This window comes from Litoribacter ruber, assembly GCF_018500185.1.
In the GTDB taxonomy this organism is placed as follows: Bacteria; Bacteroidota; Bacteroidia; order Cytophagales; family Cyclobacteriaceae; genus Litoribacter; species Litoribacter ruber.
Genome location: NZ_JAHBGI010000003.1, coordinates 1 through 57,671, shown reverse-complemented (window position 1 = coordinate 57,671; position 57,671 = coordinate 1). Strand labels below are relative to the sequence as shown.

The following is a 57,671-nucleotide window of genomic DNA, read 5'->3' as shown; positions in this document are numbered from 1 at the left end:
AGAAATCAGAGAACATGCAGGTATGGGTCTTTCTGCCTTCACAGAGGAAAAGTTGCTTTTAGCTGGAAATATTAACCTGCTTGATAAGCATAACATAGAGTACCCCGCTGCCTTGAAAAACCACCCCTCAACCTTAATTGCAATTGCTATGGATGGAAAGTATCAGGGACACTTTACGTTTGAAGATGAAATAAAGCCTGATGCTAGGCAAATGGTTGGGCAATTGAAGAAGCTAGGAGCTAAAAGGCTGGCAATGCTTTCCGGTGATAGAAGCAGTGTAGCGGAAAAGGTGGCTACCAAACTTGGTCTGAGTGATTTTCACGGCGAGCTCCTTCCCGAGGAAAAATTGAAAAAGCTGGAGGAATTGAAAAGCACTTCTTCGAAAATAGCCTTTGTGGGAGATGGCATCAACGATGCACCTGCCTTGGCACTTGCTGATGTTGGGATTGCTATGGGGGGAATGGGTACTGATGCGGCTATCGAAACCGCCGATGTGGTGCTGCAGGATGATAGATTGCTCAAAATACCCTTGGCGATCCAGATTGGAAGAAAGACCAGGGAGATTGTTTGGAAAAATATAGGTTTGGCATTCGGAGTTAAGGCCTTGGTGTTAATACTTGGAGGTATGGGAATTGCCTCACTCTGGGAGGCTGTCTTTGCCGATGTAGGGGTGGCCCTGCTGGCCATTCTTAATGCGGTCCGGATCCAAAAATTTTATAGACCAAAAAAAACAACCCCTGCCAAGTAAGGCCGGGGTTGTCTACTCCTATTGGATTCGGAATTATTTTCCTGAGTTTTTGATATCAGTGATCTCTTTACGGATTTCCTGAGCAAGCTTCTTAGCTTCGTTCATACCGTTTCTTACTCTGGTCCCGGCAGCTTTGTTGCCTTTGTCATAAAACTTATGGAAGTCATCTTCCAGACCTGAGATCAAATTTTTAACTTCTTCAAATCTACTCATTTTTGTCTTTGGTTATGTTAGTTAAAATATTACCTATGGGAAATGTAGTTTAGTTTTTTTAAATCACCAACAAATAGTTTTAAAAAAATAAATAAAATTTTTTCTACCAATCCACTGTGCTACTTATAATTCCTTGATTTATAGAAAGAAGCGTGTTTTCAACTGATGTTCAAATAATTTAGGGGCATTTTCTTTAATTCGAGGGTTTTGGTGTTATTTACCAGCAAATTATCCTTTAAGACTATTGGGAGGTTGTTTTGGGATTATAGCTTAGAAGCATTCCCAATTCAAATAAATCCTTGTTTTCAGTGATTTTAAACTCCTTGTTTTTATCTTTGAATAACCCTCCATGCCAACCTTATTTTCACATGGAGTGGTGAGATGAAATTTAAATTTTAAACTAAACAATACCTATGAAATTCAAACCAGGAGTTAAGTACGGCCAAGAGCTTCAAGATCTTTTGGCTTATGCCAAAGAAAATGAATTTGCAATGCCTGCGGTGAACGTAATCAATACAAGTACTGTCAACGCGGTACTGGAGACAGCCAAAAAGGTGAATTCTCCAGTTATGATTCAATTCTCAAATGGTGGTGCTCAGTTTTTTGCTGGTAAAGGCCTTCCAAACGATCAGCAACAGGCTTCTGTAGTCGGTGCTGTATCGGGAGCCATGCATGTTCATAAAATGGCCGAAGCCTATGGAGTTCCTGTGGTTTTACATACCGACCATGCGGCCAAAAAGCTTCTACCTTGGATTGACGGAATGCTTAAGGAAGGCCAAGAATACTATAAGGCATTCAAAAAGCCTCTTTTCAGCTCCCATATGCTTGACCTTTCTGAAGAGACTTTGGAGGAAAACATTGAGACTTCGGTAAAGTATTTCAAGGAGTTTGCTAAAATCGAAATGGGCATCGAGATCGAACTTGGTGTGACGGGTGGAGAAGAAGACGGGGTGGACAATACCGACGTGGACAGCTCCAAGCTTTATACCCAGCCTGAGGAAGTGGCCTTTGCCTATGAGCAACTGAAAAAAGTTGGTGACAGCTTCACCGTAGCTGCTGCATTTGGTAATGTACATGGTGTTTACAAGCCGGGCAACGTAAGCCTTGAACCAATAATCTTAAAAAATAGCCAAGATTATATCAACGAGAAATTTGGCACTTCCGGCAAGCCGGTAAGCTTTGTATTCCATGGCGGTTCTGGTTCCTCTGTGGAGGAAATCCGTGAGGCAAATAGTTACGGTTCCATTAAAATGAACATCGATACAGACATGCAATGGGCATTCTGGGAAGGTGTGCTGAAGTATTACCAATCCAATGAAGGTTATCTTCAGACCCAGTTGGGCAATCCTGATGGAGACGACAAGCCAAACAAAAAGTATTATGATCCAAGAGCATGGTTGAGAAAAGGCGAAGAGAACTTCGTGAAGAGACTTGAACAGGCTTTTGATATGCTTAACTGTATTGACAGAAATTAATATCTCAATAATCCAAACCTGATAGTCCACCTTTCAAGTTGCTTCAGCTTGAAAGGTGGACTATGTTTTTAACAATTAAACCTATGCGCAAACTTTATTCAGTATTCCTCTTACCTTTTTTTATTGCCTCAGTTGGATGTGCTCCAACCCCGGATGTAGTTTCTGGAAATGAGGTCAAAGATGACCATTGGCCAAAGGCTGGGATCACCTATGAGATATTTGTCCAGTCTTTTTACGATACAGATGGAGACGGAATCGGGGATATCAATGGCGTAACAAAGAAGCTTGACCACGTTAAAGACCTAAATGCCAATGCTATTTGGTTTATGCCCATCATGCCTTCCCCAAGTTATCACAAATATGATGTGACTGATTATAAAGAGATCCACCCGGATTACGGTACCTTAGAGGATTTCAAAAAACTGATTGAGGAGGCCCACAGAAAGGACATCAGGATTGTGATCGATATGATCATCAATCATACTAGTAGCGAACATCCTTGGTTTTTGGAAGCCAAAAAAGGCCCCGATAATCCTTTTCGAGATTATTACGTGTGGGCTGGAAAAGATACCATCGCTGACCACATCAATAAAAAGCAAACTACGCTGGATAGTGATAATATCCGTCAGTGGCATGATCCAGGACATGGTGATGAGTTTTATTATGGTTTTTTCACCGGAAATATGCCGGATCTGAATTTTGACAATCCGAAGGTAAGGGAAGAAATTTATGAAATCGGCCGCTTTTGGCTGGAGGAAATGGGTGTAGACGGATTTAGACTAGATGCGGCCAAACACATCTATCCTGATGACAGACCAGAAGATAACCATGCCTTTTGGGTGGAGTTCAGAGAAGAAATGGAAAAGATCAAGCCAGATGTGTATTTGGTAGGAGAGGTGTATGACATGAAAGAAGTGGTGGCTCCGTATCTTCCGGGCTTGCCGGCACTATTTAACTTTGATTTCCATTATACCCTTCTGGAGTCTTTTGAGAAAGGGGAAGGGATGCTTTTGGCACAAAGGCAAAAAGAGATCCTAGACTATTATTTTGACATTACGGATGATTTTATCGACGCCACTTTCTCTTCAAATCATGATCAGCCTAGGCTTTTAAGTAGTCTGAAAGGAAACGAGGCTAAAGCCCGTCAGGCGATCGTGATTCTAATGACAATGCCAGGAGCACCCTATTTGTATTATGGGGAGGAAATAGGCATGCTGGGAGAAAAGCCTGATGAGCACATCCGAGAACCTTTTTTATGGGATGTGGAGGAAAATGACACCGGTCGAGCCACGTGGATTGAGCCGAAATTTAGTACCGATGATACGGTAATTCCTTTGGCAAAACAAAAGGATGACCCTGAGAGTAAGTTTAACTTTTATAAAGAGATTACTTCTTTAAGGGCTAATGACCGGGTGTTGACTTTGGGCTCGCTTGAATTGACCGACCTTGAGTTGAATAAAACGGTGATGGGTTATGAAAGGCATCATAATGGGGAAGTCTATAAAGTGTTCCATAATATAGGAGATGCAGAAGTGGAATTTGACCTTGATGACCAAGATTACGAGGTTGTATATAAGCACGGCAATGTGGATGTCAAGAATGGAAAAATATCCTTGGCAGCTTATGAAAGTGTTGTTATTAAGTAATTTGTTGAATACCAGTAGTAAACCTCGCCAGATGGCGGGGTTTTTTTGTATTTGTAAAAATTTCATAGGTATCCTTTAAAATGCTGATTTATAAGGTTTTGGGTATTTATATCTAAATCAATACTTGCATTTTTTGAAGAAAAATTTGGCATAACTCCTTAATTTTTAACCAGAAAGCTTATTTTTATGAAATCTTTTTATTTATATTTGAAATACAAAAAGAAGTATTTTTTAAACAACTGCAATTTTGGCTATGGAATTTTTAAGTCGAGTGAGCATCTTGCCCCGGTGGGCCGTTGCACTTTTTGATAGTTTGATCCTGGTATATGCGATATTCATTGGCTTCACCCTCCGCTACAATTTTGATTTTTCCGGATTGGAAGCCTATTCAATACCAGCGGGATTGATGCTTTTTCTTATTAGTGGGTGGGTAGCCATGCTCATCACTAAAAGCTATTTGGGGATCATCCGCCACACCAGTTTGAGGGATGGGGTTATCTTGGCAAAAATGGTGGTAATTACATCCGTTTTGGCCACCTTGGCCAATTTTACGGCTGTTCATTTTCTCGGCCAGGAATGGATCTTGTCATCGGCAGTTCTTCTTATTTCAGCAGGTGTCGCGCTGATGACTTTGCTTTTTTACCGCATGATCATCAAAGAGCTATTTGGGTACATCAAGCACAGCAACAAGGATATCATTCCTGTGGCCGTATTTGGGGCCGGAGAGGCCGGTGTACTCGCCCAGGAGATTTACGCCAACGACAACCAGGTGAAAAAGAGGGTGGTGGCATTTTTGGACGATGACCCCAATAAGGCAGGTAAAATTCTATCTGGTGCAAAAATCTATTTGGGCTTGGAAATCCTTGCCTCTGTAGTGGCCAAGTACAAAATCAGAGAGCTAGTAATCTCAGTACAGGAACTTTCCCCCACCAGAAGAAGGCAAATAATTGACGAATGTCTCCGCCTAAATGTCCACGCCACTATAATCCCACCTGTAAAAGAATGGATCAATGGTTCTTTGGGGTCTAATGAGATCAGGGAAGTGAAAATTGAAGATCTTCTTTCCCGTGAAGAAATTGGTCTTGACAATGATCAGGTCAAAAATGATATAGCAGGAAGGGTGATTATGGTAACAGGCGCAGCGGGATCCATCGGAAGTCAATTGATAAGACAGCTGCAAAAGTATAATCCAAGACAAATCTTGCTTGTAGATCAAGCGGAATCCCCGCTTTACACTTTGTATACTGAAGTGTGCTCCTCTGCTAAAGAAATCAGCTTTGTGCCTTTGCTAGCAGATATCCGTAAAAGAAAAGGGATGTCGCGCATTATCAGCAAGTATAGGCCCCAGATTATCTATCACGCCGCAGCCTACAAGCATGTGCCGATGATGGAGGAATTCCCGGAAGAAGCTATCAAGGCCAATATACTAGGTACCCGTACCCTGGCCGACTTGGCAGTGATCAACCATGTAGAAAAGTTTGTCATGGTGAGCACCGATAAGGCGGTGAACCCAACCAATGTGATGGGGGCTTCAAAAAGGATTGCTGAAATGTATGTTCAAGCACTCAATGACGCCATTGCTGATACGGGTGATCACAGAAGGACGCGATTTGTTACTACCCGGTTTGGAAATGTTTTGGGTTCCAATGGTTCAGTAATCCCGCTATTCAAGAACCAGATTAAAAACGGAGGCCCAGTGACAGTTACTCATCCTAACATCACTCGGTATTTCATGACTATCCCTGAAGCCTGTCAACTGGTCATTGAAGCCGGGGTGATGGGGAATGGGGGAGAGGTTTTCGTGTTTGATATGGGAGAGCCGATAAAAATCCTCGACTTGGCGAAGAAAATGATACAGCTCAGCGGGAAAAAGCTTTGGAAAGATATAGGAATCGAATTTTCTGGTTTACGGCAAGGGGAAAAGCTGTATGAAGAACTTTTGACAAGTTCTGAAAAAGTGATCGAGACCCATCATCCTAAGATCATGATCGCCAAAGTGAAAAAGGTCAACTTCGAGGCTATTGTCAATAAAGTGGAAGCCTTTAAAGTGTTGCTTGACAAAAACTCGGACATCGCTTTGGTAAGCCATATGAAAAAGATCGTGCCTGAATACATCAGTAATGCTTCCCGTTTCAGCTTTTTGGATAAAATGGAGCTTAAGCAATAACAATTTCTCAATTTAACCACTACGCCCCTTGACTACTGTTGAGGGGTTTTTTTATGGCTTAAGCTATCATTTAAACATGTGAATTGTAAATAGATTTGATTTTTTGATATTGTTTAAGTAAAAATGTGATTTTTTTAATTAAAAAAATAAATATTTAATCTTGAAGAAAGTGCTCATGGTATAATAATTGTATCATGTATTATTGAATTTGTATTTGGTGATTATTTTTTAAATCAATAATTGGATATGTTTCGTTTGGTGGCCTTTTTAGTATTTTACTGTTGTTTTCTTTGTGCCCATGAGGTGGAAGGTCAGAGACACACTCCTGTAATCGAATTTCACGATATCATCAGTGATACACTGGTACTAAACCACAGCAAGTTTCCTGAATCTTACCGAATGAAGATGGTGACCAACCATAAGGGGGCTGATTTTTTATATGTTTTTGATTGTAAAAAGGGAGGTTTCGAAATCTTTGACCTTTGGACTAAAACCCACATCAAAACCATTAATCCCCCTGTAGTGGAGGGGTTGCCTGGGTTCAAGGCAGTTTCCTTCGATATCATGAGTCCAAATGAAATTTATATGCTCAGCCAGAAAGGGAATTTGATTCAGCTTGATAGTGCTGGAAAAATGGTGGAACATTGGCTGGTCACGCAGGAGTTGGATAATGAAGAATATGCGATAAGTGTGTCGGACCATCTTAATAACTTTGCTGTGATGGACCAAAAGGCCTATTTGCCTATTATGCATGCTTACCAAAAGAATGGAAGCTTCACCTTGAAAGGGAAGCCGGCCATGATTGTATATGACCTAGCAGCCGGGGAAGTTGAAAAAGAATTTGCGGGATATCCTAAATCGACTTATAAGTCAAACAATCTACCCAGTCCAAAATATGAATTTACCACCTTGAAAATGAAAGACGAGGAAAGGTTGGTGATTTCTTACTTGAAAGATCCTGAACTCAAAGCTTATAAATTCAAGAATAACAAGGCCAAATCGAGTAAGGCTGAAAGTCCTTTCCTCAACGATAACCGAATTAGACCACAAAAAGACCAATTCGGAAACGTAATCCAATACAGCAACCCGAATGGATTTTACCACAACATTTATTATGATGAAAACAGGCAGTTGTTTTACAGAACTGTAGCCCATCATCATGACAATGGCAACAGTTTGGCCCGACGACCTTTTTCAATTCAGGTTATTGACAAAAATTTCAACTTGCTGTCTGAAATCAAAGTCCCAGGCTCAGAGCCTTTGGACCATATGAAACTGACTGTGATCAAAGAGGGAATCCTGCTCCAGATCTGTCAGCAAAAAAAACCTGAAGAGGTCAGGTTCTTGGTTTTGGATGTCAATAAGTCATTTAGAGACTAATCCGCTTATCAGGTTAAAGCAGTATTTATAGAAAGTTCAGATATAGTTTATCCATAATGTTTTATATTAGGAACCTATTCAGTGATGCTGGATAGGTTTTTTTGCAAATAAAACTTAACCCAAATGAAAAAAACTATACTGATGCTGAGTTTGCTGATCTCAGTTCAATTTGTATCCTTTTCCCAAGAAAGGCAGATCGAAGTGGAGTCGGCTAATACCACCAATCACGAGATTACCATCAATGGCAAGCGTGTCCCATATTCTGCCACTGCGGGTACCCAGCCTGTCTGGAATGAGGATGGCAAGCCAATCGCCTCTTTGTTCTACACCTATTACGAAAGAACTGATGTTAGTGATAAAGCTACCAGACCATTGGTGATTTCCTTCAACGGTGGCCCAGGCTCCGCTTCCATATGGATGCACATTGCCTATACCGGGCCAGTATTACTGAATATGGACGATGAGGGTAATCCAACGCAGCCATACGGGACCCGTTCTAACCCGCACTCCATCTTGGATGTAGCTGATATCGTGTATGTAGATCCGGTCAATACTGGCTATTCCAGAATTGTAGACAAGGAAACTGATAGAAAGAAGTTTTTCGGCGTAAATGCCGATATTGAATACCTGTCTGATTGGGTTAATACATTTGTGACTAGACAGAACAGATGGGCTTCCCCAAAATACCTTATTGGAGAAAGTTACGGTACCACAAGAGTGGCCGGAATGGTCAACAGATTGCAAAATTCCCATTGGATGTTTTTCAACGGTGTGATCTTGGTGTCGCCTACCGGATTAGGAATTGATAGAGGGGGACCTGTGTCAGCTGCCAATTATTTGCCTTATTACGCCGCAACGGCTTGGTTTCATGAAATGTTGGATTCCGATCTTCAAAACCAGGATTTGGACGACCTACTTCCTGAAGTGGAGGAGTTTACCATCAATGAGTTGATCCCAGCGATGGTGAAAGGTGGATATTTGGAGGAAGACCGCAAAAAGGAACTTGCCGAAAAGATGGCCCGCTATTCGGGAATGAGTGAAAAGGTGATCTTGGAGCATAACTTGGCTGTACCCACAAACTTTTTCTGGAAAGAGCTGATGAGGGAAGAAGGACTAACAATTGGAAGATTGGACAGCCGTTATAGGGGGATTGATCGCCAGGGCTCCGGAGAGCGTCCCGATCATGACCCAGCCCTTACTGCTTGGAACCATGCCTTTGCACCGGCCATGAACTATTATGTAAGGAACGTTTTGAAATATGAAACTGACCTAACGTATAATTTATTCGGACCTGTGCACCCTTGGGACAGAAGCGGTGATAGGACAGGGGAGAATCTCCGTTCTGCTATGGCTCAGAATCCTTTCCTTCATTTGTTGGTTCAGTCCGGTTACTATGATGGAGGTACTGATTACTTCAATGCCAAATATAATTTGTGGCAAATGGATCCAAGTGGCAAACTGAAAGACAGAATGGACTGGAAAGGGTACCGCAGTGGTCACATGATGTACCTGCGCGCAGAGGATTTGGAAACCTCCAATGAGGATATACGACAATTTATCTTGAAGTCGACGCCAGAAAAAGGAGCTCCTGCGAGGTATTGATAGAGATTGAAGACGGAGACCGGAGTAGACTCCAAAAGTAACAAAAATGCCAAGTCTTTGACTTGGCATTTTTGTTTTTTCGAACCGCTTAATCGCAAAGATATGAAGGAGCGTGTTTAGGTCTCAAGGCTCAGCCTTGGAACAATTAAATCAATTTTACTAAACTCCTAAACCTCCCGATGTGCGCAGCACCCATCGGGAAATAAACTTCTAAACCACTCTAATCCTTCAACGAAGCCATATCAATAACAAAGCGGTATTTTACGTCGCTTTTGAGCATTCTTTCATAGGCCGTGTTGATTTCCTGCATTTTGATCATTTCTATATCCGAGACGATGTTATGCTCTCCACAGAAATCGAGCATTTCCTGCGTTTCGGCGATGCCTCCGATCACTGATCCGGCCACTGATTTTCTTCCAAGGATCATTGGAACAGAATTTAAGATGGGGTCAAGGTCTCCTAAATAGCCAACCAATACCAATGTGCCATTGATATTTAATGTGCTGACATAGGGATTAAGATCATGGGCGTAAGGGACTGTGTCTATGATTAGATCAAATTTTCCTCTTGATTTCTTCATTTGGTCGGAGTCGGTTGAAATGATGACTTCATCTGCTCCAAGCCTTTTGGCATCTTCTATTTTGCCTTCTGACCTTGAGAATAGCGCTACCGATGCCCCCAGTCCTTTGGCCAGCTTAATAGCCATATGTCCTAGACCACCCAGCCCGACTACAGCAACCTTGCTGCCTTCTTTTACATTCCAATGCCTCAAGGGGGACCAAGTAGTGATCCCGGCACACAGCAAGGGGGCAACCGCCGCTGTGTCTAAATTCGTGGGGACCTTCAATACAAAATGTTCCTCAACCACAATTTTCTGAGAATACCCCCCAAAGGTCTGTTCATCTAGGTACTTTTCTTTTCCATTATAAGTGCCAGTAAAGCCATTTTTACAATACTGTTCCAGGTCCATTTTACAGCTCTCGCAGGTTCTACAGCTGTCCACCATACACCCTACGCCGACAAGGTCACCAACTTTATATTTGGAAACTTCTTCACCAACTTGAGTGACCTTACCAATGATCTCATGGCCGGGTATGGTCGGATATATAGTGCCTCCCCAGTCATTTCTGGCCGTGTGTAAATCCGAATGGCAAACCCCGCAATACAGGATTTCAATTTCGACATCCGTTGAGGTCACCGATCTGCGTTTAATGTCCATTTGGTCCAAATCCGCCTCTTTTGAAGCTGCACCGAAGGCTTTTACTGTTGTGGTTTCCATGTTTTTGCTTGATTTAATTATATCTGAAGTCTGGGTTTACTTAGATAAGAGAATTGAAGAGAAATAGTTTGGATACAGCACCATAATACAATCCTGTCAGCAGTAAAATTAAGGGATGTTAGGAGGATGTCAGTAGGATATCGGTAGGATGTAGGCAGGATGTCGGCCATCTTCCTTACACATTCCCGCCTGTTTTGCTATGGATTAAGAATTCGTTGTACTTTTCTAAGGGAGAATTATTCCGGCTCAACTCTTCAATCCATCTATAGCTGTCGGGAATAAGTTCAACCCATTCTAAATCCCTCAACGAATTCCTCAAATTTATTTACAGGTTCCATTTTTAGAAAATCGCTAACCATTTTGTAGATGTCAGAGGGTGGGATTCCGATGCTGCGCATGAAGTGGATGGAAGTGCTTCCTGCTGACTTGGAAAGCTTGATGGATGATTCGTCTTTGATTAAAGGGTGATGATAAAAGCGGATGTTGGCAAAATTAGCTTCATCTAGTATCTCACTTAAAATGAGTTGGGCGGCGGTGGAGCCCAATAAGTCTTCCCCGCGTACAATCATATCAATTCCATAATGGAGATCGTCCACCAAGGAGGCTATTTGGTAGGCCGGCAGTAGGTCTTTTCTTCTGACGATGAAGTGCTGCAGCTTTTTGGGTAATTGGATTTCTTTTTTGTGTCCTTCAAGTGTTTGATAGCTGGTGACGGTTTTTCCTTTTACCCTACATCTCCAGCAGCAATCTTTTTTCTCAAAAAGAAGGTTTTTAGGAATACATTTGCCTTTGTAGATGCCCTTTTTGCTTCGGGATAAAATCTGTTTGCGGCTGCAAGAACATGAAAAAATTGCTTTTTGTGCTTTCAAACCCTCTAAGGCATTTTGGTATAAAGGAAGCCGATGGACCTGAGACCAATTGTTTTCAAAATCCTTCATATCTTTTGGTCCTTCATCAAAGGGGATTTCGAGGTATTCAAGTGTTTCAAAAATATCTTGGACATATGCTGCCCTTTTACGGGCTTGATCCAAATCATCAATACGCAGCAGGATGGTCGCTCCCTGTTGGCGGGCCAAGGCGGCGGTGATCAGGAAGTTGAGCACATTTCCTAAATGCAGGTAACCACTTGGGGTAGGAGCAAGTCTGGTTTTGATAAATTTCATGAAATCTGGCTCACAGGTCATTGATGTCAACCGGAATAAACCTTGCAAAAAGATCTTCCCTAAACCACCCTTCTTTATTGGCCATCTTAAGGACCTGCTTATGATCCGACTGGTAAGCGAAGTTTTTCATGCTTTCCAGGTCTTTCCATTGGGAAAATGTGGCCTGTTCCACCAAGGGGAATTGTCCAATCCCTTTAGCAAAAATAAGTCCCGGGGAGTCATAAAGCGCCTTTGTAGTCACGGGCACATTCCTCCAAAAAGCCAATAACTTGGTTTTGTCAATACTTGCTCTGGTCAAGGCAAAAACAGGCCCATCGGTATAGGCTGCCATTTCATAATTTTGGAAAGGGTTGCCATCTTCCCAGCAGCCATATGACTGAAGGCAGGACATCCAGTGAGTTTGGTGGCTATGGCTTTTGGAGGCAAAGGTTGAAAACAGATCGGTGTTCTCCCAGGCCTTGGCTTTCTCAGCTGAATCCCAAATGCACATAATGACGTAAGTTCCAAAATCGGGCTTGAGGGAAAAACCTGAGCCTCCTCCGCTTCCCAGTAATTTTGCAAAACTGGCTCCCGGAACCTCCAAGTCTGAATGCTGCATCTGCCTCAGGGCCCACCATTTTTGAGCAAAAGGGAAATTAAAGAAACTGAAGGATACTAGGGATTTACTCATGGTCTTAAGCCTATTATGATCAGGGTTTTTGGCAATTCTACTAGTGGGAACTGGCTGTTGAGGCATTAGTTTTTGATTTTCAAAAGGATTTCTAGCCTGAATCGTTATAGATTTAGTAATTTTGCGGACTTAAATTACCAGATACGTCACAGGTGCATCCTGTAAAGATATATAATGAAAACATACTTTCGGTTACTTTCCTTTGCCAAGCCAATAGAAAAATTCGCCATCCCCTATTTGATTTTCACCTTGCTTGGGGTAATCTTCAATACACTTAACCTAGCCCTGCTGGCTCCGTTGCTCAACACCCTCTTTTCCAGTAAGGACGCAGGACCAACCCGCAAGCCTGAAAGCTGGACCGATCCGGTGGGTTATCTTAATTACTATGCCCATTTGGCCAATGAGCAGTTTGGCCCATACGGCGCTCTAAAAGTTGTTTGTGCTGTTATTGTCATTTCTGTGCTATTCAGTAATATTTTCAGGTACCTATCCCAGCGGGTGATGGAAAACCTGAGGATTCATACGCTTCTTAACCTTCGGAGAAGGGTTTTTGACAACATCATGGATATGCATGTGGGTTATTTCAGCAACCAGCGCAAAGGGGATATCATTTCCAAGATTGCCTCCGATGTGCAGGTCGTGCAGTTCAGTGTGACCGGTACCCTTCAAGTAATCTTTAAGGAACCCTTGCAATTGCTTGCTTATATATTCATGCTATTTGCCATTTCATTTAAGCTGACTATTTTTTCTCTGTTAATTATTCCCATTTCTGGTTTTGTGATAGCCAGAATCGTAAAGCGGTTGAAAAAGCAGGCCTCAGAGGCACAGCACATGTATGGGGTGATGATCAGTTACCTGGATGAGGCACTTTCCGGTATAAAAATTATCAAAGCCTTCAATGCGACGGAAAGCATCAAAGACAAGTTTAACTGGGAAAACGAAAAGTATTCGAACCTGAGCCGTAAGATGGTCAAAAGGCAACAGTTGGCCTCTCCGGTGTCAGAATTTATGGGAGTGACCATGGTGGCTATCATAGTTCTTTATGGAGGATCCCTGATTATCGATAACCGATCCGAGCTTAGCCCATCGGAATTTATCGCCTACATCGCCATATTTTCGCAGGTAATGCGACCTGCCAAAGCAATTACGGATTCCTTCAGCACGGTTCACTCGGGCATTGCGGCAGGGGAGCGGGTGCTGGCCCTTATAGACGAGAAGCCAGAAATAAAGGATGCAAAAAATGCGAAAGTTCTTAAGGAGTTTCAAGATGAGTTGAGCCTTGAAAATGTGGACTTTGCGTATCCGGGCAGAAATGTTCTCAATAATATTAACCTGAAAATCGTAAAAGGCAAGACAGTTGCTCTAGTTGGTCCGTCAGGGGGAGGTAAATCAACTTTGATGGATTTGATTCCAAGGTTTATTGAACCACAGGGGGGGAAGATTTTGATTGATGGCCATGATATCACGCAACTGACGATGGACTCCCTCAGGAGCCAGATCGGGGTGGTCAATCAGGAATCGATTCTTTTCAACGACTCCATCCGAAACAACATCGCATTTGGAAAGCCAGATGCAAGCCAGGAGGAAATCGAAGCAGCAGCTAGGATTGCCAATGCCCATGATTTCATTCTGGAAACAGAAAAGGGCTACGATACCAATATTGGTGATCGGGGGATGAAGCTGTCCGGTGGACAAAAGCAGCGGATTTCCATAGCCCGGGCGGTATTGAAAAATCCACCCATCATGTTGCTGGATGAAGCGACCTCAGCTCTGGATACCGAATCCGAAAAACTGGTACAAGATGCCCTGAACAAACTGATGCGCAACCGTACCTCTTTGGTCATTGCCCATAGGCTCAGTACCATTCAGAATGCGGATTTGATTGTAGTGTTGGAAGATGGCAGGATAATTGAAACAGGTTCCCATCAGGAACTCATGCTCACAGAAGGAGTTTACCGCAAGCTGGTCGAAATGCAAGAATTTTCAACAAAAGAATAATGCCTAAAAGCAACTCAGTTAAGCCAATAGCTATTTACCTGCCTCAATTCCATAGAATCCATGAGAACGATAAATGGTGGGGTGAAGGTTTTACCGAATGGACAAACGTTCGGAAGGCAAAGCCTGTGTTTGACGATCATTATCAGCCCCATGTTCCTCTAAACAAGGATTATTATGACCTTTCTGATATAGAGGTAATGAGAAATCAAGCCGCTTTAGCCGAGTCTTATGGTATTCATGGATTTTGTTTTTATCACTATTGGTTTAATGGCAAACTGCTTTTAGAAAAGCCTATTCATAATTGGCTTAACAGTGATATCGATTTCCCTTTTTGTCTGAGTTGGGCAAATGAAAATTGGACGCGTAGATGGGATGGGAATGATAAGAAGGTTTTGATGCAACAGGATTATTCCGATGAAGATGATCTTGCCCATATAAAATATTTATTAGAAATTTTTAAAGATCCTCGCTATATTAAAATTGATGGCAAGCCGGTTTTACTTATGTATAGAACCGAGTTGCACCCAAATATTAAGATTGCTTCTGAAGTTTGGAGAGATGTGGCCAAAAAGGCTGGGTTTCCGGACTTGTATTTGATCCGAATGGAGAATTTTCAACGTTATGAGGATCCGTGCATTAGTGGATTTGATGCAGGGATGGAGTTTGCCCCTGATGGCACTTTGTTAGGCCAGAAGATTCATAAGAAAAATATGGTTAAATATCTCTTCAAGAAATGTCTTCATTTAACAGGCATAGAAAAGAATGAGGTTTATGAGAACGGTATATATGATTATAGTACCATGATGAATAACATGGTGAACCGAAGCATTCCAGATTACACCTATTTTAGATGTGCTTGTCCATCTTGGGACAATTCACCGAGACGTAGTTGCAATGCCAGAATGTTTGTGGATTCAACTCCAGAGGTTTTTGGTGAATGGATCAAGCACTTAAATAATTACACTATCAAAAATTTTGCCCCTGACCAGCAATACTTTTTTATCAATGCTTGGAATGAGTGGGGAGAAGGATGCCATTTAGAACCTGATGAAAAACATGGCTTTAGGTATTTGGAAGCTGTAAAGGAGAATATTGATATACCTATTCCTATAGCCTATTAAATAAGTCTTTTATTGTACGGTTTTTTTGAATGTTTTTCTAGAAAATAGATTCTAAAGGTAATTATCCAAAGTTTCCAATATGTAGACTTTTTTAAAGTTTTAATTTCACCAGAATTTAAAACTTTAAAAGCTGTTTTAATTGGTGCATAAATTCTTAATAGCCTTATAAAATTTTTGTAGGTGTGTTTTTCACATCTGATTTTTTCACTGTGATCTATAGGATTTATTGATATCGGTAAAATGTTTTTCCATTTATCATGTATAAGAATTGTATCAGCAATCCAATTGACATCAGTTTTTCCTTCAGAAAAATGGTCAATCAATATTTCATACGTTACGGCAACTTTGTATTTCTGACCAATTGCTAATGATAAATCTATGTCATAACAATGAAATCCTTTTAATAACTTTTCATCAAAAGGAAATTCTTCAATTATAGACTTTTTGGAAATTAATAAAACACCATCTAAGCAGGCCACTTGTGCTAATTTTTCATTTTCAGTATTTTGATACTGTTTTATTGGTGGCTGATTCACAAATTTAAAATGCTGAATTAAATTTATTTTTATGAATTTTTCTTGAAGACCTAATGCTCCCCATCCCGAAGCAATTTTAGGTTTATGGGAACTGCCTGCAACACCTACTAAGCCAACTTCTTCGTTAGTGAAAATTTTTAATATGACTTTACCCCAATCTTGAGTCTGAAATTTTACATCCTCATGTACAAAACAAACATTTTCATATTTTGCTTTTTTTGAGCCTTCATTATAAATAGCAGTAAGCCCTTTAGGATTTTGTGTGTTGTCGATAGCGACTATTTCATAGGGTACACCAATAGTATTCTCTATGTTTTTACTGATATTTAATAAGTTTGTAGGGTTTATAGTGCAAATAATAATACTAATCATATTTGAAAGCTCTTAACTTTATTCTATTTTTTATAACAAAATATTGTGATCGCCATATCGAATGTTTCACAAATCAATTTTTGGTCTACGAATGGTCTTCTCCGAACACTTGATTCTTTTATATGATAATAAAATCCTTCATCTACGACTAATGAAAGTAATTCATGCAACGACTGAGGTTTATGGATGTCATTGTGATATTCGAAAAAGACGTGCTGCACTTTGGATAGGGAGCCTTTGCAGGCTTTTAGGACTTCTACCTCTGCGCCCTCTATGTCGAGCTTCAAAAAGTCCACTTGCCCGTTAAGCAAGGTTTTCAGGTCCACCGTTTTCACCTTTTCTACTGGTTTTTTCTTGGATTTATAAAGATTGTTGACCCGGCCGCCCATGCCACCATCGGTGCTGAAGGTTAGTTCTGTTTCCTCCGTCCATACTGCCTTTTGGTGTAGGGTGACGTTGTTGAGTTTGAATTTTTCAACATTCTCCTCCAAGACTTCAAAGATTGCCTTTTCCGGCTCAAAGGCTATTATTTGGTGCTTGGGGTAATTTTTGGAGAAATACATCACGCTCAATCCCATATTTGCCCCACAATCCAAAATCACGCCTCCAGATTTAATCTTGGGATTGAATTTATAGATTTCATCCTGATAAATCTCCATGTAGGTGTTTACAAAACTCGCCGCATGGTGATATCGAAATGGAGTAGTGAAGATGGTACTATATCCTTTATGACTGCTGGAAAGTCCGCGTAACCGGTTGAGTTCTATGTTGATTTTATCCGGTATGGATCTGACTTTCTTCTTAAAAAGGCGGGTAATAAAGCGCATTCGTGGGCTAATGGTTTTTATGAGTTCTAAATATAAAACAAATAAATGGGCACAGCTAGGTAAATAGTGATAAAATTGATAGGTTAAAGTCAGTTTTTTGTGGCACTTTTTTTGGTTATTTTCGCCTAAGCAAACTTTGATAACATGATTAAGAAAATCATCTTTATTTTAGCTGCAGCCTTTATTATTGAAGGTTGTGCTAAAGTGCCTCTCAGTGGAAGACGGCAGCTGAGTATCATCGGCAATTCAGAAATTCTTCCTATGTCATACGAGCAGTATGATCAGGTAAAGGCAGAAAGTAATTTGGTTACCAATACCGCGGAAGGCCAAATGGTAGTAAATGCAGGAAACCGGATCGCCAAAGCGGTAGAAACTTATCTTCAGGAAAGAGGATATGATGATGTCACAGAAGGTTTTGCCTGGGAATTTCACCTTATAGAAAGTGACCAGATAAACGCTTGGGCTATGCCAGGTGGCAAAGTGGCATTTTATACTGGAATTATGCCTATAGCGCAAAATGAAACCGGTGTGGCGGTAATCATGGGACATGAAGTAGCCCACGCCATTGCCAACCATGCAAGAGAGAGGATGTCGCAAGGTTTGGTAGCCAATGGTTTGGTAGGAGGATTACAGGTAGCTATGGGACAAAACCCGAGCATGACCCAGCAGATTTTCTTGCAAGCTGTAGGTTATGGCGGGCAAGTAGGAATGCTGAAGTTTTCCCGTGACCAAGAATTGGAAGCAGATGAGTTGGGCCTGACCTTCATGGCGATTGCCGGTTACGACCCAAGAGAGGCTCCGGTTTTCTGGCAAAGAATGGAAGCAGCAGCAGGAGGAGGACAAAGACCGCCTGAGTTTCTATCCACTCACCCTGGACCAAACAGACGTATCGAGCAGCTTAATAAAATGATGCCCGATGCCTTGGAATATTATAACAAAAACAGAAGATAATAGGGAAGTACGAGGTGTGAGGTGCGAAGGACGAAGTAAACAAACGTCGCGACTTCGTACCTCGTACCTCGTATTTCGTACTTATTTATTAAAGCTTCTTAGCTTCACTTGCGTAAATTTCCTCTTGGTGTCCAATGGGAAATCTCCCTTCATCATCCAATCGTAATAACCCGGCTCTTCCTTTAGCACCTGCTCAATGGGCTTACCCTTGTGCTTGCCAAAGTTAAAACATTCCACGCCATCATCATTAAAGATAAAACGGCCGGCCAGATCAACCATTTTTTCGTTGAAAAGCGCATGAAGCTTTTTGATGTCGTTTTCAATGACACCTAATTTGTTCCCCAAAAGATCCTCTACTTCTTGGCCATTGTACCTGTCAATCTGGGCCTTGAAGATTTCATAGGTGGCAATCGTGTCAGCTTCGGCACTATGGGCATTTTCTAGCAATTTACCGCAGTAGAATTGGTAAGCTGCTGTGAGGTTTCTTTTTTCCATCATATGGAAGATTTTCTGGGCATCCAAGATGCTTCTTTTCTCAATGTCGAAATCCAAGCCGGCTCTCAAAAACTCCTCTACCAGAAGAGGAATATCATATTTTAACACATTGAAGCCAGCCAAATCAGCACCTTCCAAAAACTTGTAAAGCTCTTTGGATATGTCCTTAAAAGTCGGCGCGTCCTTTACATCCTCATCATAGATACCGTGGATCAAAGACACTTCCTTTGGAATGGGAATGGTTGGATTTACCTTTTTGGTCAAGATTTCTTCTGTGCCATCAGGCTGAACTTTCACTACGCTGAATTCCACAATGCGGTCGGTAGATATATTTGTGCCAGTGGCCTCCAGGTCAAAAAATGCAATAGGTGTTCTTAGATTCAGATTCATTATTCAGCTAGGTTAAATTTGTTTTTCAATAAAGTCAGCTCCATGTCGTCATAATTTCCGGAGCTCATTAGCAGCAAGTTGGTGTTGTCATACCTTTTACTTTCCAGGTAGCTTTTTAGTTCTTCCATTTCAGTGAAAAGTTTGAGGTCTTCTCTTTTAAAACCCTCCCGAAGTGTATCCTCACTCATCAATTCAAGTTTTTTCAGAGCGACTGCCTTGGGATTCAGATAAATCAAAGCCTCATCGGCTGCATCAAAGGTATGGGCATAATTGGACAAAAAGTCCCTGTTCAGGGAACTGTAAGTGTGAAGTTCCTGTACGGCGATGAGCTTTCTATTGGGGAACTGGGATTTCACCGCCTCCACCGTGGCCTTCAGTTTGGAAGGGGCGTGTGCAAAGTCCCGGAAGAATATCCTGTCATCCGCTTTGGCCAAGATCTCCTGCCTTTTGGCCGCTCCCTTAAAATGCTGGATGGCATCGTAAAAGGCTGGCGCACTCACGCCAATTGCCTGGCAAACCTCCAAAGCTCCTTGAAGATTTTGAAGATTATGCTCTCCAAATACCGCAATTGGGATATTGGCTTCAGGAGTTTTTAGGTATGTGATTCCTTCTGCGATGTCATAAGGATGTGCCTCGTAAGGAGTTTTCTTGTACTTGCCGAAACTGGCTTCTCCAAGTTTTTTGACCTCAGGGTCTCTTTCACAGTAGATAAACTGACCTTCATCCGGAGTCATTTCGACTAAAGTCTTGAATTGCTGAAGATAATTTTCAAAAGTCGGAAACACATTATAGTGGTCCCATGCAATCCCGCTCATCAGGAGGATATCATGATGGTAGTGGAAAAACTTGGGACGCCTGTCCATAGGGGAGGTGAGGTACTCGTCGCCTTCAATAATGATGATTGGTGCATCGGACAACTTGACCATTAAATCAAACCCTTCAATTTGGGCTCCTACCAGATAATCGAAATTCATCCCGTGATACTTGAGCACATGCAGGATCATCGATGTGATGGTGGTTTTACCATGGCTACCAGAGATGACGATTCTTTTCTTTTCCCGACTTTGTTCATAGATAAACTCAGGGAAGGAGAAAATTGGAATTCCAAGTTCCAGCGCTTTCTGCAATTCGGGATTATCTTGCCTGGCGTGCATGCCCAAAATGATGCCGTCCAGTCCGGGATGTATTTTGTCGGGAAACCAGCCTTTCTCAGCAGGTAAAATGTCTGCGTTTTCAAGGCGGGTGCGGGATGGTTCGTATATCTCATCATCCGAACCGCTCACCTCGTACCCCTTGGCAACCATCGAAAGGGCTAAATTATGCATCACACTGCCTCCGACGGCAATAAAGTGGTATTTTTTGGACATAGGGTCAAAGTTTGATCGATCAAAAATAAGAAATTCATGGGTAACCTTATTGACTTTGAAAGCTTTGTTTGCAATTAACTCCGGCCAAATCTGATTGGCTGATTGTAAGCGTTTAAAAACTAGTCGTTTTGATTCTTTGAAAAATTACATGAGGTTAATAATTTCCCTTTCTCGCTTTAAGCAATTTTTCACAAGGGTCAGTTTCTTACTGGTTAGCAGTGAGTGTTTTAAGGGGTTTTTAAGTTCTGGTGTTGATAACTGCGTGAATAAATTGTTTATTAACTCTGGATTAAACGGCTTACATTTGTTTCTATGGCAGAGAACAAACCCGCAGGTAAAGATTGGAGTCCTTCAAGGAGAGGCAATTCCTTAAAACAGAGTATTGGCGTAGGCAAATTGCCACCGCAGGCGCCCGAATTGGAAGAGGCGGTGCTGGGTGCGCTGATGTTGGAAAAGGATGCCCTCACGGCAGTGGTGGATATCCTTAGCCCCGACAGCTTTTACAAAGATTCCCACAAGGTCATCTACCAGGCCATTCTGGATCTTTTCAACGGCAGTGAACCAATTGACCTGCTGACTGTAACCAATCAGCTTAAAAAGAACGGCAAACTCGAAATAGCCGGCGGTGCTTACCATATCACCGAACTGACTTCAAAGGTTTCCTCTGCCGCAAACATTGAATACCACGCCAGAATCATCACCGAACAGGCCATGAAGCGGGACATGATCCGGATAGCCTCGGATATCCAAAAGGAGGCCTACGAGGAGACAACGGATGTTTTTGAGCTTTTGGATAAAATGGAATCCTCCCTTTTTGAAATTTCCGAAAGAAATATTCGGAAAAACTATTCCGACCTTAGATCCATCATGAGAGCAGCCATCACGGAACTGGAAGGTAAAAAAGGCCAGAAAGATGGACTTACCGGGGTGCCAAGTGGTTTTACTGCTCTGGACCGTGTGACCTCTGGTTGGCAAAAATCCGACCTTGTGATTATAGCCGCCCGTCCTGCCATGGGTAAAACGGCTTTCGTATTGTCAACCTTGAGAAATGCGGCTGTGGATCATAATAGACCTGTAGCCATCTTTTCTCTGGAGATGTCCTCCGTGCAGCTAGTGAACAGACTCATTTCTTCTGAAGCCGAATTGGATTCGGAGAAAATCAAGAAAGGAAATCTAGCTGACTACGAATGGGAACAGCTCATTCATAAAACCAGTAAACTTTCGTCTTCCCCACTTTTTGTGGATGACACTCCTGCACTTTCCATTCTTGAGCTTCGTGCCAAATGCAGAAGGTTGAAGGCGCAGAGTGATATTCAAATGATCGTAGTCGATTACCTTCAGCTGATGTCTGGAGATACCAGCAAGGGTTCAGGAAACAGGGAGCAGGAAATTGCCAGTATTTCCCGGGCTTTGAAGATGATTGCCAAGGAACTGGAGGTTCCGGTGATTGCACTATCCCAGTTGTCACGTTCGGTGGAGACCAGGGGTGGGGACAAGAGGCCACAGCTTTCGGATTTGAGGGAATCTGGAGCCATCGAGCAGGATGCCGATATGGTAATGTTCCTATATCGACCTGAGTATTATGGTATCACGGAAGATGAGGAAGGCAACAGTACAGCAGGTGTGGGTGAAGTAATCATTGCCAAGCACAGAAACGGTTCCTTGGAGAATGTAAAACTGAGATTTATTGGTAAATACACCAAATTCTGTGACCTTGAGATGAATACTCCTTACCAACCACAGGATGCCATGTATGGTCACAAATTCCCAAGTAGCGCCGGTGGGCAGGGATTTGATGACGGTGGCATGATAAGACTTCAGAGCAAAGCCAACAGCAACGATGATCCATTCCCAGGGGGATTCGGAAGCAAAGATGACGCTCCTTTTTAGGTTTAAAAGTTTAATTCTGACATAAGACAAATGCTTCGCTTTGTCTTATGTCTAGAAGTTTAAGGGTTTAGAGCAAATTAGGCTTTATATTCGATTGCTTTCAAAATTATCTCGCAGGCTTCTTTGATTTCCTCTTTTGTAATTACTAGAGGAGGGGCGAGGCGCATGGAGTCGTCGCAGAATAAAAACCAGTCGGTGACCACACCCATTTCGATTGCTCTATCAATGATGGGCTTGAGTTCTTCAAATGATTCAAAAGCCACGCACATCAATAAACCTTTGTTTCTGACCTCTTTGATTTTTGGATGGACAAGGAATTCTTTGAAGAGGTTGGCTTTCATTTCTACCAGTTCGACAATGTTTTCCTCTTGGAGGATTTTTATGGTAGCCAATGAAGCTGCGGCGCTTACGGGATGTCCTCCAAAAGTCGTAATGTGACCCAATAAAGGATCATTTTTAAAATGGCCCATGATCTCTTTGCTGGAGATGAAAGCCCCAATGGGCATTCCGCCACCCATACCTTTGGCACAGACCAAAATGTCAGGCTGGATTCCATAATGCTCAAAAGCCCAGAATTTGCCAGTCCTACCAAATCCTGCCTGTATTTCATCCAATATCAGCAAAGTTCCGGTTTCATCGCATCGTTTTCTTAACGCCTTGAAATAGGCCTCACTAGGCACTCTTATCCCCGCTTCCCCTTGCACGGTTTCCATGATCACAGCAGCGGTGGATGTGGTTATGTTGACTAAATCCTCTTCTTTTCCGAAATTAATATGTGAAATACCTGGCAATAGCGGGCGGTAGGCCCTTTTAAATAGCTCATTTCCACCGACCGAAAGAGAACCGTGGGAGGAACCGTGGTAGGCATTTACACAACTGATTATTTCACGTCTATTGGAATAGCGCTTGGCAAGTTTTAAAGCACCTTCAACAGCCTCGCTGCCGCTGTTGACTAGGTAGACATTATCCAGTCCATCGGGGAGTGTTTGTACTAGGGCTTCGGCAAGTTGGGTTTGGGGTGTCTGAATGTATTCTCCATATACCATGAGATGCAGGTATTTATCCATCTGCTCCTTCATTGCCGCCAATACTTTTGGATGCCGGTGACCCACGTTGCTGACGCCAATGCCTGAAATTAGATCGATATACCTTTCCCCATTTGGACCATACATATAGATTCCTTCCGCTTTTTCGATTTCGATCATCAAAGGGAAATCAGTAGTCTGGGCTAGGTGTGAGAGGAATAGTTGTCGGTTGTGCATAGTTGATTTTTTGATAAATTTTGTTTCAGTGCCTCCACATCGTCCCCTCGGGGCTTTATATTTTGCAAACACACCAAGTGCTATGACGTTTTGATTTCTCGCGGCAGCGCTGCGAAAATCGCTGCGAGAACTTTTACACGTCATTAGTACTGCAGCGAAGCGGAATGGAAAGGTCTGGACTACTTTATTCTCGTTCCAGATTTCTCTGCTCCCTACCGGTCGGTAAAATGACGGTAAGGGTTACAATTTCCTAAACCTGAAGAAAATTCCCAATGGAAGCTTTTTCTGATAGTTATCCTCCAAATACAATTCTCCGTGCTCGGCATTTTCTACCTCTCCAAAGTTGGACTTCACCAGGTTGGCGGCAATCATGCTGGAGAAACTCAGGGAGTACATGTTTAGTATCAAGAAGTGGTGATCAGGTTCCAGGATCTCGGAACAAAGCTTCAACAGCTCATTTATTTCTTCTTCCAAAACCCACTTTTCACCGTTTGGACCTCTTCCATAGGCAGGTGGATCAAGGATAATCCCATGGTACTTGTTTCCTCGGCGGATTTCCCTTTTGACAAATTTCATGGCATCATCTACCACCCAGCGGATGCCTTCTTGACCGGAAGATTCCATATTGTGGCGTGACCAGGTCACTACCTGTTTTACGGCGTCTAAGTGGGTGACATCAGCACCGGCAGCTTTGGCTGCTACGGATGCGGCACCGGTATAGGCGAATAGGTTGAGGACTTTTGGCGTTTCTACGGGCATCCTGGCGATGCTTTCTTCAATATAATCCCAATTGACCGCCTGCTCGGGAAATAAGCCGATATGCTTAAAAGAGGTCATGGCAAGATTCAAGGTCAATTTTAGGCCTGCGGGGTTGTTATAGTCGATCTGCCACTTGTGGGGGATCTTTTGGAATTCCTTCCACTGTCCCTTTTCAGGATTGTTTTTTTCTTTTGCAAAATGAGCATGGGCTTTCTCTCTCCATTCTTTCTCATCCATGCTTCTGTCCCAGATGGCCTGCGGTTCAGGACGGCTTATGATATATGGACCAAAGCGTTCTAGCTTTTCGAATGCTCCACTGTCGATCAATTCATAGTCCTTCCAATGCTGCGGACTTAGGGATAAGATGCTTTCTTTCATGATGCAAAAATAAGGATATTATTAGAAACAACCTCCCTTGGGTTGGCTACCAAATCTTTGGATTGCTATTCTTCTCCGAAAAGCTTAAATTTATAGATATTAACATTCTAAGATCATGAAAAGAACGGTTCTCCTAATTTTTTGCCTAATAACCTGTTTTTGGGCCCATGGACAGGAAAGGTCTGATGTGAATGAAAACGAATATCTTTTTGTAACCGAATATGGGAAGACGGCCAAATCAAAAGGGGTAAAGGGGACTCCGTTTGTTTTTGAGGAAATGAAAAAAGGGGACATCCTGATGAGTGACGGCAAGTTTTATCAAAATGTTAACCTAAATATCTACCCCAAAAAAGCCCAGGTATTCATCGGAGAAGAACTGCCGGAAGGCGAAGGGAAAAGCAACAAAACCATTGTCATTGATAACAGAAAACTCGACAGGGTAGTCGTGGAAGAAGGTAACCGGGTTTTTCGGTATTTCAAAATCAAAGACATCTACATGATAGGAGAGGTGCTTTTTGAAGATGGGGATGAAAAATTTGTGGCCTATCATGAAAAAAGGTTTATGCCTGCCCAAGTTGAGGCTTATTCCATAAATGCTTATGATGTTTTTCAGGATGTGATCAAATATTACCTTGTAAAGGAGGATAGGGAAGAAGAGGTCAAAAAAGGAACTGCGGGGCTAAAGAGTATTTCCTCTGACAACTGGAAAGCTCTCAGAAACTATATGAAAGACAATAAACTGGATTTCGGCAATCCAGCCGATATGCGCCTGGTGTATTTGAAGGCTAAGGAATTATAAATTCTTTTTCTTGATTTTAGATAAAAAAAAACTCCCGAGACATTGTCGTATCGGGAGTTTTTTATGGCTTATTTTCTAGCTAAGGCCTTCTTCACTTTTTCTACGATGTTTTCGGCTTTAAGACCGTACTTTTTCATCAGGTCCATTGGTGTACCTGATTCGCCAAAGCTGTCGTCCACACCTACAAACTCCATCGGAACCGGGTTGTTTCTTACCAAGGTCTGAGCAATACTGTCTCCAAGCCCACCGTTAAGCTGGTGCTCTTCCGCGGATACGCAGCAGCCTGTTTTGGCAACTGATTCCAGGATAGCCTCCTCATCAAGAGGTTTGATGGTGTGGATGTTGATTACCTCTGCAGAGATGCCCTCTTCGGCCAGTATGGCTTCTGCAACCACTGCTTCCCATACCAGGTGTCCAGTAGCAAAGATGGTAACATCCTTGCCATCGATCATTTTCCAGGCTTTACCGATCTCAAATTTTTGATTGCTATCCGTAAAGATTGGCCAGCTAGGACGTCCAAACCTCAAGTAAACCGGTCCATCGTGCTCAGCAATAGCCATTGTCGCAGCTTTGGTCTGGTTGTAGTCACATGGGTTGATCACCGTCATGTGAGGAAGCATTTTCATCATGCCGATATCCTCCAGGATCTGGTGAGTAGCACCATCTTCGCCAAGAGTAACTCCAGCGTGAGAGGCACAGATCTTTACGTTTTTACCAGAGTAGGCAATAGACTGGCGGATCTGATCGTAAACCCGGCCTGTGGAGAAGTTGGCGAAGGTACCTGTAAAAGGAATCTTTCCGCCGATAGTCATACCAGCGGCAAGGCCCATCATGTTGGCTTCTGCGATACCTACCTGGAAGAATCTGTCAGGGAATTCTTTCTGGAAAGCTCCCATTTTTAGGGAACCGATTAGGTCAGCGCAAAGTCCAACCACCTCAGGGTTTTTTCTGCCAGCCTCCAATAGACCGTCGCCAAAACCTGAACGGGTATCTTTCTTTTCTGTATAGGTGAATTTTGTATTCAAAGTCTTTTCCATTGTGCTAAATTTTTCCTTTTCCAAGAAAAAGGGTTTTCAATTAATAATCTCCTAAGGTTTCTTCAAGTTGGCCCAAAGCGTTTTCCAACTGCTCGTCATTTGGAGCCACGCCGTGCCATTTGTGAGTGCCAACCATAAAGTCTACGCCATAACCCATTTCGGTATGTAGGAGATTCATTACTGGTTTACCGTTTCCTAGAAGGGATTTGGCTTTTTCAATCACAGAAACCACTTCTTCGATATCGTTGCCGTTTTTAGTTTCCACAACCTCCCAACCGAAAGCCTCATACTTCTTTCTAAGGTCCTGAAGGTCCATTACATCAACTGTAAGACCGTCAATCTGCTGTCTGTTCAAATCAATCGTTGCAATCAGGTTGTCCACTTTGTGGTGGGCGGCATACATGGCCGCTTCCCAAACCTGACCTTCCTGCTGCTCTCCATCACCCATCAACACAAAAACTGTTTTGTTATCACCGTTGATTTTCTTCGCCTGAGCTGCCCCGATACCTGCTGAAAGACCTTGGCCCAATGAACCTGAAGCGATTCTGATGCCCGGTAGGTTCTCCTCAGTAGTAGGGTGGCCCTGAAGCCTGCTGTCGATCTTTCTGAATGTAGCCAGTTCCTCAACGCTGAAGTACCCGCTTCTGGCCAGGACACTGTACCATACTGGAGAGATGTGGCCATTGGAAAGGAAGAACAGGTCTTCATTTTTGCCGTTCATATCAAAGTTGGTGTTGTGCTCCATTTGGTTGAAATAAAGGGCCACAAAGAATTCAGTACAGCCAAGAGAACCTCCTGGGTGACCTGAATTGACCGCATGTACCATGCGCAGGATGTCTCTTCTTACTTGAGAACAGGTTTTATTGAGTTGATCGATTGAGAGTTTTTCCATTTTGGTGGAATAGTTTATTTGAGTATTTGATTTGTATGCTCTTTGGTTTTCACCTTTTCGATGATGTCGGCGATATTTCCCTCCTCATCGATGACGAAGGTTTTGCGGGCAGTGCCCATGTACTTTCTACCGTACATGTTTTTTTCCACCCAAGTTCCATATTTTTCATGTACCGTCTTTTCAGTATCGGCAAGAAGGGTAAATGGAAGCTCTTGTTTTTCAATGAATTTCTGGTGGGCCTTTTCTGTGTCGGTGCTGATTCCTAGCACCTCGTAGCCCTCCTTTTGGAGTTGGGCGTAATTGTCGCGAAGGTTGCAAGCCTGGGCTGTACAGCCAGGAGTGTTGTCTTTTGGATAAAAATAAAGAATTACCTTTTTGCCTCTGTAGTCAGAAAGTTTGACTGTTTCCCCGTCCTGATTTTTCACTTCAAAATCAGGTGCTTGCATTCCTTTTTCTAGTGACATATGCTTTTTGGTTTTTGGTTATTCAAATCTTTGAAGTAAACACCGCCTCGTTGCCCGCCTTGTCCCTTACTTTGAGCAAAACATCTCCCTTGTAAGGTTTTGCGTCTCTTTTTTCAGACCAGATCACTGACTGCTTATGCTCGTAACGCATCCAAACCCATTCTCCATCCACAAACGCTTCAAAACTGTCAATCCCCGATAGGTTATCCGCAATGGTAAACCTTAATCCCGAGGAGTTGACCCTGACAGGGTTGATCTTTGGCGGGGTGCTGTCTTCCGCGATTACAAAAGTACCAAAATTTTTGGTTTTGAACCTGATCTGATCCCCTATCCATTGACCACCTATAAAAGACCTCCAACCATTTTCATATTTAAGATACACGTGAGCTTTGTCTCTAGCACCCTCAAAATGACTGGCATCCATATCAATTTCCAGGTTATTCCATAGGTATTCATAGGGTGAGTTGACCGTCAGTTGCCTGTCAGGGCCGATTTTGTGATAATTATACCTAAGGTATAAATCATCGAAATGGGTGTTGTCGGCAAAGCGGAAACCAGTGCTTCCATCGGTAAAAAATAGTTCTTGCTGAAATGGAATTTTTGCCCTCACATCTGGAAATAATTTTTCTGTGCATACATCTACCGAGTCCGGCATTCCGTATTCCATGTCCCAAAGGTAGGTGCGCTTATTGGAGCCCACATAGGCTGGTGGTATTTCCATGACTAACCCATTTACAAAAAACTTGGCCAATACACCCTCTGCAGCGCCTTCACCATTGACCACCATGATGTTGTTTTGGTAGCTGATTTTCTCATTCCCAGCCGTTTGATTTGTCCCGCTTAGACTGGTTTTTGCTTCTGTGCCCTTAAAGGACAACTTCAAAGTCGACCTGTTTTTGTACACATCCTCGAGTAAGACCTCAATGGCACGGCTTTCACCTGGCTTCGCCTCTATGCTTCCGCTAAGTGGCTCGCTGGGCGTGTAGAAAGGGAAAAGGTTGTTTTTGGCTTTGTAGAGTTTGGTAAACCTGTTTCTGTGGGTATGGACAAGTAAATATCTGCCGATATTAAAATCAATCACATCCACATTACTTTCAAAAACCTTTTCTCCCTGGTCATAAATCTGGTAAATAGGAAAGCCGTTGGGGTTGTGCATGTTGTCCAGCTTGTCAAAAGCCAATACTTCTATGCCAACTTTCCCGGCAATTTCTAAATCCTGATTGACTGTAAACTTTTTACCATCATAGATCACAGGGAATTCTGTGCGCTGAAACTTTCCGTTTACACGACTGTCGATGGTGAGAGGAGTGATGGCGATTTTTTGAACAGTGGGCGGGGTGTTGTCCACTATTTCGGAGAAACCAAACTTTAAGGGATCCAAGGCACGGTCAAGGGAGTCGCGGATCTCAAAGTGGAGATGCGGACCTGCAGAGCTACCCGTATTGCCACTGTAGGCAATGATATCCCCTTTTTTCACGGGCAGGGCATGAGGCTCGGGGTAAACCTCAATTTCATTTTTTTTCTGGCTATAGGCCTCTTTACGAATGTAATCCCCAATTTCATCGTTGAAGTTTCTCAGGTGGGCATAGGTAGTGATCTGCCCATTGGGATGGCGTAGGTGAATGACATTTCCATAGCCAAAGGTGGACGCTTTCATTCGGTAGACATAGCCGTCTGCAGCGGCATAGATGGGTAATCCCTGCCGGCCTTCCGTTTTGATGTCGATGCCGCTGTGGAAATGGTTGGGCCTGATTTCACTCATGTTGCCGGCCAAAAAGTTTTGGTGGCCAGGCTTTACGGGAAAGAGATAGTACCCTTTTTCAATATTGGCCGAGGCTATCAGAAGAGCCCCGGCTAGTAATGCAATTGCGAAAAGAAATTTATTTGATTTCAAAATCAAGCAGCTTTTTATCCTCTATATACGCCTCTAACCTGTCTCCAATGCTGATTTTGCTAACTCCTGCAGGAGTACCGGTGAAAATGAGGTCTCCTTTTTTTAACGTAAAAAACTGTGAAACATATTCTATGATGGCACCAAAATCAAAAAGCATCATGTTGGTGTTGCCTTTTTGCTTTTCCTCACCATTGATGGTCAAGTGGAAATTGATGTTGTTCAGATCCTTAAAATCTGCTACGGGCAAAAATTCCCCGATGGGTGCAGAGCCGTTGAAGGCTTTGGCGATTTCCCAGGGAAGTCCTTTCTCCTTGCATTTTTGCTGAAGATCCCGAGCGGTGAAATCAATACCGATTCCGATTTCATCAAAATAACGGTGGGCAAACTCTTTTTTGATGTACTTGCCTTCCTTGTTTATTTTCAGCACCAGTTCGACCTCGTGGTGGATGTTGGAAGAAAAATCAGGGTGGTAAAATGGCATGTTTTTCTTCAGAACTGCCGTGTCGGGTTTGAGGAAAACAACCGGTTCTGAGGGCCTTTCATTTTCCAGTTCTGCAATATGTTCGGCGTAGTTTCTGCCTATGGCAATGACTTTCATGGATGTGCTTTTAGGGTCTGCTAATCAGAAGCACAAAGAAACTTAATTAGCCTTGATTTTGAAAGCCGTAAGGCGAAAAAGGTGAGGGGAGAAATGGGGAGGTGAAATTCAAAAAAATCAAAATTAGTTTTTATTTTTAAGGTTTTAGTCTAGATTTGGATTCCCAGTTTTTGAATTCTTATTGTAGCTATCCCTATATGAGTAAAATTTTTACCCTCCTACTAATCCTTTTTGCCACAGCTTCTTTTGCCCAAAAAGTCACCTTGAATGGAATTGTGAAAGACAAAGAAACAGGCGAAAACCTCATTGGCGTGAATGTTTTCGACAAAACCACCCAAAAAGGGGCCGTTTCCAATAATTACGGTTTTTACAGTTATACCAGTCAGGGTGGCGAGGTGGAAATCCTCTTCAGTTATGTGGGATACGATCCCTTTATTTTCAAGCAAAACCTTACTGAAGACCTCACTCTCCATGTGGAATTGACTCCGGCGCATCTGTCGGAATTTGTGGTGGAAGGCTCACGGGAAGAATTGATCCAGGAAAACACCCAGATGGGGAGCATCAACGTGCCCCTGCGTCAGATCAAGGAAATGCCTGCCCTCTTTGGAGAGGTGGATGTTTTAAAAGTGCTTCAACTCCTGCCTGGGGTGCAATCCGGAACGGAAGGTGCCAGTGGTATGTATGTGCGAGGGGGAGGGCCCGACCAGAATCTCATACTGCTGGACGGCGTGCCCGTGTACAACGCCACCCACCTTTTCGGTTTCTTCTCGGTTTTCAATGCCGATGCGCTCAATAATGTGGAGCTAATCAAGGGAGGTTTTCCGGCGAGGTATGGGGGTCGGCTTTCATCAGTCATTGATATCAATATGAAAGAGGGGAATATGAAGGAGTTTCATGGTGCTGGATCTATAGGATTGATTGCTTCCAAATTGACTTTGGAAGGGCCGATAGTGAAGGATAAGACTTCCTTTTTGTTGTCTGCCAGAAGGACCTACATTGATCTATTAGCGAGGCCATTCATCCGTAGAGAATCAGGGGGACAAGAAAGTGCCGGTTATTATTTTTATGACCTGAATGCTAAAGTGAATCATATTTTTGATGACAAAAACAGGCTTTACCTGAGCGTGTATGGTGGCGATGATGAGGGATATACCAGATCGGATTATTCCTCAAACAGCAACAATGAACGTATGAGAAGTACCTCAGAAACCGGGCTGGGTTGGGGTAACCTCATTACAGCCATCCGTTGGAATCACATTTTTAATAAGAAATTATTCGCTAATTTCTCAGGGACCTACACCAAGTATCATTTTAGAATTTTTGATGAGTACGATTACAGCAGGGTAGGGAATGGAGTCGAAGAAGACAGGTTTTATCAAGCTGATTACAGATCTGGAATTAGGGATTATGCCTTGAAGGCCGATTTTGACTACATTCCAAACACCAACCATTATGTCCGCTTTGGAGCCAATCATATATTTCACCGTTTTACCCCTGGGGTATTTACCGCCACGGAAAGAGCCGAATGGTTTGATATGGAAGGTGGGGATATTTATGATAGTCAAGAATACGCTGTCTATGTTGAGGATGATATCCAACTAGGGCGAAGGGTCAAGTTAAATGCAGGGTTACACTATTCTGGTTTTATGGTAGATGGTGAGCATTACAATTCACTTCAGCCCAGAATTGCCTATAGATATCTGATAGATGAAAGCAGTTCGGTAAAAGCCTCTTTTGCCACTATGACTCAGTTTATCCATTTGTTGAGCAATGCAGGACTCGGTTTGCCTACAGATCTTTGGGTGCCTGCCACTTCAAACATTGGCCCTCAGCATTCTTGGCAGACAAGTTTGGGCTATTATAAATCCTTACCCGGAGGATTTGAGTTGAGCACCGAGGCTTATTACAAAGAAATGGAAGGGTTGATTGAATATAAAGACGGGGCATCATTCTTAAATATGGGTGAAAATTGGGAGGATAAAGTGGAAGTAGGTAGGGGCAGAAGTTATGGTGTCGAAATGCTTTTGCAAAAAAAGGTAGGGAAAACTACTGGTTGGATCGGCTACACGCTTTCCAAAACGGAACGCCAATTTGAAAATCTAAACCGCAACCAATGGTTTCCTTTCCGATATGACAGGAGGCACGACCTCAGTTTGACGGTATCACATCACCTGACGCCCAAAATCCATCTATCAGGTACCTGGGTTTATGGTACTGGAAATGCCATCTCCATTCCGACGGAAATTTATCAAAGCTATGACGATCACCAGTTCTATGGTCCAATGTTCGGACAAGTGGAGCATTATGACGAAAGGAACAACTTTCGTATGCGGGATTACCATAGATTGGATCTAGGAATTAATTTTATTAAGCAAAAGCACTGGGGTGAAAGGGTTTGGAACATATCTATTTACAATGCTTATAACAGGATGAATCCGTTCTATATGGATATAACGTTTAATCGACAGACACAGCAAAAAGTACTGGCACAGTATACCCTGTTCCCAATTTTACCTTCTTTTTCTTATGGATTTAAATTTTGATTTTGATGGTGAATTTTAAAACAATTATTGTCCTGATATTGCTCATTGGATTTTCCTCTTGTGAAAGGTATTTAGAGGTTGAAATGCCAAACCATTCCCCAAGATTTGTAGTGAATGCAGACCTGGTGCCGGGAACACCTGTGATGGTATTTGTATCCCAAACCAGGGGGATTTTGGAAGAAAGTGACTTCCCTCCTGTACGCGATGCCAATGTGGAAATAATTGAAGAAGGCCAGCAGGCATACCCTTTGGTATTTCAGGATTTTGAAGGTAAGTTTTTTCACCGCTTAGGCGGGTATGGTACTCAGGAGCTCGAACTTCAAGCAGGGAAAACTTATCATGTAAATGTGGACGGTAGGTTTGAATCAATTAGCACCACGGTCACTATTCCGCAGAAAGTGCCGATTAAGTCTGTGGAAATCCGAGAAACATCAGGGGATTTAGTGGAACTGATATTGAAGTTTGATGATCCCCAAGAGATCAATTTTTATGAAATAAGTGCTCATTTTGATGGGTTTCAAATTTATCAATATAGTCCCGATCACATAGATAGTGTTCCCCATAGTGGTGCCGTTCGTCTGGAACCTCTCAGTCCAGCTTACCAAAGGGATTTCCAAGTTGGGAGTACATACGACAGTGGTGTATTAATTGATGATCAGCTATTCAATGGAAATGAGGCTACCATTGAATTTTCCGCCAGATTACCATTTCGATCAGTAATTGATTTGACAGTTGTGCTAAAAAATGTCACCGAAGATTATTACCAGTATGAAGTCACTCGAGGACTTCAAAGGCACACCAGCAATGACCCCTTGGCCCAGCCTGTGGCTATCCACAATAATGTAGAAGGGGGTAGAGGAATTATCAAGGCTGGTGTGGTCTCTGAGGAGAAAGTGCCGTTTGCTTTTTCTGGGGCGCAGGGAAATTAAGAAAAGGGGGAATTGGTTAATTTTGAAGAGAGACTGAAACTTAAGAGTGGTAAAAATGTTAATTTTGTTAAAGACAAAAACATTATGGACATCCAGACTGAAAAATTACGGTTAATTGAGTGGCTAGCAGGGCTAAATGACCCTAAAATACTTGAGGAGTTCATCAATTTGAAAAATAAGAAGGATGTGGACTGGTGGGAACAGATCAGTGCGGAAGAACGGTCTGAAATCGAGCAAGGACTACAACAGGCAGACAAAGGTGATGTTAATCCTCATAGTGAGGTTATGGAAAAGTATAAGAAATGGCTTTAGAGATAGTCTGGACAAAACGCGCCCAGGTTGGTTTCTCTGAAATTGTCGATTATTTAGATACCCATTTTGCTGAGAAAGAGATCGGTGAATTTATAAGGCAAACGCGAGATTTTTTAGAATTACTTAGCCATTATCCGGAAATACTAGAAAGCTCCACCAAGCAAAAACATCTCCGCCGGGGCCCTATTAATAAATACACAATATTAACTTACAGAGTCAAACCACGAAAAAAGCAAATAGAACTTATTAATATTCGTTCATCCAGACAGCGACTCCCAAAATAAATTTAGTAACGGAAAAGTGAGAGTAATGGCGTTCTGGAGAAAGCATCGACTTGGTCTTTTTCTTATGACTTAAAAAAAGCAACGCCATTCAGCGTTGCTTTTCCTTTATCGATAAACCGTGTTAATCTTTATTGAGTATTTTTAAACCGTACTGCTGAACAGCTGCGTCTCGGGCTGGTTTCTCCAGAGTTTGGCGTCCAGGGCCATGCAGATGTTGCGGATGAAGGGCTTGCCATCCTCAAGCACAGTGATGTTGGCCTTGCCGATCTCTATCAAACCGTCCTCTTCAATATCCTTCAATCTTTCCAAGCCCTCTACTATGGCAGGTGTATAAGTACCTTCTTCATCCCAGCTGGTATGGAAGGAACACATCAGGTTCAAAATATGCTGTCTGAGGATCAGATCCTCGTCGGTCAGCAGATGTCCTCTGAATATTGGGAACCTTCTTTCATTGACCGCAGCTTTGTAATCTTCGATCTTTTTGAGGTTTTGTCCAAACGCGGTCCAGGTGTCGCTGATGGAGGATGACCCCAGGCCGATTAGCAAACCGGTCGGACTTGAGCTGTATCCCATAAAATTTCTGTAGAGGGATCTGTTTTGCGAAGCGATGTAGAGCTCATCCGTTTTCTTGGCAAAATGATCCATTCCGATTTCCACATAACCCGCTTTTTCCAACAGCGCTTTGCCCGTCTCATACAAGGTCCGCTTTTCCTCGTTTTTAGGCAGGTCGGCTTCTGTATAGGAGCGCTGGCCCGGACTGGTCCATGGAACGTGGGCATAGCTGTAAAAAGCTATCCTGTCCGGCTGAAGGATTTTCACCTTTTCAATCGTATTAATGATGCTGTCCAGTGTCTGCAATGGCAGGCCGTAGATCAGGTCAAAATTGATCGAGGTGTACCCGATCTGCTTGGCCTGCATGGTTACCCGCTCCACATTTTCGTAAGGCTGGATGCGGTGAATTACCCTTTGCACCTTTTCGTCAAAGTCCTGGATGCCAAAGCTCACCCTTCTGAAGCCCAGATCATATAACGTCTGAAGGTGGTCTTCAGTCGTATTGTTGGGGTGACCTTCGAAACTCATTTCCGGCTGATCAGCTAGTGTGCTAGCTTCCAAAATGCTTTCAATAAGAATTTTCAGGTTTTCTGGTGAAAAGAATGTGGGTGTGCCTCCACCTAGGTGGATTTCCTTGATCAATGGCTTTTCGCCAAACAATTCCAAATACATCTTCCACTCTTTAAGCAAGGTCTCAATATACGGTTCCTCCACTTTATGGTTGATGGTGATCCGCTTGTTGCAGCCGCAATAGGTGCAGAGCTTTTCACAATAGGGGAGGTGTATGTAAAGGCTCAGACCGGCGCCGGTGATACCCGAAACCATGAATGCCTTCTTTACATGTTGCTTCCAAGTTTCCTCGGTAGGAGAAGTTTCCCAATAGGGCACGGTAGGATAGCTGGTGTATCGGGGCCCCGGTACGTTATATTTGGTGATCAAAGATTGACTCATAGTAATCGATGTTTAGCTGATTGTCCGATGACGGATGACCGATGTCCCGTTCCGGATGATAATATTATTCCTTATTTCAATCCACACATGGTCATTCCAGCTTCTACAAATTCCAGAACTGGACTCAGAAAAGGAATGCCTAATCCTAGCCCCCTCACGATGAGGACAATTCCGAAAACGCCTGTGACAAATGGAATGACTTGACGGATGTTGTTTCTAAATTTCAAACTTGCAAAGCTTCCCGCGAAGACCAAGGTAATCATGGCCGGCAGGGTGCCCATACCAAAAGCGGCCATGTAAATGGATGCCTCTGCGGGGCTGTTTTGTAACAATGAAGCTGCCACGGCTAGGTAAACCAGACCGCATGGGAGAAAGCCATTGAGAAAGCCTATTGAGTACGCTGATAGCATCCCTCTTTTTTGGAATATTTGCCTGATTTGTCCTTTAAGCCAGTTGACCATTTGGACCAGTTTGCTGCTTGGGCTGATTTTGTTCTGTATGGTGGCAGGAAGAAAGACAGCCAAAAGAATGGCCACCCCCATTAGCACAGACAGGCTTTTTTGAAACCCAGCCATGGATATTCCTGTTCCCAAAAGGCCAAATACCAACCCTAGCAAGGCATAAGTGGTCACTCTGCCGAAGTTGTAATTCAGCCGGTTGATGAAAAAGGCATACCGGTTTTGGTTTTTGCCCGGCAGGGCCAAAGCGATAGGCCCACACATGCCTACGCAATGGAAGCTGCCTATAAAACCCAAGGTTATGGCTATCCAAAGCTCCATTTTAGCGGAAGTTTAGAGTTTCTTCGGTGTAATATTCCTTGCCATCGGCTTGCCAGTTTATCTTCACTCGATAGAAACCAGCCGGTAATTTGTCGACTTCCACAGCTTGATGGAAGTTTTCATCCAGATCTACTGCTTTTTCCAAGTCAAACTTAGAATCAGAAGGGCGGAAAATATGGATATTACCCTCGATTATGGGAAGGGGAGGGAAGCTGATCAGTACCTTGTTGCTTTTATACTTTATCGCCACAGGAGTTTCCAACTGCTTGTTGTTGCTTATTTTGTCAATCTGCTGTTGAAACTTAAGTTCCTGTTCGTAATAGTTTTCAGTAACCAGATCTATGTTTTGCTGAAAGCTTTTGACCACCATGAAAATCATGAAAGCGACAAAGCAGGTAAAGAAAATTGCGATTCCGTGTCCCCAGTTCATATTGTTGTTATTTTACCTTACAAAGGTGCGGCAAAATAAGCGGGTAGGTTATGAGGGGTGTCACGGAAAAACCTGATTTATATCAGGTTTTTCCGTGCTGGCTATCTGCCTATGAACTTGGTTTTTACCTTTTTGAGTGGTCGTCCCGCTTCGGTAATCTGAAGTACAACCTGTTGGGAGAGGCCGCTCATTTCTCCTTCGTCCATATAGATAAATAAAGCACCTTCAGCCGTGCCCTGGGCAGGAAGGGTTATCTGTTTTTTTCCCACCAAATTTGATACACCAGTTAAACTTTCCATTTCCAAAATCATCTCCTTATTGGTTTTGTTAATGATTTTGTAGTTATAAAGATTGCTTACTCTGCCATCTTCATGGCTTTGTGGCATCATGCCTGGAGTTCTTAATATGGTAGCATCGATTTCCGTCCTTATGAACAGCAGGCCGGTAAGCAAAGTGGAGATAACTATCAAAACTACCGTATAGGCTATGCTTCGGACGTTCCAGTGGAAGCCGCTTTTGCCTTCTGCTATGTTTTCTTCTGAATCATAGCGAATAAGGCCTTTTGCCAATCCCACGTTATCCATGATGCTATCACAGGCATCGATACAAGCTGTGCAGTTGATGCACTCCAGTTGGGTTCCATTACGGATATCGATACCCGTAGGACACACACTGACGCAGAGGCTACAGTCTACACAGTCGCCTTTCAAGGAGGCTTGCCTGTCTTCGTTTTTGCGGAATTTTCCCCGGTTTTCACCTCTTTTATAATCATAGGCAACTACAATGGACTTTTTATCCAAAAGGACGCCTTGAAGCCTTCCATAAGGACAAACATTGGTACACACCTGCTCTCTGAAAAACGCAAAAACCCCATAAAATGCTCCTGTAAAGGCCAGTATGGCAATAAATCCCGATAAGTGCTCTGTAGGTGGCTCGGTAATGATTTTGAGCAATTCTTCACTTCCAATTATGTAAGCCAAAAACGTATTGGAAATTAGAAAAGAGATTAGGAGAAATATGAGGTGTTTAATGCCTTTTTTCCAGACCTTTTCCGCATTCCATTCTTGCTTGTCAAGTTTTTTTCTAGCGGTCCAATCTCCCTCAATCCAGTACTCAATACGTCTGAAAACACCCTCCATGAAAATAGTCTGCGGGCATATCCACCCACAAAAAATCCGACCATATACTACTGTAAATAGGACTACGAAAACCACTATAACGATCATCGCCAACCCAAACAGGTAAAAATCCTGTGGCCAGAAAATTTGGCCAAAGATGATAAATTTCCTTTCCAGGATATTGAGCATCAAAACCGGCTGCTCATTGATCCGAATAAATGGCCCGGCGAAAAGGAGGATGAGAAGTATAGAGTTGACCACATGCCTGCAGTTGGTGAACTTTCCTTTAGGCATTTTGGGGTACAGCCATACCCGCTTGCCGGATTGGTCCACTGTGGTGATCTTGTCACGAAAATCTGTTTTCTCGACGGTCTTCATGGTGTTTTCCTTGGCTTAATAGGTAGGGTGGTTGTTGGGTTGTGAGGCAATGGAGAAAGAAATAGGACCGAAGGCGTGGTCAGTCGCCCCCGGCCCAAAAAAATGGGTTTATTGTCTGATAAACTCGTCACCTTCCGGTGCCTTGGCATTTGCAGGCTCAGTGCCTTCCTTGCTCATGATATAGCTGGTTACCATCTGGATCTGTTCCGCGGAAAGTTGGCCTTTCCAGCTGATCATACCCTTGGAAGGTACACCGTCGCGGATTACCTTGAAGATGTCGCCAACTTCACCGCCGTGTATCCAATAATTGTCTACCAAGTTAGGTCCTACGGTGCCCTGAAGTTCCTGCCCGTGACAGGCTCCACAGTTCCCATCGTAGATGCTTTTACCCTCCGTTAAGCTTTCTTCATCGGAGAGGAAAGTAACATTGGTCTCGTTAAGCGCGCCGCCGATGGATTCGAAGTAGGCATCAATTTGAGCTTTTGCTGTGACCATTTCATGTTCGTATTCCTCAGCCTGCAATTTCCCCCATCCGAAGATGTGATAGTTGGCCATATAGAATACAGCAAATACGATGGTCACATAGAACATGGCTTTCCACCAAGGAGGAAGACTGTTGTCCAGTTCACGAATGTCATCATATTCGTGGTCAGTCATGACCTCAAACTCGCGCTCTACCGGTACGGCATCAGTAAGTCTATATTCCAGTCGTTTCCAGAAACCAACCTGTTCAGGGATGATACCCATCTCTGCTGCTTTCTGCGCATCGATTACTTTCTTCAGGGCATAGAGCGCATAGGCCAGTCCCAATAGGGCCAACACCACAAATCCGGCCATGAATATCACCGCTCCCAGCATCAGGTCTGCTGAAGTCCAGCTGGTATAATCCAGCGTCGGAGTGGCTTGCGCAAATGCGGAAAGGGTAGGCAGGGTCACCAAACCTAGGGTGAATGCGGCTCCTTTGTTTATCTGTTTTAAAGAAGGTCTTTTCATGGTAAATCTATTTTGTTACCAGTCTCTGAATAGGTTCCGTCTTCATCAAGTGGTAGATTCTCTACACCCGAAAAGAATTCTTTCTTGGTATAAAATGCCCACAGAATAAGTGTAGTGAAGAATATGAAGAAGATGAGCAGGGAGATCATGGGATAGATCTCTATCCCGATGATTGAATCCATATGTTGTTTTACAAATTTGAGCATGGCTGTATTATTTAGCTGGTTCTATGTGATAAGGTTTAGCCACTTTGCCTTCTGGGTTGATGTCGGTACCCAGTCTTTGCATGTAGGCAATTAAGGCGATGATTTCTCTATCGTTTTTAACCTCAATTCCGCTTTTAGCAAGGTTGGCTGTGATTTCATCAGCTTGCAGGTACATGTCGGCCACAGCCTGGTTTTCGTATCCCTCGGGATAAGGTACACCCAACCTTCTCATCACATTGATCTTGGCTTCCGTGCTGGCTACATCTATGTCCTTTTCAAACAACCAAGGGTAGCTTGGCATGATTGAACCTGGTGACATGGACTCTGGGTCGAGCATGTGGTGATAGTGCCAGCTGTCCGGATATTTCCCGCCTAGCCTTAGGAGGTCAGGGCCCGTACGCTTTGATCCCCATAGGAAGGGGTGATCGTATACGAATTCCCCTGCTTTGGCATATTCCCCATAGCGTTCGGTTTCGCTTCGGAAAGGCCTTACCATTTGGGAGTGGCAGTTGTTACAGCCTTCTTTGATGTAGATGTCCCTGCCGTGGAGTTCCAGAGAAGTATATGGTTTTACACTTTCAATTGTAGGTATGTTGGAATCGATCAGGAAAGTAGGAACCATCTCTACTGCCCCGCCGATCATGATTACGATCAAGGAACCAACTAGCAATTGGACAGGCTTTCTTTCAATCCATCTGTGCCAGTGCTCGCCTTTATGCTTCACATAAGTATCGCTCAATGGCGCTGCCTCTGCTTCTTCGTTTTTCAGGAATGACCCTTTTTTGGCGGTTTTGTAAAGGTTATAGCCCATGATCAAAGCACCAATGATGTAGATGGCTCCACCACCTGCTCTTAGCGCATACATCGGCTTCAGCTGGGTAACCGTCTCCAGGAAGTTTGGATAAGCCAAAAGACCTTCTTGGGTAAACTCCTTCCACATCAAAGACTGCGTAAATCCAGCCCAGTAAAGCGGAAGAGCATAGAAAAGGATTCCAAGTGTAGCCAGCCAGAAGTGGGTGTTTGCTAATTTTTTGGAATAAATCTCTGTTCTGTAAATTTTTGGGAAAAGCCAGTAAAGCATACCAAAAGTCAACATCCCGTTCCAGCCCAGACCACCGATATGAACGTGAGCCACTGTCCAGTCGGTAAAGTGAGAAATTGCGTTTACATTTTTAAGGGAAAGCATTGGCCCTTCAAAGGTGGCCATACCGTAGGCTGTGATTGCCACAACCATGAATTTCAATACTGCATCCTCTCTTACTCGGTCCCAAGCACCTCTTAAGGTCAATAGACCGTTGAGCATACCGCCCCAGCTAGGCGCTAAAAGCATGATACTGAATACCACCCCTAGAGACTGGGCCCAGTCAGGAAGTGCATTGTAAAGCAAGTGGTGTGGACCCGCCCAGATATAAAGGAAGATCAGCGCCCAGAAGTGGATAATGGATAACTTGTAAGAATAAACCGGTCTGTTGGCTGCTTTTGGCACAAAATAGTACATCAAACCCAAATAAGGTGTGGTCAGGAAGAATGCTACAGCATTGTGGCCATACCACCATTGTACAAGGGCATCTTGCACACCAGCGTAAAAGCTGTAACTTTTCATAAAGCTGATTGGCAACTCGAAAGAGTTTACGATATGCAAAACTGCCACAGTCACAAACGTACCGATGTAAAACCAGATGGCTACATACAGGTGTCTTGTTCGTCTTTTCACAATGGTAGCAAACATGTTCCATCCAAATACCACCCAAATCAGCGTGATGGCAATATCAATCGGCCATTCCAGTTCAGCGTACTCTTTGGAAGTAGTGAATCCAAGTGGAAGTGTGATGGCTGCGGATAAAATGATCAGCTGCCAGCCCCAGAAGTTTATCCGACTAAGCATGTCGCTGTACATTCTGGCCTTACAGAGCCTCTGCAGGGAATAGTACACCCCGGTAAAAATACCATTGCCCACAAACGCAAAAATCACCGCATTGGTATGCAGGGGCCGGATCCGCCCAAAGGTGGTGTATTCGGTGTTGAAGTTTAAGGCGGGAAATACGAGTTGTAGCGCCACCAAGAGACCTACCAACATGCCGACCACGCCCCATATCATGGTGGCAATGGCAAACATTTTGACAATTTCGTTGTCGTAAGAAAAGCGATCCAGTCCCAGCCTGGATTGCCGGTCACTGTTTGGCCTTTCAAGAATTGCAGCTTCCGTGCTCATAGAGATTAATTTATTGATGGTAAAATGTTTCTATTTTTTATGGTTTGATGATGGTGTGCTCGGGGAGGACTTGTCTTTGGCCACTGGTGCTTTGTCATCAAAAAGCATCCTTACGGCCGGTGTGTAGTCGTCTTCAAACTGTCCACTTCCCGTGGCCCAGAAAAAGGCAAACAGAAACCCGAAGGCTACCAAAATGCTTATGATGATCAGGACAAATAGTGCACTCATGATTTTTAGATTTATCAGTCATGCAAAATTGGAGGAAGATGTAAAGTTTTATTATGATGGTCATCAGAGAGAAATATGACTTTTGTCAGGTTTTAAAAAATAATAGTTAACTTCCTTTGCAGTACATTATCATGTGGTGAATCCACATTTGGGAAAAGATTTTTATTCAAAATTAGATATGGACGTAAGAGTAAAGTTTCTGGGTGGTGCCAAGTCGGTAACCGGGTCAAGGTATTTATTGGAGATTGATAGCTTAAAGGTTTTGGTGGATTGTGGTATGTTTCAGGGCCTCAAAGAGCTGAGGGAAAGGAATTGGGAAGAATTCCCGGTAGACCCCAGCACCATCGACATGGTCTTGCTGACCCACGCACACATCGACCACAGCGGCTATTTGCCAAAACTGGTAAAAGATGGTTTTTCTGGGCCCATTTATGCCACCGACGCCACTATTGAGGTAGCCAAAATCCTGCTCAAGGATGCCGGAAAACTGCAAGAAGAAGAGGCTGAATACGCCAGGAAGAAAGGCTATTCGCGGCACGAAAAACCTGAGGCTCTTTTCACCATTGAAGAAGCAGAGAGGGTGTACCCCCTGTTTCAATCCATCCCTTTTGAAAAGGAAACCTATTTGACGGAAAACATTGTCTTAAAGGCATTCAATGCTGGCCACATTCTAGGAGCCGCAATTTTTAAGTTAAGACTGATAGGTGAAAACCAGGAAAAGAAAATTGTGTTTTCTGGTGACCTGGGCCGTTTTCATGATCCAGTGATGTTTCCTCCAGTGACTTTACCGCATGCAGATGTTTTGTTTTTGGAATCCACCTATGGAAACAGGCAAAGTATTTCGTCCAAAGCTGAAGAGCAACTTGGTTTGGCCATTAGGGAAACCTTCCGGAATGGTGGGGTGGCCCTGATCCCCGCGTTTGCTGTGGGTAGGTCACAGATGGTGCTTTATTATCTGCATAGGCTTCAGATGAAAGGGAAAATCCCCCAAATTCCCATATACATCGATAGCCCGATGGCCATAGATGTGACCAAACTCTATGTAGACTTTCCCCAATATCACAAACTAGGGCCAGTCTTCGATGAGCCAGGTGCAAATCCCTTTCAGCATAAAAACCTACATTATTATACCAGCCAAGAAGCCTCTTTGACCCTCAACCATATTAAGGGCGACGCGATAATTATCTCTGCAAGTGGCATGGCTACAGGGGGTAGGATTTTGCATCACCTTTACAATAGGCTTCCCAATGAGCAGGATAGTGTGATATTTGTGGGATATCAGGCAGAAGGCACAAGGGGCAGAAAGTTGCTTAATGGGGAGCCGACTGTGAAAATGTATGGAATTGATGTTCCGGTCAAAGCCAAAATCCATTATGTGGAGGGACTGTCGGCCCATGCCGATCAGTCGGAGTTGATAGAATGGGTGGATGGCTTTACCAACAAACCAAAAATTACCTTTCTTATACATGGTGAGGAGGAGCCCGCCCAGGTTTTGGCAGACAAGATCAAAGAGGAGTTTGGCTGGCAGACCATAGTGCCGGATTATTTGGAGTCCTTTGAATTATTTAAGGGGATTTGAACTAAATTAATTATATTTAACTTCAGAAATTTCCCTTGTCGGTAGAGTTGGATGCTAAATAAAAGATAAAATAGTATTTAACTCTAAATAATAATATCTTTGTCGGATTGTAGAAACTATTGCCATTATGAGTTTTAAAAAAGCGCCAAAAATCAGCTGTGAAGATTGCAAAAGCCGTGGAAGGTCCCTTTTCGGGGTTCTGTGTTCACATGAGGTAGCCCAAATTTCTGACGCCAAATCCTGCACCAATTATAAAAAAGGGCAGGTTTTATTCCATGAAGGTACACGACCACTAGGGGTGTTCTGTATCAATAACGGAAAAGTCAAAGTTTATAGGCTAGGCGCAGATGGCAAAGAGCAAATCATGAAGATCACCAAAGAAGGTGATGTGCTTGGGTATAAGGCTATGATAGGGGAGGAAACATATCCTGTCACTGCTGAGACGCTTGAGGACTGCACCATATGCTTTGTTCCAAAAAACGATTTTTTATCCTTACTAACAGACAACCCCAATTTCAACAAGAAGCTTCTTCAGGCCGTTTGCCAAGAAATTGGCGTAATGTCTGAAAAACTTACCAACCTAGCCCAGAAATCTGTACGTGAGAGACTTGCCATCACTTTATTGATGCTTAAGGACACTTATGGCATTGATGGTGACAAGGAACCCGTGGAAATCAACCTGACCAGGGAGGATTTAGCCAATATTGTGGGTACGGCTACGGAAACCCTGATCCGACTACTTCACGATTTTAAGGAGGAAAATTATATCAGCACCAAGGGCCGAAAGATCAAGGTGGAGGATGTAAAAGGCCTCGTAAGGGCTGCCGGGCTGTATTGATACCTCAAATTACCTGATATAAATCAGTTTTTTCTTTGATGACCATCATATAATAGGTTGCAGGTAATCCTGACATTTGCTATTGGTACCGTGGGTACGGTTCCGACGTAGCGAAAAACAGGGAGAACTAATGAAGCGGATAAAAATCATCATTGGATTTGGGGGAAAACTAGACCATAAAGAAATTGACTTCATCTTTAAACTCATACCCAGAGAGGAAGTGCTCTTTGTGGGAGCTGTAGTCAATGATCTCATTGGTGGAAGTGAAATCCCGCCTTGTCAATCAGGCAAATGTGACAAAGATGCCTGCAGACAGAAAAAGGAAAATGAAGCCAGAAAATCCTGGTACCGTTATCTTGGGGAAAATTGCAAAAAATCCCATTGTAAATACACCATCCATAAAGAAGACGGATGCTCATCCACAGAACTGATGCGGGAAACGCATTATGCTGACTTGATGATCATCAACCAAGAAACCTACCGAGGCCAAGTCAAAAACGAAGCAGGGGACCAGGTTCCTTTTAGGAGCCTTTTGACCCAGTCGGGTTGTCCCGTTTTGGTCATTCCGGCCAATACTATGGAAATCGACCAGGTAGTCATGACTTTTGATGGGAGCACCCGGGCCATGCATGGCATCAAACAATTTAGCTACCTGCTATCAGAATTGGGCCAAAATCTACCCGTCACGGTTTTAACCACCTATTGTGAAGAGGGGCCTTCCGCTATGGAGGAAAAGCTTTTCATCGAATACCTCAAGCAACATTTTCATAATCTGGCTTTGCATAAGCTCAGCGATGAAACCGAGCATACCATTTATACCGCAGTTGGTTTAAATTCCAATACCCTAATGGTGGTCAACAACCCATCTCCTGAGAATCTCACCGTGTTGGGCAACTTGCTCAATAGTGATGATTCGATCGTGCCATTTAAGCTTTATACCCAAACTGTTTGAGATTGATGATTGAGGAAGTAAAGGTGAAAAGCACTTGTTACCACTGTGGAGAAGACTGTCAGGATGCACCAATCAAAGCTGATGACAGAGAATTCTGCTGCCAGGGATGTTTTGCCGTGTATGATTTGCTGCGGGGCAATGACATGGTAGATTACTATGAGATGGAGAAAACCCCCGGGTCCAAAAGAGTGGAGGAGCACGGTAACCGTTGGGCATTTTTGGACAATGAGGAGGTGAAAAGGTCGCTGTTGTCTTTTTCCGACGCCCATATTAGCAAGGCAACATTCTATATTCCGGCCGTTCATTGCAGTTCCTGTATTTGGCTGTTGGAAAATCTACATATTTTAAATAATAACATTAGACAGGCCACGGTAAACTTCACCAAAAAGGAAGTTGCCATCACTTGGCAAAACGAAAATTTGTCTTTGCGACAGCTGGTCGAGTTGATAAGCAAATTGGGATATGCTCCGGATATCAGTCTGAATAAGAATGAGAAAGAGGTAAAGACTGACAGGAGTTTCTATTACAAAATCGGAATCGCAGGGTTTTGCTTTGGTAATATCATGATGCTTAGTCTACCCGAATATTTGGATACCAAAAATCTTGTAGACCCAGAGTATCAGGTATTCTTTACTTTCCTGAATTTGATTTTGGTGCTTCCTGTGGTGTTTTATTCCTCTTGGGATTTTTACAAATCCGCATGGAACGGTCTGAAGTACAAGTACCTCAACCTCGACTTGACGATCGCGTTGGGTATTTTGACCATTTTTGGCAGGAGTGCCTATGAAATGATCACCCTTTCCGGAGCTGGATACATGGACAGCTTATCGGGCCTGGTGTTTTTCTTATTGATAGGAAGATGGTACCAAAGCAAAACCTACGAAGCCTTGGGCTTTGAGCGGGACTATAACAGTTACTTCCCTGTAGCCGCCACGGTGGTGAAAGAAGGAAAAGAAGAAACGGTTTTGCTAAAAGACTTGCAAGTAGGTGACCGCATTTTGGTTCGTAACCAAGAGTTGATTCCTGCAGATGCCAAACTGATGAAAGGGGAGGGCAAGATTGATTATGCCTTTGTGACTGGGGAATCGGATCCGGTAAGCAAGTCCAGTGGAGATTTCATGTATGCCGGAGGCCGTCAGACAGGTGGAATGATAGAGGTGGAAATCCAAAAACCTGTGGAAAGCAGCTATTTGACCCAGCTGTGGAACCAAGAGGTGTTTAAAAAGTACAACCAGTTTCAACTTACCGAAGTGGTCTCCTCTCTGAGTAAGCGTTTTACTTATTTTATTATAATCCTTTCCATCATCACGGCAGGATACTGGTATTTTCAGGATGCTTCCAAAATCTGGAATACAGTTACGGCAGTATTGATTGTTGCCTGTCCTTGTGCATTGGCCTTGGTGATTCCCTTTTCTTTTGGCAATGTACTTAGGGTTTTGGGCAAGTGGGGATTCTATATGAAAAGCTCCGACTCGGTGGAGGCTTTAGCGACGGCGGATACAGTGGTCTTGGATAAAACCGGCACAATTACCCAAAAAACCAAAGGCAAGCTGTCTTTTGAGGGACATCTTTCTGCCAAAGAAAAAAGTCTGGTCAAGTCCATCGTCCGTAATTCCACTCACCCTTTAAGCCAGATGATCAATAATCATTTGGATGAATATGCGCTTGTAAAAGTTGAGGATTTTGAAGAAATAAGTGGATCGGGCTTAAAGGCCTACTTTAATAATGAAGTCATAAAAATTGGTTCGGCCAAGTGGGTAGGGGCAGAAAAGCCAGACGGTAAACAAACGCGGGTTTATATTTCTCTAGGAAATGAGGTGAAAGGCTATTTTGAATTTGTGCCTCAATATAGAGAAGGACTTTTAAACCAGCTTGTGCAGCTCAAAGACGCAGGGATTAATCTACATCTTCTCAGTGGAGACAACGACCAAGAGAAGGAGACGCTCAGCCCATATTTTGATGAATTAAAATTCAACCAGCAACCGATGGAAAAGCTGGAATATATAAGAAACCTGAAATCACAGGGCAGAAAAGTAATCATGATCGGGGATGGATTGAATGATGCTGGAGCCCTTCAGGAGAGCCAATTGGGGATTAGTGTGAGTGATGATATCTATCATTTTAGCCCGGCCTGTGATGTAATTATGGATGCCAAGAGCTTTCCCAAGCTGCAGGATGCAATGAAACTTGCCAAAAGCAGTATGAAAGTGATCAAAATTGCCTTTGTGCTATCATTTCTATATAACATCATAGGATTAAGTTTCGCTGTCACAGCCCAACTTAGCCCCATTGTCTGTGCTATTCTGATGCCGCTGAGCTCGGTGACCATCGTTGGCTTTGTCACGGGGGGTATTCGCTGGTGGGCTTCCAAGTTAGAGAAACCCAAAACCCGCGTGATACAGAAAGATTGGCAGACATCAATAGTACCACAAACCACTTAATTATTAACCTTTATTGAAATTATGAGTAGTAACACCTTCAAACATACTTTCCATATCCCTGTGATGGGTATTGGATTTACCATTGACACACCTATCCGAGTGGCTCCTTACGGGATATCCTCGGCCATGTCACTGGTGGATGATATGCTTATCGAGCGGATGCGGGAGTTTTATAGTGAAAAAATGAAAGTGCCATTTGAGGCCATCACCAAAAAAGTAGATGATTTCAGGGCAAAAAGAATAACCGCCTACCTCAATTTAGTAGATGAGCTGGTGGACCGTAAATTCCAAGAAATTAAAGACTCTTTTGATCTACAGGAAGGGGAGTGTGAAAAATACCTAAGGATGCTTCCAAGCTCATTCCAGGAGCAATTCAAGCAACTCTTAGCAAGCAAGGGCAAAATGGAAAAGCAAGTATGGGACTGGGCGAAGCAGCAGCTGGTCAAGGGTAGCATCGATGTGAATATCATGACTAAGCTGGATAAGGACAATTACGTCAATGATGAAAAATTACCTGTAGAATTTAATGATGCACATGCAGCCCTGCGGGGTTATGCGTTGAGCAATCTTGAAAACAGTAGCATTATTCTTTCAGCTGGAATGAACCCAAGACTTTACAGTTACCTGGAGAAATTTGAGGATTTCTTTCCTGATGAAGAGGGTAAGCTGAAAAAGAAAGTGACGCTTAAAGTAAGTGATTTCCGTTCTGCTATGATCCAAGGTAAGTTTCTAGCCAAGAAAGGTATTTGGGTTTCCGAATACAGGATCGAGTCAGGACTTAACTGTGGAGGCCATGCATTTGCCACCGATGGTTACCTGATGGGGCCTATTTTAGAAGAGTTTAAGTCGAAGCGAGCAGAACTGATAGATACAACCTGGGATCTTTTAACGCAGACCTGGGAGAAAGCAGGGAGAAGTTTCCCTGCTCATAAGCTTCCCCTTAAGGTAACCGCTCAAGGTGGAGTTGGGACATCTGAAGAGCATGAGTTTCTGATGAAAGAATATAACCTGGATTCCATAGGATGGGGCACGCCCTTTTTATTGGTTCCAGAGGCGGTCAGTATAGATGAACCGACCATGGAGCTACTGAGCAATGCTAAGGAGGATGACCTGTATTTAAGCAATATTTCACCATTGGGTGTGCCTTTTAATAATATAAAGGGCAATACTGAAGATATAGAAAAACAACGGCTGATCGACAAAGGTAGGCCAGGCAGTTCTTGCCCTAAAAAATATGCATCGTTAGATACTGAATTTACTGAAAAAGTGATCTGCACCGCTTCGCGTCAATATCAACAGCTTAAGCTGAAGCAACTCGAAGTAAAGGAATTGGAACCTGCCCAGTATCAAAAGGCCTATGATAAGATCACGGACAAAGCCTGTATCTGCAAAGCCTTAGGGACAGCAGCCTTGGTGGAAAAGGGGATGGAGACTAAGAAAGAAGGGTCGACAATTGCCATTTGCCCAGGACCAAATATGGCTTATTATTCGGGAAAAAGGACGTTGGAGGAGATGGCGGACTATATTTATGGTCGTGGAAGCATTGGAGAAAGAAAAGATCGGCCTTTCATCTTTGTAAAAGAACTGACTTTGTATGTCAATTATCTAAAGGATAAATTGAGTGAATTGGAAGCCCCCATCACTTCAAAGCAGGCAAAATATTTTGCTGATTTTGAAAAAAATCTCCAGGAGGGAATAGCTTATTACCATAACCTGCTTTCTAGGGTGGAAGATAATTTAGGTTGGAAAAAGGAGGTTCTTTTTAAGGCGTTTGAGGAATTAGGTAAAAAGATAGATAGATTGGATTTGAGTGAAGTAAAGATTTAAATTAATAGGCTCCAGAGTTTTGATACCACTAGGTAACCATACCTAGTGGTATTATTTGTAAATGCTTTCAAACTACCTATGGCAGGTTATAAAACCGTGTAAATTTTTTTAGTCGTTTATTTTACGTAATATTCATCTGTTACTATTTTATTTTCAGCTTTTGAATTATATATTTAAGAGTGAATTCACTTTTTAAGAGAGTATCTGATTACCCTTTCCATTACCCATTCTAATTTTTGAATCTCGAGGATCATATCCTCTATTTAGTTTGGACTCCAGAAGTTCATTTTGCGGACACTTGGTTTTGTAGGTTAATTCCTTCAAGATAAAGTTTTGTGTGCAGGAAAAATGATGGTCCAATTGGTTTGTTGAAGTTTTTTTCGACCATAGGTGGAGTAGATTGCTCCAGTCCGTGAAGGTTTATTTCATTTTTTACCCAAAATCAGATGACTAGAAATTTTAAAACAACTCAACTTAAGCAATCTCTATTGCTTTGGGCGGGATTCATGCTATCCTGCTTAGCTGTTTCAGCCCAATCTATTGAAACAGAAAAACCAGATTATTTGCCTGGTGATACCGTGGTGATGACAGGAAGCGGTTGGCAACCGGGGGAATTAGTAGAGCTAAGCATAGTGGAAGTTCCAACTGAACTTCCGAATATGATCATTAGGCTTATTGCGGACAGTGATGGAAATCTGTTTTCTAAAGAATTCATTACCCAAGAACATCATTTAGGCAAGGCTTTATTTATTGAAGCAAAGGGGAATATGGGTGGCAAAACTGACTTTCATTTTACTGATGCCTCTTTTTCATCAGCCAAATCAGGACCTTGGAATAAAGGCGAGACATGGGGGCACCCCGGCAACGACGTGGAGGGATCAGGCTATCCTGGAGCCAAGGATGTGGCCACAATTTTAAATGGTCATGCGGTGACCTTGTACGAAGATGCCTCTGCCTTGCGGGTAACCATATCTGGTAATGTTGAAGGAACCACAAAAATTGACCTTAACGGTCATCATTTGAGAGCCGTGGAGTGGATAACCCTGGCAAGTAGTAATTCTGCTTTACGGAGATGCGAGCTTCATATTAACGGAGGTACTTTGACCACAGTCCAAGTAAATGTCAATACTCTTAATAATGGCTTTTCAAAAGTTTACCTACTTGAAGGGAGGGTGAATACTAATATTTTCCGCATTGATTCCCATTATTCAAACGCATTCATCAGAGGATGGTCAGAGTTGGAAATAGGGGATGAGGGGGTATTAGATGTAACCGGGAATTTCATCAGAACTGGAACGGGAGATAGTAAAATTTTTGCTTCAGAAAATAGCCATGTTCTGTTTACAGGATCTCAAGGTCAACTTTTGAGACTAGAATTCGGGTATGTTTATGGAAATGTGAAAATCATAAGTAATGGTACCGTGTATGTGAGAGACCATATTACTCCTGAAAAGGTTAAAGGAAATATAACCATTGAAAAAGGGACTTTTTTTGTAGAAAACAATACCTCTATCTCAGGTCAACCAGGAAAGGTTTTTCATCTAAAAGATGGAACGAGGCTTAGACTTAACGGTCATTGGGCTAATTCATTTCCTACAGTAATTATTGATAAAAACAGCACGGTTCAATATGCCACAGGAACCCAAAATATAGGGGCAATTTCTTATGGAAATTTGGAGGTAACAGGGTCAGGAAATAAATACCTTACCGGTACCACAACTGTGCAAGGTAGATTTTCTATTGGTCTCAATTACTCATTTCGACCAGGAAATCATAATTTGATTCTGCAGGGAGATTTTTACAATAATGGAATATATTACCCTGAATCATCAACCGTTACTTTCAGTGGCAACTCTAGCAAACAAACGTTATCAGGAAGAGCGACTACCTTTAACAACATTGTAATTGACAAGGAGGATGGTGAAGTAGAGCTGGGAAGTAATAATATTTCCATCAATGGATTATTAGATCTTAAACAGGGAAAGATTATCACTGGTATGCATGAAGTTAGGGTGAATGGCGCTGCTAATATTGCAGGCGGTTCTGCTTTATCCTATGTAATCGGAAACTTAAGAAGACTAATTTCACCCACTAGGCAGCAGTATGATTTCCCAATCGGAACCGCTTTGGGATTTACCCCCTCCTTAGTGAAATTTTATGAATTAACAGGTTCAGGGTCCGTTTTAGGTAAATCTATAGATGGGCCACATCCCTATGCTGCAGATCTGGGTTTTGACCCCATACTTAACCGCCATTGGGAATTTGAGAATGAGGTAGATGGATTTAACAATTTTGATCTTTCACTGGCTTTTTTGCCGGCCGATATGAGTGAAAATTCCAACTACAATAATTTTATGGTGGGTAAACACAACGGATCCTTATGGTCATATCCAGCAGTTGGTAATAAAACCCAAAGTAGCATTCAGGTGACAGGGTTAACCTCCTTTAGCAGCTTTGCTGTTGGAAGCGGGCTTGTAGTTACAAAAACTACCGTTGTAAACCCTGCCCCTATAAAGTACGGTTCCCAAAGCGTCTTCCTATCAGCCAAAGTGGAAAGACAAAGTAATTCGGCTCCTATTGAGGAAGGTAGTGTTGACTTTTTTGTTGATGAAATTAAGGTCGGTACCTCCAATGCTATAATAGGAGGGGAAGCAATTTTGGAGTTTAATCCATCTCTATTAAAAGTTGGAAATTATCAAATTAAGGCTGTTTACAGTGGGGAGGGTATGATTGCCGAAAGCTCAACTGATGTTGAAGGAGGTGGGGTTTTGGTAGTGGAAAAGGCTGATTTACTAATTAGGGTCAAAGACCAAGTAAAAATCTATGGGGAGACTTTCAGTTTTTCGGAATCAGATTACCTGTTGGAAGGCTTAGTAAATGCCGATAAGGTTAATTCAGTGTCTCTTTTGAGTATTGGAATGGATGCTGCCTCGAGTGTAACCTTAGAAGGGGAGGCCTATCCTATTATGGCCAATGCCGCCCAGGGAGAAGGGTTAGAAAATTATGATATTCAGTATTTAGATGGGCGTTTTTCGGTAACTGCTAAACCTATCGTATTACATGCAACAGATCGAATAAAGACTTATGGAGAAGAACTTGATCTTGGAACAGGAGCTTTTACTGTTGAGGAAGGAGCCTTGGTGAATGAGGATATAATCAAAGGAGTGAAGCTGGAAAGTATGGGGGCTTTAGACACAGCATCAGTTGGGAGAAGCTATCCTATAATAGCAAGTGAGGCAGAAGGGGTTGGTCTTGAAAATTATGACATAGAATACAAGGAGGGTATTTTGGAAGTGAAGATAGTACCCCTTATTGTCAGTAATTTATATAAAGTTAAGAAATACGGTGAAGTTTTAGATGAAATAGATTTTGCGGGAAGTATTACGGGAGTAGTAGCTGGAGACCAAATTACTGTAAATAGAAGTAGTACCGGTGAAATTGAAAGTGCATCTGTTGGAGTTTATCCTATAGTTGGAACCCTTGCGGATCCCAACAGTAGGCTTGGCAATTACATTGTAACAAATGAAAATGGTCTACTGACAGTTGATCCTGCATCCCTTACAGTTGTGAATAATGCTAGGTCGAAAGTATACGGTACCATCTTATTAGAAGCGGATTATACTGGGAGTATCAGCGGTATCCAGGCGGGCGATGACATCACAGTAACCAGAAGTAGTGTTGGTGAAGTTGAAGGAGCGGATGTTGGAAGTTATCCAATAGTGGGAGACCTAAAAGATCCGAATGACAGACTGTCCAACTATTTAGTAACTTACGAGAACGGTATGTTGACAGTGGACCGGGCGGCCCTTACTGTAGTTAACACTGACCGAACTAAAGAATATGGTGTAAGCCTGTTAGATCCTGATTTTATGGGAAGCATTAGTGGTATCCAGGCTGGTGATAATATCACGGTTACCAGAAGCAGTGTAGGTGAAGGTCAGAATGCAGATGTGGGTACCTATTCCATTGTTGGGGCACTTGTAGATCCGGACAGTAGGCTTGTGAATTATGAAGTAAGCAATGCTGATGGAACCCTAACGGTGACGCCTGCTACTACCTCTATATCAGTATCTAATGCGATTTCAGACTGCGGAAAGAATATTAAACTGATTGCAACGGTGTCTTCTACAGCCCTTTTCGAGGTCAACAAAACAGGGGGTAGGGTAGAATTTATAAATGGTGAAAACTTGATTGGATTTGTGGAGCCAACAGTAGTGACCAATGGTAAATTTGAAGGTGCCTTCTTACATAATTTTAATGCCGGTGGGGAATATAATATCCAAGCTGAGTTCATTCCTAATTCTGGTAATCTTATTGGATCAATTACCACAAACCCAGCCACAGTCACGGTCTTAAATTCCACAGTAACCTCAAGCGTAGCTGAAAACAGAAATGGAAATGTGGTGATATTTGACGGGGCGGCAATTTCATTAGGATTGCCTTCTATAACAACCTTGACTGCCTCTATCGCACCAGTCAATGCGGGAGTAACATATAAGTGGTCGTATTTTGAGAAGGGAGTCTCTAAACAACTTTTAAGCACATCAAATTCACTTCAGGTAAATGGATCTGGTGACTTTGTAAGAGAGTACATGGTTGAAATGTCCAGCAATGGGGTTTGTGTGGCAAGTGCGATGTTTAAGGTAATTTCGGTAGAGGCATCCTGCGGCAATGACAACAATAAAGTTCAAGTCTGCCAGATTCCTTCAGGAAATCCTAATAACCGCAAAACTATATGTGTGAATGCTAATGCAGTGAGTGCGTTACTTGCCAACTCGGAGTCCTATATAGGAAGCTGTGATGTTTCTTACAGAGTGGACGAGGGGGAAAATGTGCAACCGGAAGGTGAGCACCAAACAGCCGAAATGATTAATGTTCGTTGGAATACTCCATTTGAAGATCTGCAGGTTAAACTCATTGAGATAGGTAAAACCATTAATAAGGGATCGGCACCGGTGAAATGGTTTAGCAATGATTACGATCCATTGAGACCTGGGGTCTATCAGATTACTGGTGAGTATGCGGATCACAACGGTAAAGGCACCAACATGATAATAGTTCCGACAATTGTATCTGACAAAGCCATACCAACTGATATTACCGTTAGTAACTTGCAGATCGCGAATAACATTTCTACTGGTGAAATCATAGCAAATATAATGACCGTAGATGAAATGGACGATATGCATGAATATAAGATAGAAGATGCAATAATGGAAAACAGTTTCTTTGCAATCAGAAATGGTAAACTGATCTGGAATAGTTCTGAATTAGCTAAACAAAGACCGTTGTATCAGATACGCTTATCAAGTACGGATAGGGTTGGAAATACTATTTCACGAAACTTCACGCTACATGTCGAGAATTCAGGCTTTGCGGACATTGAGATTTTCAACACCTTCACTCCTGACAATGACGGGGTTAACGATACTTGGGGTGTACCGGAACTTAAGACGGTTGTCAAGGGGAGAATTACTGTTTACGACAGGTTCGGTAGGCAGGTGTTTCGATCGGTTGATCCGATTGACCGTTGGGACGGCAAGGCTAATGGTGTGGACCAACCGGTAGGCGCTTACTTCTTTGTCATCGAAAGCGGTCAGGGAGAGGTAAGAAGAGGTACTTTGAATTTGTTGAGGAAATAAAAAGGCAAAATATGGCAGGTGGCGAAGGCTATCTGCCTTTTTTGTTTTCGGTGAGTGGAACCATAGCCCCAAAAAAGGTAATAGAAAGAATTAAATTTTTTAGGTACGGTAATAAGAGTAATTTATTATTAATTGTTGTTAAAATTATATTCAAATTTTTTTTGACTAAATTTCTCAAAAGTGCGGCTCGGTAAAGTAATAAATTAGGTAATTTACTTTGGTTAATTTAGCCGATTGAAATTTTTTAATCGGCTTTTATTCAATAAAACGTATTTTATACTTCTTTTTTTGCTTTTTAAAATATATTTTTGTCAAGAATTCTTCTTACTTTTTTTAAGAAGGCTCCAGGTGACATTTTTAGGGCCACCGCTGTAAATCAACACTTTCCATAACTTTCTATTGACATGAGAAAACTTTTACTCCTGTTTACCTGCATCGCATGGGTTTCGACCACCTATGCCCAAATGCCGGCCCCAACGTATCCGGCCGGCAGCGAACCCACGGTAGTCTCTGATAAGGATGATTATGCACCCGGGGAGGTCGCGATTATTTCGGGGTCGGGTTGGACTCTGGACACCTCCGTCAGGATCCACATCGAAGAGGAACCCCATTATGATCATCATAATGACTTCAATGTTGCCGTGAACCCTGACGGGACATGGAGATTGGAGTTTCCCATTGATGAAAGGCATTTAGGGGTAGCTTTTCATTTGGAAGCTACTGGAAATGTCACAGGTTATTTGGCGGAGACTTTTTTTACGGATGCAAATGTAAGGTTTTCTACTTCAGGCCTTCCTAATGGGGTGAATGTTACTGTAGAATATTCAGGCACAGCACCAGGACCGACTCCTGTAAACAGTTCGGTAACATTTTCTACAAGTGGTTCAGGTAATTCTGGAGCTATAGCTTTAATTGGCAATTTGATATTTTCATTTCCTGCCTCTTTATCAGCGGGAGGAAATACTTATATTTTAATTGGAACAACTCCCAGCTCTCCTGCTAATGTGCCTGCAACAGGGAATTTTCCGATTGTAGGAAATTACGCTCTTCAAACAGGTAGTGAAGGATCAATTGGTTCAGTTTCAGTTGCTCCACAATCATCTACAGTTGTTTTTGGATCTTCTAATTCAATAGATTTCGTGGTTACCTCAGTTAGAGCTTCTAACGGTAATGTTAATGGTACTTATACTGTAAATGGTTTTCCTTCTGGTGTATCGGGTGTTTTTGATCAACCTACTTTTAATTCTTCCGGAAGTAATGCTTTTCCAGGTTCAATCTTAACAGTTTCGGTACCTAATAATGTAAATGCCGGTTCCTATCCTTTTACAGTTACTCTATCTACGGAAAATTCTGGATCTGGAGTTGCAGAAGGGATTTTGGTAATTGATAAAGCTCCAACTACTACTACCGTATCAATTAACGGCGGTCCGTTCACTTACACGGGATCAGCAATTGAACCAGCTACGGTAAGTGTAACAGGTGCCGGCGGGCTGAACCTGACTCCAGAAGCTTCTTATGCGGACAATGTGAATGCGGGAACAGCAACAGCAAGCTATAGCTATGCAGGAGACAACAACTACCTTTCATCTTCTGACAGTGAGGAATTCACTATTGGCAAAGCAGCTACAGTTACGACTGTAACCATCAACGGCGGTCCTTTCACTTATACTGGTTCGGCAATTGAGCCTGCTGCTGTAAGTGTAATTGGAGCGGGTAATCTAAGTCTTTCCCCAGATGCGCTTTATGATAACAATATCAATGCGGGGACAGCTACAGTTAGCTTTTTCTTTGAAGGAGATAATAATTACGAGCCTTCTTCAGACATCAAGACTTTTATAATCGGAAAAGCTAGCCTTACGGTAGTGAATACAGACAGAAGCAAGGTATACGGTATTACCCTTTCAGATTCTGATTTTGCGGGAAGCATCAGCGGTGTGGTTTCAGGAGATGACATTACTGTTACCAGAAGCAGTGACGGTGAAGGCCAGAATGCTAACGTTGACACCTATGCGATAGTTGGAACCCTTGCGGATCCAAGCGATAGACTTGGCAATTATACCGTAAGCAATGAGAACGGAACCTTGACTGTGACACCTGCTGCCCT

At 42.8% G+C, this 57,671-nt stretch carries 45 protein-coding genes (1 of these 45 running past the window's edge); 22 read left to right on the top strand and 23 right to left on the bottom strand.

Translation table 11 applies throughout. The features are described from left to right. On the top strand, nucleotides 1-748 hold the final stretch of the coding sequence (locus KIH41_RS04710) for a heavy metal translocating P-type ATPase (protein WP_214161712.1). Its footprint begins 1,268 nt before the window's first position; the window shows 748 of its 2,016 coding nt (coding positions 1,269-2,016); its start codon lies off the left edge, out of view; its stop codon occupies nucleotides 746-748. Nucleotides 749-781: 33 nt separating this feature from the next. On the opposite strand, the gene KIH41_RS04705 is transcribed toward KIH41_RS04710, so the two are convergent. Continuing rightward, nucleotides 782-961 carry a histone H1 gene (locus KIH41_RS04705; protein ID WP_213944120.1) on the bottom strand — a complete coding sequence of 60 codons (180 nt, stop codon included), beginning with the start codon at nucleotides 959-961 and terminating at the stop codon, nucleotides 782-784. Between the two features lie 413 nt (nucleotides 962-1,374). Between KIH41_RS04705 and fbaA the strand changes: the two genes are divergently transcribed. The 5 genes from fbaA (at nucleotide 1,375) to KIH41_RS04680 (ending at nucleotide 9,231) form a co-directional block, all read left to right on the top strand. Beyond that, nucleotides 1,375-2,436 (top strand): class II fructose-bisphosphate aldolase, encoded by a 1,062-nt coding sequence (gene fbaA / locus KIH41_RS04700; protein ID WP_214161711.1) that lies wholly within the window; start codon nucleotides 1,375-1,377, stop codon nucleotides 2,434-2,436. An 83-nt stretch (nucleotides 2,437-2,519) separates the two neighbouring features. Continuing rightward, entirely contained in the window at nucleotides 2,520-4,082 is a 1,563-nt protein-coding gene (locus KIH41_RS04695; protein ID WP_246538967.1) for an alpha-amylase family glycosyl hydrolase, read from the top strand. 253 nt (nucleotides 4,083-4,335) lie between these two features. After that, nucleotides 4,336-6,249 carry a polysaccharide biosynthesis protein gene (locus KIH41_RS04690; RefSeq protein WP_214161709.1) on the top strand — a complete coding sequence of 638 codons (1,914 nt, stop codon included), beginning with the start codon at nucleotides 4,336-4,338 and terminating at the stop codon, nucleotides 6,247-6,249. A gap of 246 nt (nucleotides 6,250-6,495) precedes the next feature. Next, nucleotides 6,496-7,629, top strand: a complete 1,134-nt coding sequence (locus KIH41_RS04685) for a DUF4221 family protein (protein ID WP_214161708.1) — start codon at nucleotides 6,496-6,498, stop codon at nucleotides 7,627-7,629. A gap of 123 nt (nucleotides 7,630-7,752) precedes the next feature. Then, the gene (locus KIH41_RS04680) at nucleotides 7,753-9,231 is read left to right on the top strand and encodes a S10 family peptidase (protein ID WP_213944125.1); all 1,479 of its coding nucleotides are present in this window, start codon (nucleotides 7,753-7,755) and stop codon (nucleotides 9,229-9,231) included. A 220-nt stretch (nucleotides 9,232-9,451) separates the two neighbouring features. Here the strand turns inward: KIH41_RS04680 and KIH41_RS04675 are convergent, their stop codons facing one another. The 3 genes from KIH41_RS04675 to KIH41_RS04665 form a co-directional block, all read right to left on the bottom strand. Then, the gene (locus KIH41_RS04675; RefSeq protein ID WP_214161707.1) at nucleotides 9,452-10,510 is read right to left on the bottom strand and encodes an NAD(P)-dependent alcohol dehydrogenase; all 1,059 of its coding nucleotides are present in this window, start codon (nucleotides 10,508-10,510) and stop codon (nucleotides 9,452-9,454) included. A gap of 284 nt (nucleotides 10,511-10,794) precedes the next feature. Further along, nucleotides 10,795-11,673, bottom strand: coding sequence for a glutamate--tRNA ligase family protein (locus tag KIH41_RS04670; RefSeq protein WP_214161706.1), 879 nt, complete (start codon nucleotides 11,671-11,673; stop codon nucleotides 10,795-10,797). A gap of 10 nt (nucleotides 11,674-11,683) precedes the next feature. After that, nucleotides 11,684-12,409 carry a DUF3291 domain-containing protein gene (locus tag KIH41_RS04665; protein WP_214161705.1) on the bottom strand — a complete coding sequence of 242 codons (726 nt, stop codon included), beginning with the start codon at nucleotides 12,407-12,409 and terminating at the stop codon, nucleotides 11,684-11,686. A 108-nt stretch (nucleotides 12,410-12,517) separates the two neighbouring features. Here KIH41_RS04665 and KIH41_RS04660 point away from each other — a divergent pair, with 108 nt between their 5' ends. Continuing rightward, nucleotides 12,518-14,341 (top strand): ABC transporter ATP-binding protein, encoded by a 1,824-nt coding sequence (locus KIH41_RS04660; protein WP_214161704.1) that lies wholly within the window; start codon nucleotides 12,518-12,520, stop codon nucleotides 14,339-14,341. Continuing rightward, nucleotides 14,341-15,462, top strand: a complete 1,122-nt coding sequence (locus tag KIH41_RS04655; protein ID WP_214161703.1) for a glycosyltransferase WbsX family protein — start codon at nucleotides 14,341-14,343, stop codon at nucleotides 15,460-15,462. Before KIH41_RS04660 ends, KIH41_RS04655 begins: the two co-directional genes overlap by 1 nt. On the opposite strand, the gene KIH41_RS04650 is transcribed toward KIH41_RS04655, so the two are convergent. Together KIH41_RS04650 and KIH41_RS04645 are read right to left on the bottom strand one after the other, a co-directional pair. After that, a complete protein-coding gene (locus KIH41_RS04650; protein WP_214161702.1) occupies nucleotides 15,459-16,370 on the bottom strand; it encodes a glycosyltransferase in 912 nt (303 codons plus the stop codon). The genes KIH41_RS04655 and KIH41_RS04650 overlap by 4 nt on opposite strands. A 23-nt stretch (nucleotides 16,371-16,393) precedes the next feature. Further along, a complete protein-coding gene (locus KIH41_RS04645) occupies nucleotides 16,394-17,197 on the bottom strand; it encodes an FkbM family methyltransferase (RefSeq protein WP_214161701.1) in 804 nt (267 codons plus the stop codon). A gap of 144 nt (nucleotides 17,198-17,341) precedes the next feature. On the opposite strand from KIH41_RS04645, the gene KIH41_RS04640 reads away from it, so the two are divergent. Continuing rightward, nucleotides 17,342-18,148 carry a M48 family metallopeptidase gene (locus KIH41_RS04640; protein WP_213944133.1) on the top strand — a complete coding sequence of 269 codons (807 nt, stop codon included), beginning with the start codon at nucleotides 17,342-17,344 and terminating at the stop codon, nucleotides 18,146-18,148. Between the two features lie 81 nt (nucleotides 18,149-18,229). On the opposite strand, the gene KIH41_RS04635 is transcribed toward KIH41_RS04640, so the two are convergent. Further along, complete coding sequence (locus KIH41_RS04635; RefSeq protein ID WP_213944134.1) at nucleotides 18,230-19,033, bottom strand: 3'-5' exonuclease; 804 nt, start codon at nucleotides 19,031-19,033, stop codon at nucleotides 18,230-18,232. Further along, on the bottom strand, nucleotides 19,033-20,400 hold the full coding sequence (locus KIH41_RS04630; RefSeq protein WP_214161700.1) for a UDP-N-acetylmuramate--L-alanine ligase: 1,368 nt from the start codon (nucleotides 20,398-20,400) through the stop codon (nucleotides 19,033-19,035). Before KIH41_RS04630 ends, KIH41_RS04635 begins: the two co-directional genes overlap by 1 nt. A gap of 312 nt (nucleotides 20,401-20,712) precedes the next feature. Here KIH41_RS04630 and dnaB point away from each other — a divergent pair, with 312 nt between their 5' ends. Further along, on the top strand, nucleotides 20,713-22,290 hold the full coding sequence (gene dnaB, locus KIH41_RS04625) for a replicative DNA helicase (protein ID WP_213944136.1): 1,578 nt from the start codon (nucleotides 20,713-20,715) through the stop codon (nucleotides 22,288-22,290). A 77-nt stretch (nucleotides 22,291-22,367) separates the two neighbouring features. Here the strand turns inward: dnaB and KIH41_RS04620 are convergent, their stop codons facing one another. Both KIH41_RS04620 and KIH41_RS04615 read right to left on the bottom strand, forming a co-directional pair. Continuing rightward, on the bottom strand, nucleotides 22,368-23,552 hold the full coding sequence (locus KIH41_RS04620) for an aspartate aminotransferase family protein (RefSeq protein WP_214161699.1): 1,185 nt from the start codon (nucleotides 23,550-23,552) through the stop codon (nucleotides 22,368-22,370). 240 nt (nucleotides 23,553-23,792) lie between these two features. Beyond that, complete coding sequence (locus KIH41_RS04615; RefSeq protein WP_214161698.1) at nucleotides 23,793-24,689, bottom strand: class I SAM-dependent methyltransferase; 897 nt, start codon at nucleotides 24,687-24,689, stop codon at nucleotides 23,793-23,795. A gap of 115 nt (nucleotides 24,690-24,804) precedes the next feature. Between KIH41_RS04615 and KIH41_RS04610 the strand changes: the two genes are divergently transcribed. Then, nucleotides 24,805-25,488 carry a hypothetical protein gene (locus KIH41_RS04610; RefSeq protein WP_214161697.1) on the top strand — a complete coding sequence of 228 codons (684 nt, stop codon included), beginning with the start codon at nucleotides 24,805-24,807 and terminating at the stop codon, nucleotides 25,486-25,488. Between the two features lie 68 nt (nucleotides 25,489-25,556). Here the strand turns inward: KIH41_RS04610 and KIH41_RS04605 are convergent, their stop codons facing one another. From KIH41_RS04605 to KIH41_RS04585, 5 genes are read right to left on the bottom strand one after another with little or no spacing between them, the layout of a single operon-like run. Further along, on the bottom strand, nucleotides 25,557-26,525 hold the full coding sequence (locus KIH41_RS04605) for a transketolase family protein (protein ID WP_214161696.1): 969 nt from the start codon (nucleotides 26,523-26,525) through the stop codon (nucleotides 25,557-25,559). Nucleotides 26,526-26,565: 40 nt separating this feature from the next. Further along, nucleotides 26,566-27,417, bottom strand: a complete 852-nt coding sequence (locus KIH41_RS04600; protein ID WP_214161695.1) for a transketolase — start codon at nucleotides 27,415-27,417, stop codon at nucleotides 26,566-26,568. A gap of 14 nt (nucleotides 27,418-27,431) precedes the next feature. Then, nucleotides 27,432-27,881: a thioredoxin-dependent thiol peroxidase gene (gene bcp, locus KIH41_RS04595; RefSeq protein WP_214161694.1), complete on the bottom strand. Its 450-nt coding sequence runs from the start codon at nucleotides 27,879-27,881 to the stop codon at nucleotides 27,432-27,434. 22 nt (nucleotides 27,882-27,903) lie between these two features. Then, nucleotides 27,904-29,775, bottom strand: coding sequence for a M23 family metallopeptidase (locus KIH41_RS04590; protein ID WP_246538964.1), 1,872 nt, complete (start codon nucleotides 29,773-29,775; stop codon nucleotides 27,904-27,906). Further along, nucleotides 29,762-30,373 (bottom strand): fumarylacetoacetate hydrolase family protein, encoded by a 612-nt coding sequence (locus KIH41_RS04585; RefSeq protein ID WP_214161693.1) that lies wholly within the window; start codon nucleotides 30,371-30,373, stop codon nucleotides 29,762-29,764. Before KIH41_RS04585 ends, KIH41_RS04590 begins: the two co-directional genes overlap by 14 nt. 197 nt (nucleotides 30,374-30,570) lie before the next feature. On the opposite strand from KIH41_RS04585, the gene KIH41_RS04580 reads away from it, so the two are divergent. The 4 genes from KIH41_RS04580 to KIH41_RS04565 are packed head-to-tail and all read left to right on the top strand — an operon-like array spanning nucleotide 30,571 to nucleotide 34,441. Beyond that, nucleotides 30,571-32,916, top strand: a complete 2,346-nt coding sequence (locus tag KIH41_RS04580) for a TonB-dependent receptor (protein WP_214161692.1) — start codon at nucleotides 30,571-30,573, stop codon at nucleotides 32,914-32,916. 5 nt (nucleotides 32,917-32,921) lie between these two features. After that, nucleotides 32,922-33,845, top strand: coding sequence for a DUF4249 domain-containing protein (locus KIH41_RS04575; protein ID WP_214161691.1), 924 nt, complete (start codon nucleotides 32,922-32,924; stop codon nucleotides 33,843-33,845). 12 nt (nucleotides 33,846-33,857) lie between these two features. Continuing rightward, on the top strand, nucleotides 33,858-34,157 hold the full coding sequence (locus KIH41_RS04570; protein ID WP_214161690.1) for a hypothetical protein: 300 nt from the start codon (nucleotides 33,858-33,860) through the stop codon (nucleotides 34,155-34,157). Beyond that, a complete protein-coding gene (locus tag KIH41_RS04565; RefSeq protein ID WP_214161689.1) occupies nucleotides 34,148-34,441 on the top strand; it encodes a type II toxin-antitoxin system RelE/ParE family toxin in 294 nt (97 codons plus the stop codon). Before KIH41_RS04570 ends, KIH41_RS04565 begins: the two co-directional genes overlap by 10 nt. Nucleotides 34,442-34,582: 141 nt before the next feature. Here the strand turns inward: KIH41_RS04565 and hemN are convergent, their stop codons facing one another. From hemN to ccoS, 8 genes are all read right to left on the bottom strand, one after another. After that, on the bottom strand, nucleotides 34,583-35,944 hold the full coding sequence (gene hemN / locus KIH41_RS04560; protein ID WP_214161688.1) for an oxygen-independent coproporphyrinogen III oxidase: 1,362 nt from the start codon (nucleotides 35,942-35,944) through the stop codon (nucleotides 34,583-34,585). Between the two features lie 71 nt (nucleotides 35,945-36,015). Then, a complete protein-coding gene (locus KIH41_RS04555) occupies nucleotides 36,016-36,723 on the bottom strand; it encodes a sulfite exporter TauE/SafE family protein (RefSeq protein ID WP_246538961.1) in 708 nt (235 codons plus the stop codon). Nucleotide 36,724: 1 nt separating this feature from the next. Further along, on the bottom strand, nucleotides 36,725-37,153 hold the full coding sequence (locus KIH41_RS04550) for a FixH family protein (protein WP_214161687.1): 429 nt from the start codon (nucleotides 37,151-37,153) through the stop codon (nucleotides 36,725-36,727). A gap of 101 nt (nucleotides 37,154-37,254) precedes the next feature. Beyond that, a complete protein-coding gene (gene ccoG, locus KIH41_RS04545; protein WP_214161686.1) occupies nucleotides 37,255-38,649 on the bottom strand; it encodes a cytochrome c oxidase accessory protein CcoG in 1,395 nt (464 codons plus the stop codon). 108 nt (nucleotides 38,650-38,757) lie between these two features. Next, nucleotides 38,758-39,642, bottom strand: coding sequence for a cbb3-type cytochrome c oxidase N-terminal domain-containing protein (locus KIH41_RS04540; protein WP_214161685.1), 885 nt, complete (start codon nucleotides 39,640-39,642; stop codon nucleotides 38,758-38,760). After that, a complete protein-coding gene (locus tag KIH41_RS04535; protein ID WP_246538959.1) occupies nucleotides 39,639-39,824 on the bottom strand; it encodes a CcoQ/FixQ family Cbb3-type cytochrome c oxidase assembly chaperone in 186 nt (61 codons plus the stop codon). The genes KIH41_RS04540 and KIH41_RS04535 overlap by 4 nt, the downstream gene beginning before the upstream one ends. A gap of 31 nt (nucleotides 39,825-39,855) precedes the next feature. Beyond that, complete coding sequence (ccoN, locus tag KIH41_RS04530; protein ID WP_214161684.1) at nucleotides 39,856-42,060, bottom strand: cytochrome-c oxidase, cbb3-type subunit I; 2,205 nt, start codon at nucleotides 42,058-42,060, stop codon at nucleotides 39,856-39,858. A 30-nt stretch (nucleotides 42,061-42,090) separates the two neighbouring features. Beyond that, the gene (gene ccoS, locus KIH41_RS04525) at nucleotides 42,091-42,288 is read right to left on the bottom strand and encodes a cbb3-type cytochrome oxidase assembly protein CcoS (protein WP_213944154.1); all 198 of its coding nucleotides are present in this window, start codon (nucleotides 42,286-42,288) and stop codon (nucleotides 42,091-42,093) included. Nucleotides 42,289-42,466: 178 nt separating this feature from the next. Here ccoS and KIH41_RS04520 point away from each other — a divergent pair, with 178 nt between their 5' ends. The 7 genes from KIH41_RS04520 to KIH41_RS04490 all read left to right on the top strand — a co-directional run. After that, the gene (locus KIH41_RS04520; RefSeq protein ID WP_214161683.1) at nucleotides 42,467-43,867 is read left to right on the top strand and encodes an MBL fold metallo-hydrolase RNA specificity domain-containing protein; all 1,401 of its coding nucleotides are present in this window, start codon (nucleotides 42,467-42,469) and stop codon (nucleotides 43,865-43,867) included. A 127-nt stretch (nucleotides 43,868-43,994) separates the two neighbouring features. Then, nucleotides 43,995-44,705, top strand: a complete 711-nt coding sequence (locus KIH41_RS04515; RefSeq protein WP_213944156.1) for a Crp/Fnr family transcriptional regulator — start codon at nucleotides 43,995-43,997, stop codon at nucleotides 44,703-44,705. A 130-nt stretch (nucleotides 44,706-44,835) separates the two neighbouring features. Continuing rightward, complete coding sequence (locus tag KIH41_RS04510; protein ID WP_214161682.1) at nucleotides 44,836-45,657, top strand: hypothetical protein; 822 nt, start codon at nucleotides 44,836-44,838, stop codon at nucleotides 45,655-45,657. A gap of 5 nt (nucleotides 45,658-45,662) precedes the next feature. Beyond that, nucleotides 45,663-48,098 carry a heavy metal translocating P-type ATPase gene (locus KIH41_RS04505; protein ID WP_214161681.1) on the top strand — a complete coding sequence of 812 codons (2,436 nt, stop codon included), beginning with the start codon at nucleotides 45,663-45,665 and terminating at the stop codon, nucleotides 48,096-48,098. A gap of 21 nt (nucleotides 48,099-48,119) precedes the next feature. Further along, nucleotides 48,120-49,925 (top strand): hypothetical protein, encoded by a 1,806-nt coding sequence (locus tag KIH41_RS04500; protein WP_214161680.1) that lies wholly within the window; start codon nucleotides 48,120-48,122, stop codon nucleotides 49,923-49,925. A gap of 446 nt (nucleotides 49,926-50,371) precedes the next feature. Next, complete coding sequence (locus KIH41_RS04495) at nucleotides 50,372-55,567, top strand: MBG domain-containing protein (protein WP_214161679.1); 5,196 nt, start codon at nucleotides 50,372-50,374, stop codon at nucleotides 55,565-55,567. A 404-nt stretch (nucleotides 55,568-55,971) separates the two neighbouring features. Continuing rightward, nucleotides 55,972-57,671 (top strand): MBG domain-containing protein (locus KIH41_RS04490; protein ID WP_214161678.1); only part of this gene is annotated, 1,700 nt, incomplete at its 3' end.

Excerpts from the sequence above, each read along its gene's own strand:
- KIH41_RS04705 (WP_213944120.1), bottom strand. The coding sequence starts at position 961 with ATGAGTAGATTTGAAGAAGTTAAAAATTTGATCTCAGGTCTGGAAGAT.
- fbaA (WP_214161711.1), top strand. The coding sequence starts at position 1,375 with ATGAAATTCAAACCAGGAGTTAAGTACGGCCAAGAGCTTCAAGATCTT.
- KIH41_RS04695 (WP_246538967.1), top strand. The coding sequence starts at position 2,520 with ATGCGCAAACTTTATTCAGTATTCCTCTTACCTTTTTTTATTGCCTCA.
- KIH41_RS04690 (WP_214161709.1), top strand. The coding sequence starts at position 4,336 with ATGGAATTTTTAAGTCGAGTGAGCATCTTGCCCCGGTGGGCCGTTGCA.
- KIH41_RS04685 (WP_214161708.1), top strand. The coding sequence starts at position 6,496 with ATGTTTCGTTTGGTGGCCTTTTTAGTATTTTACTGTTGTTTTCTTTGT.
- KIH41_RS04680 (WP_213944125.1), top strand. The coding sequence starts at position 7,753 with ATGAAAAAAACTATACTGATGCTGAGTTTGCTGATCTCAGTTCAATTT.
- KIH41_RS04675 (WP_214161707.1), bottom strand. The coding sequence starts at position 10,510 with ATGGAAACCACAACAGTAAAAGCCTTCGGTGCAGCTTCAAAAGAGGCG.
- KIH41_RS04670 (WP_214161706.1), bottom strand. The coding sequence starts at position 11,673 with ATGAAATTTATCAAAACCAGACTTGCTCCTACCCCAAGTGGTTACCTG.
- KIH41_RS04665 (WP_214161705.1), bottom strand. The coding sequence starts at position 12,409 with ATGCCTCAACAGCCAGTTCCCACTAGTAGAATTGCCAAAAACCCTGAT.
- KIH41_RS04660 (WP_214161704.1), top strand. The coding sequence starts at position 12,518 with ATGAAAACATACTTTCGGTTACTTTCCTTTGCCAAGCCAATAGAAAAA.
- KIH41_RS04655 (WP_214161703.1), top strand. The coding sequence starts at position 14,341 with ATGCCTAAAAGCAACTCAGTTAAGCCAATAGCTATTTACCTGCCTCAA.
- KIH41_RS04650 (WP_214161702.1), bottom strand. The coding sequence starts at position 16,370 with ATGATTAGTATTATTATTTGCACTATAAACCCTACAAACTTATTAAAT.
- KIH41_RS04645 (WP_214161701.1), bottom strand. The coding sequence starts at position 17,197 with ATGCGCTTTATTACCCGCCTTTTTAAGAAGAAAGTCAGATCCATACCG.
- KIH41_RS04640 (WP_213944133.1), top strand. The coding sequence starts at position 17,342 with ATGATTAAGAAAATCATCTTTATTTTAGCTGCAGCCTTTATTATTGAA.
- KIH41_RS04635 (WP_213944134.1), bottom strand. The coding sequence starts at position 19,033 with ATGAATCTGAATCTAAGAACACCTATTGCATTTTTTGACCTGGAGGCC.
- KIH41_RS04630 (WP_214161700.1), bottom strand. The coding sequence starts at position 20,400 with ATGTCCAAAAAATACCACTTTATTGCCGTCGGAGGCAGTGTGATGCAT.
- dnaB (WP_213944136.1), top strand. The coding sequence starts at position 20,713 with ATGGCAGAGAACAAACCCGCAGGTAAAGATTGGAGTCCTTCAAGGAGA.
- KIH41_RS04620 (WP_214161699.1), bottom strand. The coding sequence starts at position 23,552 with ATGCACAACCGACAACTATTCCTCTCACACCTAGCCCAGACTACTGAT.
- KIH41_RS04615 (WP_214161698.1), bottom strand. The coding sequence starts at position 24,689 with ATGAAAGAAAGCATCTTATCCCTAAGTCCGCAGCATTGGAAGGACTAT.
- KIH41_RS04610 (WP_214161697.1), top strand. The coding sequence starts at position 24,805 with ATGAAAAGAACGGTTCTCCTAATTTTTTGCCTAATAACCTGTTTTTGG.
- KIH41_RS04605 (WP_214161696.1), bottom strand. The coding sequence starts at position 26,525 with ATGGAAAAGACTTTGAATACAAAATTCACCTATACAGAAAAGAAAGAT.
- KIH41_RS04600 (WP_214161695.1), bottom strand. The coding sequence starts at position 27,417 with ATGGAAAAACTCTCAATCGATCAACTCAATAAAACCTGTTCTCAAGTA.
- bcp (WP_214161694.1), bottom strand. The coding sequence starts at position 27,881 with ATGTCACTAGAAAAAGGAATGCAAGCACCTGATTTTGAAGTGAAAAAT.
- KIH41_RS04585 (WP_214161693.1), bottom strand. The coding sequence starts at position 30,373 with ATGAAAGTCATTGCCATAGGCAGAAACTACGCCGAACATATTGCAGAA.
- KIH41_RS04580 (WP_214161692.1), top strand. The coding sequence starts at position 30,571 with ATGAGTAAAATTTTTACCCTCCTACTAATCCTTTTTGCCACAGCTTCT.
- KIH41_RS04575 (WP_214161691.1), top strand. The coding sequence starts at position 32,922 with ATGGTGAATTTTAAAACAATTATTGTCCTGATATTGCTCATTGGATTT.
- KIH41_RS04565 (WP_214161689.1), top strand. The coding sequence starts at position 34,148 with ATGGCTTTAGAGATAGTCTGGACAAAACGCGCCCAGGTTGGTTTCTCT.
- hemN (WP_214161688.1), bottom strand. The coding sequence starts at position 35,944 with ATGAGTCAATCTTTGATCACCAAATATAACGTACCGGGGCCCCGATAC.
- KIH41_RS04555 (WP_246538961.1), bottom strand. The coding sequence starts at position 36,723 with ATGGAGCTTTGGATAGCCATAACCTTGGGTTTTATAGGCAGCTTCCAT.
- KIH41_RS04550 (WP_214161687.1), bottom strand. The coding sequence starts at position 37,153 with ATGAACTGGGGACACGGAATCGCAATTTTCTTTACCTGCTTTGTCGCT.
- ccoG (WP_214161686.1), bottom strand. The coding sequence starts at position 38,649 with ATGAAGACCGTCGAGAAAACAGATTTTCGTGACAAGATCACCACAGTG.
- KIH41_RS04540 (WP_214161685.1), bottom strand. The coding sequence starts at position 39,642 with ATGAAAAGACCTTCTTTAAAACAGATAAACAAAGGAGCCGCATTCACC.
- KIH41_RS04535 (WP_246538959.1), bottom strand. The coding sequence starts at position 39,824 with ATGGATTCAATCATCGGGATAGAGATCTATCCCATGATCTCCCTGCTC.
- ccoN (WP_214161684.1), bottom strand. The coding sequence starts at position 42,060 with ATGAGCACGGAAGCTGCAATTCTTGAAAGGCCAAACAGTGACCGGCAA.
- ccoS (WP_213944154.1), bottom strand. The coding sequence starts at position 42,288 with ATGAGTGCACTATTTGTCCTGATCATCATAAGCATTTTGGTAGCCTTC.
- KIH41_RS04520 (WP_214161683.1), top strand. The coding sequence starts at position 42,467 with ATGGACGTAAGAGTAAAGTTTCTGGGTGGTGCCAAGTCGGTAACCGGG.
- KIH41_RS04515 (WP_213944156.1), top strand. The coding sequence starts at position 43,995 with ATGAGTTTTAAAAAAGCGCCAAAAATCAGCTGTGAAGATTGCAAAAGC.
- KIH41_RS04510 (WP_214161682.1), top strand. The coding sequence starts at position 44,836 with ATGAAGCGGATAAAAATCATCATTGGATTTGGGGGAAAACTAGACCAT.
- KIH41_RS04505 (WP_214161681.1), top strand. The coding sequence starts at position 45,663 with ATGATTGAGGAAGTAAAGGTGAAAAGCACTTGTTACCACTGTGGAGAA.
- KIH41_RS04500 (WP_214161680.1), top strand. The coding sequence starts at position 48,120 with ATGAGTAGTAACACCTTCAAACATACTTTCCATATCCCTGTGATGGGT.
- KIH41_RS04495 (WP_214161679.1), top strand. The coding sequence starts at position 50,372 with ATGACTAGAAATTTTAAAACAACTCAACTTAAGCAATCTCTATTGCTT.